The 57,243-nt window shown below is 69.3% G+C and carries 52 protein-coding genes (1 of these 52 only partly in view); 35 read left to right on the top strand and 17 right to left on the bottom strand.

Going from position 1 to position 57,243, the window contains the following annotated elements:
- The 8 genes from pyrF to metK all read left to right on the top strand — a co-directional run.
- Positions 1–777, top strand: partial view of an orotidine-5'-phosphate decarboxylase gene (pyrF, locus tag LI92_RS01740; RefSeq protein WP_046315234.1) — the 3' portion only. It extends 57 nt beyond the left edge of the window; only the last 777 of its 834 coding nucleotides appear in the window; its start codon lies off the left edge, out of view; its stop codon occupies positions 775–777.
- Between the two features lie 462 nt (positions 778–1,239).
- A complete protein-coding gene (gene mihF / locus LI92_RS01735) occupies positions 1,240–1,557 on the top strand; it encodes an integration host factor, actinobacterial type (RefSeq protein ID WP_003932123.1) in 318 nt (105 codons plus the stop codon).
- 7 nt (positions 1,558–1,564) lie between these two features.
- Entirely contained in the window at positions 1,565–2,167 is a 603-nt protein-coding gene (gene gmk, locus LI92_RS01730; protein ID WP_046315231.1) for a guanylate kinase, read from the top strand.
- Positions 2,168–2,234: 67 nt separating this feature from the next.
- A complete protein-coding gene (rpoZ, locus tag LI92_RS01725; RefSeq protein WP_046315229.1) occupies positions 2,235–2,555 on the top strand; it encodes a DNA-directed RNA polymerase subunit omega in 321 nt (106 codons plus the stop codon).
- A 28-nt stretch (positions 2,556–2,583) separates the two neighbouring features.
- Positions 2,584–3,831, top strand: a complete 1,248-nt coding sequence (gene coaBC / locus LI92_RS01720; RefSeq protein WP_046315270.1) for a bifunctional phosphopantothenoylcysteine decarboxylase/phosphopantothenate--cysteine ligase CoaBC — start codon at positions 2,584–2,586, stop codon at positions 3,829–3,831.
- A gap of 96 nt (positions 3,832–3,927) precedes the next feature.
- Positions 3,928–5,292: a hydroxysqualene dehydroxylase HpnE gene (hpnE, locus tag LI92_RS01715; protein ID WP_082109494.1), complete on the top strand. Its 1,365-nt coding sequence runs from the start codon at positions 3,928–3,930 to the stop codon at positions 5,290–5,292.
- The gene (locus LI92_RS01710) at positions 5,289–5,891 is read left to right on the top strand and encodes a TetR/AcrR family transcriptional regulator (RefSeq protein WP_046315225.1); all 603 of its coding nucleotides are present in this window, start codon (positions 5,289–5,291) and stop codon (positions 5,889–5,891) included. The genes hpnE and LI92_RS01710 overlap by 4 nt, the downstream gene beginning before the upstream one ends.
- 205 nt (positions 5,892–6,096) lie before the next feature.
- Positions 6,097–7,308 carry a methionine adenosyltransferase gene (gene metK, locus LI92_RS01705; RefSeq protein WP_046315223.1) on the top strand — a complete coding sequence of 404 codons (1,212 nt, stop codon included), beginning with the start codon at positions 6,097–6,099 and terminating at the stop codon, positions 7,306–7,308.
- Between the two features lie 27 nt (positions 7,309–7,335).
- On the opposite strand, the gene LI92_RS01700 is transcribed toward metK, so the two are convergent.
- The 3 genes from LI92_RS01700 to LI92_RS01690 form a co-directional block, all read right to left on the bottom strand.
- Positions 7,336–8,829 (bottom strand): flavin-containing monooxygenase, encoded by a 1,494-nt coding sequence (locus tag LI92_RS01700; protein WP_046315221.1) that lies wholly within the window; start codon positions 8,827–8,829, stop codon positions 7,336–7,338.
- A gap of 71 nt (positions 8,830–8,900) precedes the next feature.
- Positions 8,901–9,287, bottom strand: coding sequence for a VOC family protein (locus tag LI92_RS01695; protein WP_046315220.1), 387 nt, complete (start codon positions 9,285–9,287; stop codon positions 8,901–8,903).
- A 7-nt stretch (positions 9,288–9,294) separates the two neighbouring features.
- On the bottom strand, positions 9,295–10,230 hold the full coding sequence (locus LI92_RS01690; RefSeq protein ID WP_046315218.1) for an alpha/beta hydrolase: 936 nt from the start codon (positions 10,228–10,230) through the stop codon (positions 9,295–9,297).
- Here LI92_RS01690 and LI92_RS01685 point away from each other — a divergent pair.
- A complete protein-coding gene (locus LI92_RS01685; RefSeq protein ID WP_046315216.1) occupies positions 10,229–10,951 on the top strand; it encodes a lysoplasmalogenase in 723 nt (240 codons plus the stop codon). The two genes, LI92_RS01690 and LI92_RS01685, sit on opposite strands and share 2 nt — an antisense overlap.
- A gap of 13 nt (positions 10,952–10,964) precedes the next feature.
- Here LI92_RS01685 and LI92_RS01680 read toward each other — a convergent pair whose 3' ends face one another.
- Positions 10,965–12,311, bottom strand: a complete 1,347-nt coding sequence (locus tag LI92_RS01680; RefSeq protein ID WP_052740674.1) for an alpha/beta hydrolase — start codon at positions 12,309–12,311, stop codon at positions 10,965–10,967.
- A 176-nt stretch (positions 12,312–12,487) separates the two neighbouring features.
- Here LI92_RS01680 and LI92_RS01675 point away from each other — a divergent pair, with 176 nt between their 5' ends.
- Positions 12,488–14,431 carry a primosomal protein N' gene (locus LI92_RS01675; RefSeq protein ID WP_046315266.1) on the top strand — a complete coding sequence of 648 codons (1,944 nt, stop codon included), beginning with the start codon at positions 12,488–12,490 and terminating at the stop codon, positions 14,429–14,431.
- Between the two features lie 5 nt (positions 14,432–14,436).
- Here the strand turns inward: LI92_RS01675 and LI92_RS01670 are convergent, their stop codons facing one another.
- Genes LI92_RS01670 through LI92_RS01660 form a run of 3 tightly spaced genes read right to left on the bottom strand, consistent with a single transcriptional unit; the run spans position 14,437 to position 16,949 of the window.
- A complete protein-coding gene (locus LI92_RS01670) occupies positions 14,437–15,066 on the bottom strand; it encodes a response regulator transcription factor (RefSeq protein WP_046315264.1) in 630 nt (209 codons plus the stop codon).
- A gap of 38 nt (positions 15,067–15,104) precedes the next feature.
- Positions 15,105–15,956 carry a universal stress protein gene (locus tag LI92_RS01665; RefSeq protein ID WP_046315214.1) on the bottom strand — a complete coding sequence of 284 codons (852 nt, stop codon included), beginning with the start codon at positions 15,954–15,956 and terminating at the stop codon, positions 15,105–15,107.
- 9 nt (positions 15,957–15,965) lie between these two features.
- Positions 15,966–16,949, bottom strand: a complete 984-nt coding sequence (locus tag LI92_RS01660; protein WP_046315212.1) for an Acg family FMN-binding oxidoreductase — start codon at positions 16,947–16,949, stop codon at positions 15,966–15,968.
- Positions 16,950–17,135: 186 nt separating this feature from the next.
- On the opposite strand from LI92_RS01660, the gene LI92_RS01655 reads away from it, so the two are divergent.
- From LI92_RS01655 to LI92_RS01635, 5 genes are read left to right on the top strand one after another with little or no spacing between them, the layout of a single operon-like run.
- The gene (locus tag LI92_RS01655) at positions 17,136–18,263 is read left to right on the top strand and encodes a 4Fe-4S dicluster domain-containing protein (protein WP_046315210.1); all 1,128 of its coding nucleotides are present in this window, start codon (positions 17,136–17,138) and stop codon (positions 18,261–18,263) included.
- A complete protein-coding gene (locus LI92_RS01650; protein ID WP_046315208.1) occupies positions 18,256–19,122 on the top strand; it encodes an FAD/NAD(P)-binding protein in 867 nt (288 codons plus the stop codon). The genes LI92_RS01655 and LI92_RS01650 overlap by 8 nt, the downstream gene beginning before the upstream one ends.
- The gene (locus LI92_RS01645) at positions 19,123–19,881 is read left to right on the top strand and encodes an NADH-quinone oxidoreductase subunit B family protein (RefSeq protein ID WP_046315206.1); all 759 of its coding nucleotides are present in this window, start codon (positions 19,123–19,125) and stop codon (positions 19,879–19,881) included.
- Entirely contained in the window at positions 19,878–21,170 is a 1,293-nt protein-coding gene (locus tag LI92_RS01640; protein ID WP_046315203.1) for a Ni/Fe hydrogenase subunit alpha, read from the top strand. The genes LI92_RS01645 and LI92_RS01640 overlap by 4 nt, the downstream gene beginning before the upstream one ends.
- Entirely contained in the window at positions 21,170–21,685 is a 516-nt protein-coding gene (locus LI92_RS01635; RefSeq protein ID WP_046315201.1) for a hydrogenase maturation protease, read from the top strand. The genes LI92_RS01640 and LI92_RS01635 overlap by 1 nt, the downstream gene beginning before the upstream one ends.
- Here LI92_RS01635 and LI92_RS01630 read toward each other — a convergent pair.
- The 3 genes from LI92_RS01630 to LI92_RS01620 all read right to left on the bottom strand — a co-directional run bounded on the left by LI92_RS01630 (position 21,667) and on the right by LI92_RS01620 (position 23,662).
- A complete protein-coding gene (locus LI92_RS01630) occupies positions 21,667–22,578 on the bottom strand; it encodes a DUF732 domain-containing protein (protein WP_046315199.1) in 912 nt (303 codons plus the stop codon). The genes LI92_RS01635 and LI92_RS01630 overlap by 19 nt on opposite strands.
- Before the next feature lie 110 nt (positions 22,579–22,688).
- The gene (locus LI92_RS01625) at positions 22,689–23,147 is read right to left on the bottom strand and encodes a hypothetical protein (RefSeq protein WP_046315198.1); all 459 of its coding nucleotides are present in this window, start codon (positions 23,145–23,147) and stop codon (positions 22,689–22,691) included.
- A gap of 80 nt (positions 23,148–23,227) precedes the next feature.
- Positions 23,228–23,662, bottom strand: a complete 435-nt coding sequence (locus tag LI92_RS01620) for a CBS domain-containing protein (protein ID WP_046315196.1) — start codon at positions 23,660–23,662, stop codon at positions 23,228–23,230.
- Positions 23,663–24,104: 442 nt separating this feature from the next.
- On the opposite strand from LI92_RS01620, the gene LI92_RS01615 reads away from it, so the two are divergent.
- The gene (locus LI92_RS01615) at positions 24,105–26,648 is read left to right on the top strand and encodes a cation-translocating P-type ATPase (RefSeq protein ID WP_052740672.1); all 2,544 of its coding nucleotides are present in this window, start codon (positions 24,105–24,107) and stop codon (positions 26,646–26,648) included.
- A 26-nt stretch (positions 26,649–26,674) separates the two neighbouring features.
- Here LI92_RS01615 and LI92_RS01610 read toward each other — a convergent pair whose 3' ends face one another.
- Positions 26,675–27,322 carry an SRPBCC family protein gene (locus tag LI92_RS01610; RefSeq protein ID WP_286134783.1) on the bottom strand — a complete coding sequence of 216 codons (648 nt, stop codon included), beginning with the start codon at positions 27,320–27,322 and terminating at the stop codon, positions 26,675–26,677.
- A 307-nt stretch (positions 27,323–27,629) separates the two neighbouring features.
- Here LI92_RS01610 and LI92_RS01605 point away from each other — a divergent pair, with 307 nt between their 5' ends.
- Positions 27,630–30,230, top strand: coding sequence for a GH92 family glycosyl hydrolase (locus LI92_RS01605; RefSeq protein WP_046315194.1), 2,601 nt, complete (start codon positions 27,630–27,632; stop codon positions 30,228–30,230).
- On the opposite strand, the gene hypB is transcribed toward LI92_RS01605, so the two are convergent.
- Both hypB and LI92_RS01595 read right to left on the bottom strand, forming a co-directional pair.
- Positions 30,213–30,974 carry a hydrogenase nickel incorporation protein HypB gene (gene hypB, locus LI92_RS01600; protein WP_046315192.1) on the bottom strand — a complete coding sequence of 254 codons (762 nt, stop codon included), beginning with the start codon at positions 30,972–30,974 and terminating at the stop codon, positions 30,213–30,215. The genes LI92_RS01605 and hypB overlap by 18 nt on opposite strands.
- An 11-nt stretch (positions 30,975–30,985) precedes the next feature.
- Complete coding sequence (locus LI92_RS01595) at positions 30,986–31,321, bottom strand: hydrogenase maturation nickel metallochaperone HypA (protein ID WP_046315190.1); 336 nt, start codon at positions 31,319–31,321, stop codon at positions 30,986–30,988.
- A 153-nt stretch (positions 31,322–31,474) separates the two neighbouring features.
- On the opposite strand from LI92_RS01595, the gene hypF reads away from it, so the two are divergent.
- The 6 genes from hypF to hypD are packed head-to-tail and all read left to right on the top strand — an operon-like array spanning position 31,475 to position 37,750.
- Entirely contained in the window at positions 31,475–33,832 is a 2,358-nt protein-coding gene (gene hypF, locus LI92_RS01590; protein WP_046315188.1) for a carbamoyltransferase HypF, read from the top strand.
- A complete protein-coding gene (locus tag LI92_RS01585) occupies positions 33,829–34,545 on the top strand; it encodes a hydrogenase assembly protein HupF (protein ID WP_502691382.1) in 717 nt (238 codons plus the stop codon). The genes hypF and LI92_RS01585 overlap by 4 nt, the downstream gene beginning before the upstream one ends.
- Positions 34,542–35,204 (top strand): D-sedoheptulose-7-phosphate isomerase, encoded by a 663-nt coding sequence (locus LI92_RS01580; RefSeq protein ID WP_046315184.1) that lies wholly within the window; start codon positions 34,542–34,544, stop codon positions 35,202–35,204. The genes LI92_RS01585 and LI92_RS01580 overlap by 4 nt, the downstream gene beginning before the upstream one ends.
- Positions 35,204–36,316, top strand: a complete 1,113-nt coding sequence (gene hypE, locus LI92_RS01575; protein WP_046315182.1) for a hydrogenase expression/formation protein HypE — start codon at positions 35,204–35,206, stop codon at positions 36,314–36,316. The genes LI92_RS01580 and hypE overlap by 1 nt, the downstream gene beginning before the upstream one ends.
- 19 nt (positions 36,317–36,335) lie before the next feature.
- The gene (locus tag LI92_RS01570) at positions 36,336–36,626 is read left to right on the top strand and encodes a HypC/HybG/HupF family hydrogenase formation chaperone (protein ID WP_046315181.1); all 291 of its coding nucleotides are present in this window, start codon (positions 36,336–36,338) and stop codon (positions 36,624–36,626) included.
- On the top strand, positions 36,623–37,750 hold the full coding sequence (gene hypD, locus LI92_RS01565) for a hydrogenase formation protein HypD (protein ID WP_046315179.1): 1,128 nt from the start codon (positions 36,623–36,625) through the stop codon (positions 37,748–37,750). Before LI92_RS01570 ends, hypD begins: the two co-directional genes overlap by 4 nt.
- Positions 37,751–37,830: 80 nt before the next feature.
- On the opposite strand, the gene LI92_RS01560 is transcribed toward hypD, so the two are convergent.
- A complete protein-coding gene (locus LI92_RS01560; RefSeq protein WP_502691381.1) occupies positions 37,831–38,268 on the bottom strand; it encodes an Hsp20/alpha crystallin family protein in 438 nt (145 codons plus the stop codon).
- Between the two features lie 303 nt (positions 38,269–38,571).
- Here LI92_RS01560 and LI92_RS01555 point away from each other — a divergent pair, with 303 nt between their 5' ends.
- The 3 genes from LI92_RS01555 (at position 38,572) to LI92_RS01545 (ending at position 43,507) form a co-directional block, all read left to right on the top strand.
- Positions 38,572–40,608 carry an erythromycin esterase family protein gene (locus LI92_RS01555; protein ID WP_046315176.1) on the top strand — a complete coding sequence of 679 codons (2,037 nt, stop codon included), beginning with the start codon at positions 38,572–38,574 and terminating at the stop codon, positions 40,606–40,608.
- Between the two features lie 29 nt (positions 40,609–40,637).
- Positions 40,638–41,621 carry a 1-phosphofructokinase family hexose kinase gene (locus LI92_RS01550; protein ID WP_046315258.1) on the top strand — a complete coding sequence of 328 codons (984 nt, stop codon included), beginning with the start codon at positions 40,638–40,640 and terminating at the stop codon, positions 41,619–41,621.
- A 227-nt stretch (positions 41,622–41,848) separates the two neighbouring features.
- Positions 41,849–43,507 carry a GAF domain-containing sensor histidine kinase gene (locus tag LI92_RS01545; protein ID WP_286134784.1) on the top strand — a complete coding sequence of 553 codons (1,659 nt, stop codon included), beginning with the start codon at positions 41,849–41,851 and terminating at the stop codon, positions 43,505–43,507.
- Between the two features lie 7 nt (positions 43,508–43,514).
- Here LI92_RS01545 and LI92_RS01540 read toward each other — a convergent pair whose 3' ends face one another.
- Positions 43,515–44,318, bottom strand: a complete 804-nt coding sequence (locus LI92_RS01540) for a universal stress protein (RefSeq protein ID WP_046315171.1) — start codon at positions 44,316–44,318, stop codon at positions 43,515–43,517.
- A gap of 291 nt (positions 44,319–44,609) precedes the next feature.
- Between LI92_RS01540 and ppsA the strand changes: the two genes are divergently transcribed.
- From ppsA to ribD, 7 genes are all read left to right on the top strand, one after another.
- On the top strand, positions 44,610–46,916 hold the full coding sequence (gene ppsA / locus LI92_RS01535; RefSeq protein ID WP_046315256.1) for a phosphoenolpyruvate synthase: 2,307 nt from the start codon (positions 44,610–44,612) through the stop codon (positions 46,914–46,916).
- A gap of 142 nt (positions 46,917–47,058) precedes the next feature.
- Entirely contained in the window at positions 47,059–47,946 is an 888-nt protein-coding gene (locus LI92_RS01530; protein ID WP_046315169.1) for a universal stress protein, read from the top strand.
- Positions 47,947–48,002: 56 nt separating this feature from the next.
- Positions 48,003–49,424, top strand: a complete 1,422-nt coding sequence (locus LI92_RS01525; RefSeq protein WP_046315254.1) for a bifunctional aminoglycoside phosphotransferase/ATP-binding protein — start codon at positions 48,003–48,005, stop codon at positions 49,422–49,424.
- 49 nt (positions 49,425–49,473) lie between these two features.
- Positions 49,474–50,415 carry a methionyl-tRNA formyltransferase gene (gene fmt / locus LI92_RS01520; RefSeq protein WP_046315167.1) on the top strand — a complete coding sequence of 314 codons (942 nt, stop codon included), beginning with the start codon at positions 49,474–49,476 and terminating at the stop codon, positions 50,413–50,415.
- Positions 50,412–51,827 carry an RsmB/NOP family class I SAM-dependent RNA methyltransferase gene (locus LI92_RS01515; RefSeq protein ID WP_046315164.1) on the top strand — a complete coding sequence of 472 codons (1,416 nt, stop codon included), beginning with the start codon at positions 50,412–50,414 and terminating at the stop codon, positions 51,825–51,827. Before fmt ends, LI92_RS01515 begins: the two co-directional genes overlap by 4 nt.
- 5 nt (positions 51,828–51,832) lie before the next feature.
- Positions 51,833–52,510: a ribulose-phosphate 3-epimerase gene (gene rpe, locus LI92_RS01510; RefSeq protein ID WP_082109490.1), complete on the top strand. Its 678-nt coding sequence runs from the start codon at positions 51,833–51,835 to the stop codon at positions 52,508–52,510.
- Positions 52,507–53,538, top strand: coding sequence for a bifunctional diaminohydroxyphosphoribosylaminopyrimidine deaminase/5-amino-6-(5-phosphoribosylamino)uracil reductase RibD (gene ribD / locus LI92_RS01505; RefSeq protein ID WP_046315160.1), 1,032 nt, complete (start codon positions 52,507–52,509; stop codon positions 53,536–53,538). Before rpe ends, ribD begins: the two co-directional genes overlap by 4 nt.
- Positions 53,539–53,548: 10 nt before the next feature.
- On the opposite strand, the gene LI92_RS01500 is transcribed toward ribD, so the two are convergent.
- Together LI92_RS01500 and LI92_RS01495 are read right to left on the bottom strand one after the other, a co-directional pair.
- On the bottom strand, positions 53,549–55,102 hold the full coding sequence (locus LI92_RS01500) for an MFS transporter (RefSeq protein WP_046315157.1): 1,554 nt from the start codon (positions 55,100–55,102) through the stop codon (positions 53,549–53,551).
- Positions 55,102–55,800: an LppX_LprAFG lipoprotein gene (locus LI92_RS01495; protein WP_046315155.1), complete on the bottom strand. Its 699-nt coding sequence runs from the start codon at positions 55,798–55,800 to the stop codon at positions 55,102–55,104. The genes LI92_RS01500 and LI92_RS01495 overlap by 1 nt, the downstream gene beginning before the upstream one ends.
- Positions 55,801–55,896: 96 nt before the next feature.
- Between LI92_RS01495 and LI92_RS01490 the strand changes: the two genes are divergently transcribed.
- On the top strand, positions 55,897–56,514 hold the full coding sequence (locus LI92_RS01490) for a riboflavin synthase (RefSeq protein ID WP_046315153.1): 618 nt from the start codon (positions 55,897–55,899) through the stop codon (positions 56,512–56,514).
- 95 nt (positions 56,515–56,609) lie between these two features.
- On the top strand, positions 56,610–57,243 hold a 634-nt coding region (gene ribB, locus LI92_RS01485), incomplete at its 3' end, for a 3,4-dihydroxy-2-butanone-4-phosphate synthase (RefSeq protein ID WP_046315252.1).

Raw genomic sequence — 57,243 nt, 5'->3', positions numbered from 1 at the left:
TGTCTGGGCATCGACCCGCACCCCGAACTGCTGGCCGCGTGGGGCCTGCCCGCCTCGCCGGAGGGCCTGGAGGCGTTCAGCCAGACCTGCGTGAGCGCCTTCGCCGGGTTTGCCGTCGTCAAGCCGCAGGTGGCGTTCTTCGAGGCGTACGGCTCGGCCGGGTTCGCCGTGCTGGAGCGCACCATCGCGGCGCTGCGCGAGGCCGGGGTGCTGGTGCTGGCCGATGCCAAGCGCGGCGACATCGGTACCACGATGGCCGCCTACGCGGCCGCGTGGGCGGGGGAGTCGCCGTTGGCCGCCGATGCGGTGACCGCCTCGCCGTACCTGGGCTTCGGATCGCTGCAGCCGCTGCTGGAGACCGCCGCCGACCACGGTCGCGGGGTCTTCGTGCTGGCGGCCACCTCCAATCCGGAGGGGGCCGGTGTGCAGCGCGCCCAGGGCGCCGACGGGCGCACCGTGGCGCAGGCGATCGTGGACGCGGCCGCGCAGGCGAACAGGGCGCAGGGTGCTGCCGCCCTGGGCTCGATCGGGGTCGTGGTGGGCGCCACGCTGCGCGAGGTGCCCGATCTGAGTGCCCTGGGCGGGCCGGTGCTGGTTCCGGGCGTCGGGGCCCAGGGCGGCCGTCCTGAGGCGCTTGCGGGGCTGGGAGGGGCCGCCCCGGGCACCCTGCTGCCGGCGGTGTCGCGCGAGGTGCTGCGCGCCGGGCCCGACGTCGGGCAGCTGCGCGCCGCGGCCGAGCGGCTGCGCGAAGCCGTGGCGTACCTGGCGGCCGGCTGACGCGACCGCAGGGCGACCGGGCCGGGCGGGCCCTGGTTCGGTGACGCCCGTGCCCCGCTGGGCAACTACGGGGCGTAGTTGGCCCTGCTGCGACACGCGCGACACGCCGTGCGGCACCAATTCGATGGCACCCGGTTTCGGCAGGTCCGCCCGGCGCCGTGCGCCGGTGTGTGCAGCGCCGCGCGACGGTCTCCCGCAGCCTCTGGGAAACCCCAGCTAGAAGCCGTTTTTGTGGTCCGGTTTGGGTGCGTGTCAGCAGTCGGCGGCCGGCCGGTGGGGTCGCTGCCGAGGACGGCACGAGGGTCGGGTTCAGCCGCCATACGCTGCGCATTTGTAGCCGTAATCGGGGGGTGGGGTTAGATTTCGTCAGACGGCGTGGGTACGGTCGTCGTCTCTGGCCGGAGTACCTGGCCGGGACAAGGAAAACATCGACGGTGTCGATGATGACGAGACGGAGGAATCGTGGCCCTTCCCCAGTTGACCGACGAGCAGCGCGCCGCTGCGTTGGAGAAGGCGGCGGCCGCACGTCGGGCCCGAGCGGAGCTCAAGGACCGGCTCAAGCGTGGCGGCACCAACCTCAAGCAGGTGCTCAAGGACGCCGAGACCGACGAGGTCCTGGGCAAGATGAAGGTGTCTGCGCTGCTGGAGGCGTTGCCGAAGGTCGGTAAGGTCAAGGCGCAGGAGATCATGACCGAGCTGGAAATCGCCCCCACCCGCCGGCTGCGCGGCCTGGGCGACCGGCAGCGCAAGGCGCTGCTGGAGAAGTTCGACTTCTCCTGACCCGGCAGTGAATACCGGTGGAGGACCGGGCAGCACGCGCGCGGGACGCGTAGTGGTGCTGTCCGGTCCATCCGCGGTCGGTAAGTCGAGCGTGGTCCGGTGCCTGCGCGAGCGGGTACCGGACCTGTTTTTCAGCGTGTCGGCCACCACCCGGGCACCCAGGCCCGGCGAGGTGGACGGCGTCGACTACCGATTTGTCACGCCGGCGCAGTTCGACCGGCTTATCGAGGAAAACGCGCTGCTGGAATGGGCGGACATCCACGGCGGCCTGCAGCGGTCGGGTACGCCCGCCGCCCCCGTCGCCGAGGCCACCCGCTGTGGCCGGCCCGTGCTGATCGAGGTCGACCTGGCCGGGGCCCGGGCCATCAAGAAGGCCCTGCCGGAGGCTGTGACGGTGTTTCTGGCCCCGCCGGACTGGCAGACGCTGGAGGCCCGGCTGGTGGGCCGCGGCACCGAGTCCGCCGACGTCATGCAACGCCGGCTGGCCACCGCACGCACCGAGTTGGCGGCGCAGGGCGACTTCGACACGGTGGTTGTCAACAGTCGATTGGAAACCGCCTGCTCAGAATTGGTATCCTTGCTGGTGGATTCCGCCCCGGGCGCGGTTTGATCTACCCGGACGACACCCAGCAGGCGTGACCCGCCCTTCGCCAACGAGCTTCAGGAGATTTTCTTACGTGAGTACTTCGCAGACCGACTCGGCCGTGGCGACCGACGCCGAGACGTTCGACCCGGCGTTGATCGGCGGTTACGACACGCCGCTCGGCATCACCAACCCGCCCATCGACGAGTTGCTCCAGCGTGCGTCGAGCAAGTACGCCCTGGTGATCTACGCCGCCAAGCGGGCGCGGCAGATCAACGACTACTACAACCAGCTCGGCGAGGGCATCCTCGAGTACGTCGGGCCGCTGGTCGAGCCCGGCCTGCAGGAGAAGCCGCTGTCGATCGCGCTGCGCGAGATCCACAGCGACCTGCTCGAATACACCGAAGGCGAGTAGTCCGAGCCGGGCAGGGCGGGTCGTGCCGATGGGCCAGAAGCGGGTCGTCGTCGGTGTCTCCGGGGGCATCGCCGCCTACAAGGCGTGCACCGTGGTCCGGCAGCTGACCGAGGCGGGCCATTCCGTACGGGTGGTACCGACGCAGGCCGCGCTGCGGTTCGTCGGGGCGGCCACCTTCGAGGCGCTGTCCGGCCAGCCGGTCCACACCGGAGTCTTCGAAGACGTCCCCGGCGTCCCCCATGTCGCGATCGGCCAGCAGGCCGACCTGGTGGTGGTGGCGCCCGCCACCGCGGACCTGCTGGCCCGCGCTGTCGCCGGCCGCGCCGACGACCTGCTGACCGCCACCCTGCTCACCGCCCGTTGCCCGGTGCTGTTCGCCCCGGCCATGCACACCGAGATGTGGCAGCATCCGGCCACCGCCAGCAACGTGTCGACGCTGCGGCAGCGCGGCGCGGTCGTCCTTGAGCCCGCCTCGGGCCGGTTGACCGGCGCCGATACCGGACCGGGCCGGCTGCCCGAGGCCGAGGAGATCACCACGCTGGCCTCGTTGCTGCTGGAGCGGGCCGACGCGCTGCCCTACGACCTGGCCGGCCAGAAGGTGCTCGTGACCGCCGGCGGCACCCGTGAGCCCATCGACCCGGTGCGGTTTATCGGCAACCGCAGCTCGGGCAAGCAGGGCTACGCCGTGGCCCGGGTGGCGGCCCAGCGCGGCGCGGAGGTCACCCTGATCGCCGCGCACACCGCCGGGCTGGTCGATCCGGCCGGCGTTCATGTCGTACATGTCAGCTCCGCCCAGCAGTTGCAGGACGCGGTGGCCAAGCACGCCCCTGAGGCGCACGTGCTGGTGATGGCGGCGGCCGTGGCCGACTTCCGGCCGGCCCATATGGCCCAGGCCAAGATCAAGAAGGGGCCCGACAGCGCCGGAGAGCCGACCATCGAGCTGGTCCGCAACGACGATGTGCTGGCCGGCGCCGTCCGGGCGCGCGCCGAGGGCCAGTTGCCCCACATGCGGGCCATTGTCGGGTTCGCCGCCGAGACCGGCGACGAGAACGGCGACGTGCTGTTCCACGCCCGCGCGAAGCTGCACCGCAAGGGCTGCGACCTGCTGGTGGTGAACGCGGTCGGGGACGGCCGCGCCTTCGAGGTAGACCACAACGACGGGTGGCTGCTGGCCGCCGACGGCGCCGAGTCCGCCCTGGAGCCGGGGTCCAAGACCTTGATGGCCAGCCGTATCGTGGACGCCGTCGTGGCGTTCCTCGGCGGCCATCGCGAGTGACGTCCGGGGCGGCGGCGTCGCCCGGCCCAGTGCGCAACCATTGATCACCCCGCCCTCGGTGGGATAACTTTCGATTCGTAAGTTATTCGAGAGGGGCTGGGTGTGGACGATCGACGCTACGTGGTGATCGGGGGCGGCCTGGCGGGCCTTGCCTCGGCGGTGTGGCTGGCCGAGGCGGGCAAGAAGGTGACGCTGCTCGAGCGGCGCGGGCGGCTCGGCGGACGCACCCAGGCGATGAGCGTGCCGGGAATCGCCGACCCCGCCGACAACGGTCAGCATGTGATCGCCAGCGGCTACGAGCACCTGTTCCGCTACCTGACCAGCGTCGGCACCCGCTCGATGGTGGAGTTTCCGACCGGCGGCACGCTGCGCTGGCCCGGCGGGGCCAGCACCACCCTGGTGACCCGGGGCATCGGTGCGGTGCGGTCGCTGTTCGGGCCGCACCCCGAGGCCAGCCTCGTCGACCGGCTGCGCACCGCCGTGGCGACCGTGCGCCTGGCGGGCGAGGCGCTGTTTCAGCCCGCAGACCTGCCCAATCTCAGCACCGACAAGTGGCTTCGGCGAGTCGGGATGCCCGCCCGCGCACGGGAGGCGGTGTGGGACTGGCTGGCGCTGGGGATCGCCGCAGAGCCGGTGGATCGGGGCTCGGCCAAGGTCTTCGCCGACGTGCTCGCCACCGGCATTCGGCTCGGACTGCGCCATCGCAGGGCGGTGACGATCGGCTACCCGACCACCGATCTGGACACGCTCTACATCTCGGGTGCGCTCGACGTTTTCGACCGGTACGGCGTCGAGGTGCGCTATCGGGCGGTGGCCCGTCGAATCGTGGTGCAGGACAACGCGGTGCGCGCCGTCGTGCTGGCGGACGGCACCGAAGTGCCGGCCGACGCGGTGGTGTGCGCGGTACCCAACTCCAATATCGCCGGGCTGCTCGACGATCTGCCCGAGCACGCCGAGATCTACGCCGCGGCGGAGAAGCTGCACTACACGCCGATCGTGAGCACAAACCTCTACCTGGACCGGCCGCTGGGAACCGAAGCGGCCATGGAGTCGATCATCGGCGGCACCGGTGTCATCGATGAGGTGTTCGACCGCCAGCGGATGCATCGCCGCGAGCCGGACGGCGCCTGGTTGTACTGCCTGACCACCAGCGGCGCCTACGAACAGATTCACCGGTCCAACGAGCAGATCGTGGCCGAGCAGATGGACCTGTTGCGCCGTTACTATCCCGCCGCCGCGGAGGCCAATGTGGTTGCCGCGCAGGTGGTCAAGATGCCCAAAGCCACCTTCTCGCAGGTGGTGGGCACCGATGGGCTGCGCCCGGACCAGCGAACGTCGGTTCCCGGGTTGGTGCTCGCCGGGGATTGGACCCGCGCCGACTGGTCGGCGACCATGGAAAGCGCCGTGCAGAGCGCGGCGCGCGCCGTGGACCTGCTGCTCGAGCTGCCGGACCCCAGATGAACGCCCGGCCGGAGCCGCGGCGGCGGATGTCGGCGCAGGCCCGGCGGGCGCAACTGCTCGACCACGCCCGTGACATCGTTGCCGCCGAAGGATTCGCCGCGGTGAGCATCGAACGGGTGGCCCGGGCCGCCGAGGTCACCCGGACCGTGGTGTATCAGAATTTCGGTGACCTCGCCGGTCTGATGTCGGCCCTGCTGGACCGCGAGTCAGGGATTGCGTTCGCCGGGATGCAAAGTGTGGAGGGCCCGCTGGCCGACGACCCGGACGCGCTCGGGCGCGGCATCCTGGCCTACCTGCATGCCGCGCCCACCAGCTGGCGCATCATCCTGAGCCCGCCCGCCGGCGCCCCGCCGCAGTTGCAGGCCCGCACGGAACTGGGCCGCCGGTATGCCCGCAGCCTCGCCGCAGGGCGGCTGTCGCGGCTGGTAGGCCGCCCCGTCGATGCCGGCGGTGCGACGGCGCGGCTGTTGTTGTCGTCGGTGGAGGAGCTGGCGCTGCTGCATCTCACCGACCCGCAGACCTACCCCGACGAACTGGTGCTGCGCTATCTGCGGTCACTGGTGGGCTGGGCGGTGCGGGTGGAGACGGCGGCGCCGTGATCGGGCGGCGCCCCCGGCGCGGTGTCCGGCGGCTCAACCCCGAGTGGCGGCGTGCGCAGCGGGCGGTAGAGTGGGCGCTCGCAGGGGCGATTCGTTCAGGTTCTCGCCGTGGGGGATGAGGCACCGGGCTGCCAGGCTGTCCCGAGGACCGCATAGCTATATTTGCCCGAGCGAACGTGTGATCGATAACCCGGAAGGCGACATTGTGAGCGATAAGGGACGGCTGTTCACCAGTGAGTCGGTGACCGAGGGCCACCCCGACAAGATCTGTGACGCCATCAGCGACTCGGTGCTCGATGCCCTGCTCGCCGATGACCCCCGCTCACGGGTTGCGGTGGAGACCCTGGTGACCACCGGCCAGGTGCACGTGGTCGGCGAGGTGACCACCACCGCCCGCGAAGCGTTCGCCAACATCACCAACATCGTGCGCGAGCGCATCCTGGAGATCGGCTACGACTCGTCGGACAAGGGCTTCGACGGCGCGACCTGCGGGGTCAACATCGGCATCGGTGCTCAGTCGCCCGACATCGCCCAGGGCGTCGACACCGCGCACGAAGCCCGCGTCGAGGGCGCGGCCGACCCGCTGGACTCGCAGGGCGCCGGCGACCAGGGCCTGATGTTCGGTTACGCGATCGCCGACACCCCGGAGCTGATGCCGCTGCCGATCGCGCTGGCGCACCGGCTCGCGCGCCGGCTCACCGAGGTCCGCAAGGACGGCACGCTGCCGTACCTGCGCCCGGACGGCAAGACGCAGGTCACCGTGCAGTACGAGGACAACGTGCCGGTTCGGCTGGACACGGTGGTGCTGTCCACCCAGCACTCCGACGGCATCGATCTGGAAACGACCCTGGCCGGCGACATCCGCGACCAGGTGATCAACACGGTGCTGGCCGAGCTGGCCCACGAGACCATGGACACCTCCGACGTGCGGTTGCTGGTCAACCCCACGGGCAAGTTCGTCGTCGGCGGGCCGATGGGCGATGCCGGCCTGACCGGCCGCAAGATCATCGTCGACACCTACGGCGGCTGGGCACGGCACGGCGGCGGCGCCTTCTCGGGCAAGGACCCGTCGAAGGTGGACCGCTCGGCGGCCTACGCGATGCGCTGGGTGGCCAAGAACATCGTCGCCGCGGGCCTGGCTCAGCGCGTCGAGGTGCAGGTCGCCTACGCGATCGGCAAGGCGGCGCCGGTGGGCTTGTTCGTTGAGACGTTCGGCACCGAGACCGTCGACCCGGTCAAGATCGAAAAGGCCATCGGCGAGGTGTTCGACCTGCGGCCCGGCGCTATCGTGCGCGACCTGGAGCTGCTGCAGCCGATCTACGCCCCGACCGCGGCCTACGGGCACTTCGGCCGCAGCGACGTCGACCTGCCGTGGGAGCGGCTCGACAAGGTCGAGGACCTCAAGCGCGCGATCTGACGGGGGTGAACCGCGCGCCGTGGATTTTCAGGCGCTGAACCGGTAGTCGCCGAGGTCGAAGTGCCTACTGCGCCAGTAGGCCTCGACCGTGGTGGCGGGCCGCAGCGGAACGTCGCCGTTCTTGTCGAAGTAGTAGCTGTTGGCCAGCCGGCAGCTGTCCTGCCAGAAGATCTGCCGGTGCCGTTTGCGCATCATCTCGTCGAAGTAGCGGGCGTTGGCAGCCTCGGAGATCTCGATGCGCCTCGCCCCGCGGCTGCGCGCGCTTTTCAGGCATCGCACGATGTGGTGAGTCTGGGCCTCGATGAGCGCGAAATACGATGAGCCGACGTAGCCGTAGGGGCCGAACACGCTGAACATGTTGGGGAACCCGGGAATGCTGACCCCCTCGTAAGCCTGCAGCCGGTTCTCCTCGAAGTACCGGGTCAAGGTCTGCCCGCCCGCCCCGGTGACGGCGAAGGTGGAAACGGTGTCGCTGTCCATCACCTTGAACCCGGTGGCCAGGATCAGGACATCGACGTCGTGCGCGGTTCCGTCTGCGGTCACGACCCCGGTGGGGGTGATCCGGTCGATGGGGTCGACCACCAGCGTCACGTTGTCGCGGTTGAAGGTCGACAGGTAACTGTTGTGGAAGCCGGGCCGCTTGCACCCGGGGGCGTAGCGCGGGGTGAGCTGCTCCCGCAGCTGCGGATCGTGCACCTGCCGGCGCAGAAACGCCCGCCCGGCAGCCTCCATCCGCTTGGCCAGGGGAAACACCGTGAAGTACTGCGCCGCGATCGGGAAGGTCGCCTCGACGTAGGCCTGACTGACCAGTCGCTGCAGCGCCTTGCCGCCGGGAAGGCGCATCGCCCAGCGGGCCGGGCTGGGCAGCGGCATATCCAACTTCGGAAAACACCAGATCGGGGTCCGCTGAAACACCGTGAGCGACGAGACGGTCGGTGCGATCTCCGGAATCACCTGTACCGCAGAGGCGCCCGTGCCGATCACCGCCACGCGCCTGCCGGTCAGGTCTTGCGAGTGGTCCCAGCGTGCGGTGTGGATACGCGCCCCGGCGAAGGTGTCGACACCGGCGATGTCGGGCAGCTTCGGGGTGGTCAGCACTCCGCTGGCGTTGATCAGGAACCGGGCGCTGACCTCGCCGCGGGTTCCGCGCGCTTCGGTTTGGACCCGCCAGCAGCCGTGATCTTCGTCGAATGTCGCGCCAAGAACCTTGGTGGCGAACCGGATTCGGGAGCGCAGACCGTACTTGTCGACGCAGTGCTCGGCGTAGGCCTTCAGTTCCCGGCCGGGGGCATACGTGCGTGACCAGTGCGCGCTCTGTTCGAAGGAGAACTGGTAGGAGAACGACGGGATGTCCACGGCGATACCCGGATAGGTGTTCCAGTGCCAGGTTCCGCCCGCGCCGTCGCCGGCCTCGAGAACGGCATAGTCCGCCATGCCGGCGCGGTCGAGGTTTATCGCCGCCCCGATGCCGGAGAATCCGGCGCCGACGATCACAACTTCGTGGTCGGGCTCCTCGGTCACCTCTGATGCTCCTCGTCGCCGATGTCGATCGAGGTCGACGGTAGCGCGCAAGCCGCGGGGCCCGGGCGGTGTTAGGGCAAATCCTCCGGTGGCAGGCGCCACGGCGGATTACGCCGGGCGGCACCGCCGTGGAACAGGCACAGCCGGTGGCCGTCGGGGTCGCGCAGCCGGGCTTCCCGCCACAGCCACGGCATGTCGGCCGGCGCCTGGGCGAACTCGATCGATGCGCGCAACCGCTGGTAGTGCTCGTCGACGTCATCGACCTCGAAATAGATCGTCACCTGCTCGGCTTCCGGCACTTCGCCGACGCGGTGCACCGAGAAGGTGCTGCCGCCCGACGGGCATTCGAACCGCAGATAGTCCGCTGTCTTGACGATCAGCTGCAAACCCAGGAGCCGGTAGAACCGCTCGGCGCGGTCCAGGTCGGTGCTGCCGACGGTGACCTGGTTCAGCCGCATCGGACTGTTACGCCGTCCCGGTCAGGGCCGCCTTCAGCGCGGCCAGCCCGCGATCGGCGGCCTCGGTTGCCGCCGGAATGACGCCGGCGTAGCCCAGGTAACCGTGAATCATCGTCTCGGCGTTGTGTACCTGCACCGGGACCCCGGCGGCGGCTAGCAGCTCGCCGTAACGGATGCCGTCGTCGCGCAGCGGATCGTGGCCGGCCACCGCGATGTAGGCCGGCGGCAGGCCGGCCAGATTCGCGGCGCGCGCCGGAGCCAGAGTGGGCGGCGGGTCGGTCAGGTCGACGTGCCCGGCATAGGCCAGCGTCAGGGCCGCGATCGCCTTGCTGTCGATGATCGGGGCCTGGGCGTTCTCGCTGAACGACGGCAGGCTGCCGTCGTAGGTGGTCGCCGGGTACCACAGCAGCTGGAAAGCGATCGCCGGTCCGCCGCCGTCGCGGGCCAGTTGCGCGACCACCGCGGCCAGGTTGCCGCCGGCCGAGTCGCCGGCCACCGCCAGCCGGGCCGGGTCCACGCCCAGTTCGCCGGCGTGTGCCGCCACCCACTCGACCGCTGCCAGCGCGTCGTGCACCGCGGCCGGAAACGGGTGCTCGGGGGCCAGCCGGTAGTCCACCGACACCACCACCGCGCCGGCGCCGGCGGCATGCATGCGGGCGGTGCCGTCGTGGGTCTCGAGGTCGCCGGCGACGAAACCGCCGCCGTGGAAGAACACCACCACCGGCGCGGCACCGGATTGGCTGCCTGCGGGCCGGTAGATGCGGATCGGCAGATCACCGCCCGGGCCTTCGATCACCCGGTCCTCGGCGGGCAGGTCCGGATGCACCGGGCGGCGCGGCAGGTCGCGCATCGCGCGGCGCGCCGCGACGACACCGTCGTCGAGGGTTAGTCGGAAAGGGACGGCGTCCAGTACCTTCAGCATTATGGGGTCGATTGCTGGCATGGAAACACCGTACGCAACCCGCCGCGTCTTCACCGGCTGGGCCGCAGCCGGATGGCTCGGCGTGGGTTACGGCATCTTCCTGACGGTGGTGGCGTTGCGTTCGGTGCCGGGTGAGGAACTGACCGGGCAATGGGTCGGTCAGCCGGCTTTCAAGGCGTCCATGGCGGTGTTGCTGGCCTTCGCCGCAGCCGCTCACCCGATCCTGCGGGAGGCACGCTGGCTGATCCCGGCGCTGATCTTCTCCGCGACCGGTGACTGGTTGTTGGCGATCCCGTGGTGGGAGCCGTCTTTCGTGGCGGGCCTGAGCGCATTTCTGGTGGCGCATCTGTGCTATCTCGGCGCGCTGTTGCCGCTGGCGGTGGTCTCGCGGCGGCGGCTGATCGGGCCGGGGCTGCTCATTGCCAGTTGCCTGGCGCTGCTGGCGTGGTTCTGGCCGGGTTTGATGCGCGAGGGAATGACCGTGCCGGTGGTGGTCTACGTCGGGGTGCTCGGCGCCATGGTGTGCGTCGCGCTGCTGGCGAAGCTGCCCACCCACTGGACCGCGATCGGAGCGGTGTGTTTTGCGGCCTCGGACGCCATGATCGGCGCGAGCAAGTTCGTGCTGGGCAATGAACTGCTCGAGGTGCCGATCTGGTGGACCTACGCCGCCGCCCAACTGCTCATCACCGCCGGATTCTTCTTCGGCCGGTCGAGCGGTGATGCGAGGTCGTCGGCGATCTGAAACCCGCTGGTGGTCAATGCCGGTGGCCGCCGGTGCCCAGTCGCAGCCGTTCCGGATCGAAGGCCGGCAACCGGCGCCGGTGCAGCGCGGTCATGTGGTGGCCGGCCAGCGCGTCGCCGTGCCCGGAGGCGATGTCGCCGATACTGAACAGCGACTCGCCACCGGGATCGAAGTAGCTGCTGTGGCCGGTCGCGGGCAATGCGACACCGCGGACTTCGGCCCTGAAGCGGGTGGACCCGTAGCCGTCGACCGCCGGGTCGGCGCCCAGCCCCACGGTCGCCGACGTGCCCGGCAGGCTCAGTTGTGGCTGACCGCCGAGACCGGTGATCGGATCCGACGACGCCGCCCCCACATACACATGTCCTGTTGCCGGTAGGTGAAAGTCGTCGGCGCGGCGCGCCAGATCGGTTCCCGGCGACCCCACGAGCACCACGTCGTCGGCGCGCAGCCCCGCGCCGGCCGCGGCATCGGCCACCGTCGTGGAGCCGTAGGAATGGCCCACCACCGTGACATGGGCGGTGCCGATGTGCGACGCCGCCAGGGCCTGCAGGTCGGCGGCCAGCAGCCGACCGCCGGCCCGGGCGGAAAACGGTTGCGCCACAGCCGGATCCAGCAGGCTGTCCGGAGCGCGGTAACCCATCCACAGGATGACCGAGTTGGTGCGGTCGGGATCGGCGCGGGTCGCCTCGCGGTAGACGTTTCGCCCGTCCGGGCGCGACAGGTAGCCGGTGCGGACGCTGCTCTGTGCCCCGGGGACCAACACGGTGGTGTTGTCGGCGGTGTCGGGATCGCCGATCGCGATCACGGCCCGTCCCCGGCCGTCGAACGCCGCCGGTTCATAGGTGAGCAGCAGCACCGATTCGGCGCCGGCGTCACCGTTGGCTGCGAGCGCGTCGCGGACCCGCAGCGCGTTCTCGTAACGGGCCCCGACCGGGCACGGCTCGCCGTCCGCGCACCGGATGTCCTCGGCCAGTGCCTGCCGGTTGATCCGGTCGCGCACTCGGGCCGGTATCCCGTAGCCGGCACCGGCCGAGCGAATCAGGGCCGCCTGCAGCCGGTTGTGCGTGGTGGCGTCGGCGATCACCCGGCCGATGTCGCGGGCCCTGGCGGCCAGCACGAGCTGGAACTCGCGGCGGCCGGCCGGGCAGTCCCAGGCCGGCGCCGGGGGGCCGGCCAGCGCGGCCCGGATCTGCGCGCCGACGGCATCGAGGTGTCCGAGCCCGCTGTGAGCCTGCCCGGCGGCGTCGGCAACCGCCGCGATCAGCAGCTGATCGGCCAGCGCGGCGGTGCGCAGCCGCGCGGCGAGGCCGGATTCCGCGCCGCGCGCGGCGCGGGTATGGGCGCCACACGGTTCGGGCATACCGCAGCAACGTAATTGGGCGGCGCCGGTGACGTGTACGCCAATGCACAACCCGTTGCACCGGCGATCCACCGGCTGCCGGGGTCGGCGGCGTCTGCTAGACCTGCGTGGTGAGCGTCGACAGCGAAGGTCGCGAAACCGGCGCCACCGGCGAGCCGGTGGCCCGGGTGCTGCCGATGCTCTCGGTTCCGCACCTGGACCGCGAGTTCGACTATCTGGTCGCGCCCGAGCAGTCCGGGGACGCTCGGCCCGGCGCACGGGTGCGGGTTCGCTTTCACGGCAGGTTGGTCGACGGCTTCATCTGGGAACGCCGCACCGATACCGACCACGTCGGCCGGCTGGGCCGGCTGGAGCGCGTGGTCTCGGCCGAACCGGTGCTCACCGGCGAGGTCCGTCGACTCGTGGAGGCCGTCGCCGCGCGTTACGCCGGCAGCCGGGCCGACGTCCTGCGCCTGGCGGTACCGCCTCGGCACGCCCGGGTGGAACGCGCAGCGACGACGCCGCCTGAGCCGCCCGTGCTCGCCCCGGTCGACCCGGCCGGCTGGCAACGCTACGGCGCGGGCGCATCCTGGCTGGCCGCGCTGGGGGAGGGCCGGGCCGCGCGCGCGGTGTGGCAGGCGCTGCCGGGCGAGTCGTGGACCGAGCGCTTCGTCGACGCCGCCGCGGCGACCATGCGGGCCGGGCGCACCGCGCTGGCGATCGTGCCCGATCAGCGCGACGTCGATGCGCTGCACCGGGCCGTGAGCGCACGAATCGAGGAGTCGGCGGTCGCGGCACTGTCCGCCGGCCTGGGCCCGGCCACCCGCTACCGGCGGTGGTTGTCGGTACTGCGCGGCCACGCACGGCTGGTGATCGGCACGCGCAGCGCGGTTTTCGCGCCGCTGGCCGATCTGGGCCTGGTGATGGTCTGGGACGACGGCGACGATTCCCTGGCCGAGCCGCGGGCGCCTTATCCGCATGCGCGCGAGGTGGCGATGCTGCGGGCCCATCTGGCGGGCTGTGCCGCCCTGATCGGTGGATTCGCCCGTACCGCCGAGGCGCACGCGCTGGTGACCAGTGGGTGGGCGCACGACGTGGTGGCACCGCGTGCGGTGCTCCGCGCGGCCCGGCCGCGGGTGTTGGCCCTCGACGACACCGGGTACGCCGAGCAGCGTGACCCCGCCGCCCGCAGCGCGCGGCTTCCGGCCGTGGGACTGGCGAGCGCGCGCAGTGCCCTGGCCGCCGGGGCGCCGGTGTTGGTGCAGGTGCCGCGCCGCGGCTACGTGCCGTCGTTGGCCTGTGCCCGCTGCCGCACGATCGCCCGCTGCCGGCACTGCACCGGCCCGTTGTCGCTGCCGGAACGTGGCGGTGCGGCCGTCTGTCGCTGGTGTGGTCGCCAGGACTCGGCGCTGCGCTGTGCGCGCTGCGGGTCCGATGCCGTGCGGGCGGTCGTCATCGGTGCCCGGCGAACCGCCGAAGAACTGGGCCGAGCCTTCCCGGGCACCCCGGTCGTCACGTCCGCCGGTGACGCCATCGTCGACGCCATCGAGGACGGCGCGGCCCTGGTGATCGCCACACCCGGCGCCGAGCCCCGCGCCCCGCGCGGCTACGGGGCGGCGTTGCTGCTGGACTGCTGGGCGTTGCTGGGCCGTCAGGATCTGCGTGCCGCCGAAGACACGCTGCGGCGCTGGATGGCTGCGTCTGCCCTGGTGCGCGACCAGGCTTCGGGCGGGCAGGTGACGGTGGTCGCCGATTCCGCGATTCCCACCGTGCAGGCCCTCATCCGGTGGGACCCGGTCGGCCACGCCGATGCCGAACTGACCACCCGGGCCGAGGTGGGCCTGCCGCCCGCGGTGCACCTCGCGGCCCTCGACGGCGATCCGGCCTCGGTGACGGCGCTGTTGGAACAGACCCGCCTGCCCGACGGCGCCGACCTGCTCGGGCCCGTGCCGCTACCGCCGGGCGTGCGCCGTCCCGCCGGTGTCCCCGAGGAACTGAGCATCATCCGCATGCTGGTGCGGGTGGGACGCGACCACGGCTTGGCGCTGGCCGCGGCGCTGCGCCACGGCGTCGGTGTGCTCAGTGCCCGTGGATCGCACCACCCGGTGCGGGTACAGATCGACCCGCTGCACGTCGGGTAGCAGCCTCAGCGGCCGGACAGGCGTGAGCCGAAAACGGCCGCCTGGGTGCGCCGCTGCATGTCCAGCTTGGCCAACAGACGCGAGACGTAGTTCTTGACGGTCTTCTCGGCCAGGAACATGCGCTCGGCGATCTGTTTGTTGGTCAGCCCCTCGGCCAGTAGCGCCAGCAGGGCCCGTTCCTGCTCGGTGAGCTTGGACAGGGGGTCGGGCGCCTGGGCGCCCATGCGGAGCCGGACCATCAGCGCCGCCGCCGCGTGGTTGTCCAGCAGCGAGCAGCCGGCGCCGACATCCTTGATCGACTGGGCCAGCTGCATGCCCCGGATGTCCTTGACGACGTAACCGCTGGCGCCGGCCAGAATCGCGTTCAGCGCCGCTTCCTCGGAGCTGTCCGAGGTCAGCATCAGACACCGCAGAGCGGGCACCCGGGACAGCAGTTCACGGCACAGTTCGATGCCGTTGCCGTCGGGCAGTCGCACGTCGAGCACGGCGACGTCCGGCAGCAGTGCGGGAATGCGGGCCAAGGCTTCCCGTACGGTTTCGGCTTCGCCGACCACGGTCAGGTCGGGGTCCGAGCTCAGCAGCGAGATCAGCCCGCGCCGGACCACCTCGTGGTCGTCGACCAGGAAGACTTTCAGCTGTTCTGACCCGGTAGCGGCAGCACCGTCGCCGGCGGTCACAACCACCACGTCCGATCGCAGACCAGCACGGCGCTGCCGGCGGACTCCACGACCGCCCGGCCAGTGGGAGCCAGCAGAACGTCCAATGGGCCGGGCCGGCGGGGGGCCACCACCACCAGTTGGATCACCGATCCGCTGCGCTGCAGGCGCTCAAAGCAATTGAGCAGACCGTCGTGATAGCCGACCGAATCCACATCGAGGTCCGGATGTTCTTGCCGGCAGCGGGCTATCCAGCGCTCGACGGCGGTGGGCAGCGGCGGGTCGGACGGCACGTCGGACTCGCCCGGTGGGGCCCGGCGGTGCTGCTGCAGTGCGAAGACGCGCAGCGGCAGGCCGCGCAGTCCTGCCTCGGCAGCGCCGAGCTCCAATACGCCGTCGCCGGCCGAGGAACCGTCCACCACCGCCAGGACCAGCCCGGTTTGCGCCGTTCCGGCGGTGAAGGTGCGTGGCACGATGGCGACCGGGCAATGCGCCGAGGTCGCCACTGCGGCGGCGGTGGACCCGATCCTGCTGCCCGGCTCGTGATGAAACCCGATCGAGCCGACGCAGATCACCGCCGCGGATCGCGAGGCTTGCAGCAGCGCGGTCACCGGCCGCCGGTGCACGATCTCGGCTTCCAGCTTGGGCGGCCGGTCGAGGGCCTCGATCGCTGCCATGGCGCTGCGCACCGCTGTTTCGGCCGCAGCCGTCGCGTTCGCGCCGGGGGAGCCGGAGTCGACTGCGCACAGCAGCCCCAGCGGGAGCTCGCGGTCGAGCGCTTCGTCGACAGCCCAGTAGGCGGCTTTGAGAGCGGCACGTGATCCGTCCACACCGACGACTACGCGGGGGGCAGCCGATGACGCGAACATGAGCCCCCGCTACCCGCCGTGGATGGACAGCACGTCGGACAGCGGCCGGCGCCGCGTGCGGGGCAGGGGTTCCTCGGTGCCCGGTGCCTGTCCGATCCGGACGAGGATCTGAGGAAAGGCGTTGCGGCCCACCAATGTCTCGACAATGTCCCTGGTCACCTGAACTTCGGTGAGATGAGTCAGCGGACAGGTGGCCAGGCCGGACATGGTGCACTCCAGAAGGACGGCCGAGAGTGCCTCGCCGACGATCAACGCGTCGGCGCGCGCATCCGATCGCGTGGACAGCACCACGATGGTCGCCTGATCACGCTGGATCTGTGCCCGTCGATCACCATGGTGCACTCCGGGAAAGGCACGACCGACATCGACCCGGCCGCCTTCTGAGTCAGAGGGCAGGGAGCTGTACGAGACGCCTGTGGAGGTCTCGAATGGCGTTGTCCACCGGTGTAACTCGGCGTGGTAGGACGCGTCGTAGAGCCGCAGCGATTCGGCGAACTGCGACGCGTAGGCCAGTCGGGGGCGGGACTTTTCGGGCAGGACGTCGAGGTCTACGGCGTACTCCTCAAGGCGGGACCGCAGCAGCGGCTCGAAGGCCACCCAATTGGGCGGCGGCGCCAACGGCAGCCTGTCGCTGCGCCGTACCCAGATCGCCGCTGCCCGGCATCGGTGCCCTTCGGTGACGTAGCTCATCTTGTCGAACTGGATCGATGCGAGATGGTTGGGATTGTTGGGATTGGGAAAGCGGTCGACGTTGGCATGCAGGCCGGTTGCGGCCATCGCCACCCGAAGATGGTCCAGCGCCGCGCCGCAACCGATAGTCGCCTCCCGCCCCGCGTGATCGGACGGCAGGACCCGGCTCTCGTCGAGGAACAGTTGCAGGCGGCCGGCTTCCAGGACCCACTGCCACGGCTGGATGTTGTGCAGCGACGGGGCGCGGCATGCCGCGCGCACGGCATCCTTGACGGCCTCGGTTTCCACCCGCACGGTGAGCATCTCGACCTCCGATCTGCACCTGGGCTCAATCGTTCTGCGACGCCCGGAGCCGGTGTTAGGGCCGTTGGTCCTCAGCGGAGCGCCGATCGGCCCGCCCTCGGGCCCCCGGACGGGCGCTGACGTGGCCGCCGCAGACGAACCAGGAGGGATCTTGTCGTCGGTGCCGCGTCGGAGGATGATGGGCCGGTGGACTGCCGGGGTAGCACCCCCGCCGCGTTGGTCGACACGGCCGGACTTCACCACCTCGTCGATGTGCTGATCGAGCGCGGTTACCGCGTGGTGGGTCCGACACTGCGGGACAGTGCCATCGTGCTCGCCGAGCTGAATTCGGCCGACGATCTGCCCCGCGGCTGGGGCGTCGACGTTGCCCCCGGTCGCTATCGGATCCGGCGCCGTGCGGATCAGGCCGCCTTCGGCCATTGCACCGGAGCTCAGTCGTGGAAGCAGTTCCTGCATCCACCGCGGCAACTGCTGTGGTCGGCCGACCGGGACGGTACCGCTGTCACCGAACCCGACGAGCCACCTGCACGGTACGCATTCCTCGGGGTGCGGGGCTGCGACATGGCGGCGATCGCCACCTTGGACCGCGTACTCGGTGGTTCGGCCTACCCCAACACCGCATATGCGGAACGCCGCCGGCGGGTCTTTGTGGTCGGGGTGAACTGCACCGAGCCGGGCGGGCTGTGCTTCTGCGCCTCGATGGGTACCGGACCGTCGGTCGGTCCGGGATATGACCTGGTGCTCAGCGAACTGTGCGCGGGGGACTCCGCGACTTATGTCGCCTACAGCGGCAGTCCGGAAGGCGCCGAGGTTTTGGCGGCGGTGCCGCACCGCGAAGCCACCGTCGCCGAGATCGACACGGCGCACGCGCAGGTCGAAGCCGCCGCGGATCAGATGGGTCGGTCGATGCCCGAGGCAGACCTGAAGAGTCTGCTGGGCCGATCACGCGAGTCAACGCAGTGGGAGGAGATAGCAAGCCGCTGCTTGACGTGCGGAAACTGCACGATGGTGTGCCCCACCTGTTTCTGCACCAGTACCGAGGACGTCAGCGACCTGCGTGGCGATCATGCCGAGCGGTGGCAGACCTGGGCATCGTGTTACGAGATCGACTTCTCTTACCTGCACGGCGGAAGTGTCCGGCAATCCGGCGCGTCGCGCTACCGGCAGTGGCTGACCCACAAGTTGGGCACCTGGCACGACCAGTTCGGGATGTCGGGCTGTGTCGGTTGTGGACGCTGCATTGCCTGGTGTCCCACCGGTATTGACATCACCGAAGAGATGAACAAGATGGCGCGGGCAGACGGCGATGCTTGACAGCGGGGCCCGTCGTGAACCGCAGATCCCGCCGCGATCGCCGATGGCTCCGGTGCCCTACCGGGTCCGGAGCCGGGTCGTGGAGAGCCCGGAAACCGCGACGTTGTGCTTGGAGCCGGTCGGACAGGCGCTGCGGGTTCCCCGGCCGGGGGAGTTCATGATGCTGTACGCGTTCGGGGTCGGCGAGGTGGCGATCTCGATCAGCGGTGATCCGACCGTCACCGACGGCTCGATCACCCACACGATCCGGGCGGTCGGAGCGGTCAGCCGGTCGCTGCACGACTCGGTGCCCGGCAGCGTGGTCGGAGTGCGAGGCCCGTTCGGCACCACCTGGGGGCTGTCGGAGGCCGTGGGCCGGGATCTGGTGATGGTCGCCGGCGGAGTGGGACTGTGCCCGCTGCGTCCTGCGGTACTGAGCGCGCTGGCCCAGCGGTCCCGCTTCGGCCGGATCAGCCTCATTGTCGGCGCCCGGTCGCGAAAGGACTTCCTGTTCGCCGCCCAGCTCGTGGATTGGACCGCCGACCCGCGACTTGAGGTTCATCTCATCGTCGATGCGCCGACCCCGGGATGGTCGGGCGATGTCGGTCTGGTGACCGAGCCGCTGCACCGGCTCGCGCTGGAACCCGGGAGAACCACCGCGTTCCTGTGCGGCCCCGAGCCGATGTTACGGTTCGGGGCCGAGGCGCTGATGACCAAAGGGGTTGCCGCCAAAGATATCCGGGTCTCCCTGGAGCGCAACATGCAGTGCGGGGTGGGCTGGTGCGGCCACTGCCAGCTGGGTCCGCTGCTGCTGTGCCGGGACGGTCCGGTGGTCGGCTACGACGTGGCAGGGCCGCTGCTGCGGGTCAAGGAACTCTAGATGAGCCCGATCTCGCTGGCAGTGTGGAAGTTCGCCTCCTGCGATGGCTGCCAGCTGACGCTGCTGGACTGCGAGGACGAGCTGCTGATGCTCGCCGAGCGGGTCCAGATCGCGAACTTCGCGGAGGCGTCCAGCGCGGTGGTCGGCGGCCCCTATGACGTGTCGCTGGTCGAAGGATCGATCACCACGGCCGGCGACGTGCGGCGCATCCATGAGATCCGCGAGCAGTCCCGGGTTTTGGTCACCATCGGAGCCTGTGCCACTGCGGGAGGGGTGCAGGCGCTGCGAAATTTCGCCGACGTCGCCGAGTACGCCTCGGTGGTGTACGCCAAACCGGAATACATCGACACCCTGGCCACCTCAACACCGGCGTCGACCCATGTCGCCGTCGATTACCAGCTGCAGGGCTGCCCGATAGACCGCGGCCAGCTCTTGGACACGCTCGCAGCGTTGTTGATCGGCCGCAAACCCCGCCTGCCGGCCAAGACGGTGTGCACCGAGTGCAAGTTGCGCGGTGTGACCTGCGTGATCGTTGCTGACGGAATCCCGTGCCTGGGTCCGGTGACGCACGCGGGCTGCGGGGCGCTGTGCCCCCGCCATCACCGCGGTTGTTACGGCTGCTTCGGTCCGTCGGCCGCACCGGCGACAGCGACGCTGATCCCGCTGTTGCGGCGCGACGGCATGTCGCCAGACGACGTCGAGCGGGTTTTTTCGACATTCAACGTTGCTGCCTTCGCAGCGGAACGGCCGCCGCGGTGAGCGCGCGGCGCCGCAGGATCACTGTCGGTCCCTTGACCCGCGTCGAAGGCGAAGGCGCACTGCATATTCGGCTCCGAGACGGTCTGCTGGAATCGGTGGAGCTCAACATCTACGAGCCGCCACGCTTCTTCGAGGCGTTTCTGCGGGGACGCTCGCACACCGAGCCGCCCGACCTGACCGCCCGGATCTGCGGAATCTGCCCGGTGGCCTACCAGGTCAGTGCCTGCAACGCGATCGAGGACGCCTGCGGCGTCGCCATCGATCCCGATCTGATCGCACTGCGTCGCCTGTTGTACTGCGGCGAATGGATTCACAGCCACGTCCTGCACATCTATCTGTTGCATGCGCCGGACTTCCTCGGCTATCCCGATGCCGTCGCGATGGCACGCGACCAGCATGACATCGTCGAGCGCGGGCTGCGGTTGAAGAAGGCCGGCAACCAGGTCATGGCGTTCATCGGCGGAAGGTCGATCCATCCGGTCAACGTCCGGCTGGGCGGGTTCTACACGGTGCCGACCCGGACTGACCTAGTGGCACTGCAACCCCTGCTGCGTGCCGCACTCGACGACGCGGTGGCCACGGTCGACTGGGTTGCGGGCTTCGAGTTTCCCGATGTCGAGGTCGAACACGAACTGTTGGCGCTGCGCCGGCATGACCGGTACCCGATTGAGAACGGTGTCATCGCGCGCAGTGCCGGTGCGGTGTTTGCGGCATCCGCCTTCACCGATCACATCGTCGAGAATCAGGTGCCGCACTCCACCGCCCTTCAGGCGACCTTGGACGGCGGATGCTATCTGACCGGCCCACTGGCCAGGTATTCGTTGAACTCGACGACCCTGTCACCGGTCGCCGCCCAGGCCGCGACCGCAGCCGGGCTGGCTGCGGTATGTCGTAACCCCTTCCGCAGTATCGTCGTTCGCGCTGTCGAAGTGGTCTACGCCATCGAGGAGGCGTTGCGGATCATCGATGATTATCAGCGGCCTCCGCGGCCGTTCGTCCCGGTACCGGCGCGTATCGGCGTCGGCCACGGCGTCAGTGAGGCGCCTCGCGGCCTGCTGTACCACCGATATGGGATCGGAGTCGACGGACTGATCGCCGAGGCGACGATCATCCCGCCCACCTCCCAGAACCAGGCTGCCATCGAGACGGACCTGGCCCGGGTGATCGGCGAAAACCTTGCGCTCGGGGATGCCGCGCTGACAGCTTTGTGCGAACGGGTGATTCGTAGCTACGACCCGTGTATCTCCTGTGCCGCACACTTTTTGACGCTGACCGTTGAGCGGGCGTGATGGGCGACATCGTTGTCATCGGGCTGGGCAACACCTATCGGCGAGACGACGGTGTCGGTGCCGCCGCCGCTCTGCTGGTGGGCGAGCGACTCAAGTCCGGCGTTCACATTGTCACCGGTATCGCCGATCCGGCCGGCCTGCTCGAGGCGTGGGACGGCGCGGCACTGGCGGTGGTGATAGACGCCACGATCACCGGGCGCTCGACGCCGGGGCAGGTTGGCCGTTGGGGCCCAGAAGAGGTGGACGCCGGCAATGGCTCAACCAGTTCACACAGTCTGAATGTGGCTCGAACCTTTGCGCTGGGGCAGGCCCTGAAGCGGGCTCCGGAAGCGCTGGTGCTGCTCACCGTCGAAGTCGCCGAGATCGGCTACGGGCCGGGGCTGAGTCCGGCGGTCGCCGCGGCGGTGCCGACGTTGGTCACGCTGGCACTGTCAGAGATCGGCCGCCGCCGAACAGTCGTCCGGGCGACGCCGATCCCGGGTGTGTCCGGCACGGATCACCACGGCACCAGCTGAATCAAACCCGGAGGCCGGGGTTGCGCCGGACTGGGCTCCGCCGCCCCGCCGTCACCGCTCCCGCCGGCGCCCGGACCCTGGCCGCTTCCGGTGCCGCCACCGCCACCGCCGCCGCCAGTGCCGCTGCCGGTGCCGGTCCCCGGGCCATTCGCAGGGGGATCGACCTGTTCCGGCGCAGGTGGTGGTTGCTGGGGTGGTGGGGGTTCGAGCTGTTCCGGTGGTGGTGGCGGTTGCTGTGGTGGCGGAGGCGGTTGCTGTGGTGGTGGAGGTACGACTCGTTGTGGTGGTGGGGGCTTCGCGATGACCTGAGGGGAATGCGGAGCCTTCGCCTGCGGGGGCGCCGGTGCCGGAGGCGGCGGGTTGGGCTGGCTCAAGTCAGCCGTCGGAACAGCACCGATCGGCCAGGAGAGCGCCAGCGGGTCAGCTGCGGGCCGGCCGACTTGGCCGGCGACCGCGGAGGGACTCCGGCGGAAGGTCACGGTGGTGATCAGATTCGCAGAGTGACTGGCGGGTCCGAGGCGGACAGCCGTCCCTTCGGCGATCTTGTTCAGATCGCCGGGGCAGTAGACCTCGACCGCGGCGCTGATGAACCGGCTCATGGTCGCCGAGAGGCGGGCCGACTGCAAGCGCAGGCTCGGATTCATCTCGAAGGCGTCGTTTGTCAGCCCGTCCAGGATGACGTTCTCGGGGACGCCGTCGTCAAGTTTGCGACAGACGGTATGGCCGGCGGCGACCACGGTGGGGATGTTCTCCAGCGCCGGGATCTGCTTGCTCTGCAGTACTGCGAGAAACTGGTCGTCCTGGCTTGGGTCGGCTGCGGCTGCCCCGGCGTGCAGCATGGTGGCAATGGCCGCAACGGCGGTGAGCGTGACGCCGCCGTAGGTGGTACGCATGGCACTGCTCTCCGTTCTGCCGGGGCTGTGCCCATCGCCGGGAATTCGTTTCGGGTAGGGCAGCGCCCTGGTCTTCGTAGTGATGTGACTGAAGTTGTGGAGTCGGTATTTCAGGAGGCGTGCGGCAGGTGCCGCATCCGCGGGGCCGTGCCGGCGGCCATTTCCGCGGGCACCACCCAGCCGACGTAGGTCAGATAGAGCCCGGTCGCAGCGAAGACGAGAAAGACGGCCCGCCACACCGCCGTCGCACCGATCATCGAATCTGCCATCGACATGAATGCGGAGGGGAAGGCCAACAGGAACGCGCCCCGGAGCACCATGATCCAGCCGAACAGGGACACCATGACGGCGGCCGGACTACGCCAGTACTGATGCAGCGCGATCACGGTCAGGCCGGCGGCCAATATGAAGGCGCCGGTTACCCACGGCCAGGCGCCGTTGGCTTCGAACCCAGCGAGCAGCATGGGCATGTCTGCGGTGCGGGCAAGGGCGACGAGGCTGACTATGGCCCAGAACGGACCCAGTATGCGCGCGAACATGTGCGTGCGCGCCTGCGCTTGGGTGTCCATCGTGTACTCCTGTGTTCCGATGTGGTTGTCGAATGCCCAGCGCCGCTCTCGCTGTGCCGGCCGGGGAGGGCCCCTTCAGTTCATTGACTGGTCAGAGCCTTCGGGCAGCAGATCGCTCTGACGAATTCGGCGATGGAATGCTCGGGCAGGTTGCGGGCAATGTCGGCCTCGGTGACGATGCCGACCAATCGGTGATCTTCGATGACGGGCAAACGGCGCACCTGGTGCTCTTCCATCATCGTCAGCATCTGCGCCACGTCCGCTTCTGCATCGACGTGGTAGGTGCTGCCCTGTGCCAGTTCACCAGCGGTCATTGTGCCCGGTTCCAGCTCAGCGGCAAGGCATTTCACCACAATATCGCGATCGGTGATCATGCCATGGAGGCGATCGTCTGCTCCGCAGATCGGCAAAGCGCCGACTCCCATATCGCGCATGCGTTGCGCGGCGGTTGTCAGCGACTCATGCTCGCCGACGCAGGAGACGTCAGCGTGCATGATGTCGCGAGCGATAGTCATGAGGTCCTCCTTTGATTGTTACGCCCAGTTCACGGCTGATACCCGAAAAGCTATCGGCGGCAGCATGTCGCGGTCAGAGTCCTTTGTCCCCGGACCGGTCGCTGTTGGTCCCGGGTCGGCCCGCAGCGCGGCACACATCCCTGGGCCAGATGTCGGGATCCTCATCCGAACAGGGGACAAGGTCATTCAGCGGCCGGAGACCAACGTCGCTATGGGCGTTTACCAAAGGCCCTGTCTTACGCCGCTCGCGCCGCTGCAAGCTCGAACCAGCAACGGCTCGTACCGTCGGCACACGCGGACCTATCCACGGGAGGACAGGCCTATGGATCACGCGTTGGCGCATTCGGGTCCGGCTGGCGCTGAAGACGACGGCCAGGCGTTGCAGCCAACGTCACCCGGACCTCGGCCGCAGGCGGGGGCACCCGGTTGCGCAGAAACCGGATTGGAGGCCCGCGAGGCCGCACGGCGCCTGCTGGTACACGGCCCCAATGAGCTGCCCGCAGTCGGGCGGACCCGGTGGGTGCTCGCTCTGCTGCGCCAGTTCACCCACCCCTTGGCGCTGCTGCTGTGGTTGGCGGCTGTCCTGGCTCTCGTCTCCGGTTCGGTAGTGCTGGCTGTTGCGATTGTCGCGGTGATCGTCCTGAACGCGGGCCTGGCGTTCGCGCAGGAGGAACATGCAGAGCATGCCGTTGAAGCACTGAGCGCGTATCTGCCGCAACGGGCCGCGGTGTTGCGGGACGGGCACCGGGTGCAGGTGCTGGCTCGGGAGCTGGTTCCCGGAGACGTGCTGTTCGTCAACGAGGGAGATCGCATCTCCGCCGATGCCCGGCTGATCGACGGTTGTGTGGAGGTCGACATGTCCGCGTTGACCGGTGAGTCCGCCGCGGTCGAGCGGTGTGCGGGCCCAGCCGCTGAGACCGATCGCGCACTCGATTCGCCGTCGTTGGTGTTCAGTGGGACGGTGTGTGTCGCCGGGTCGGCGATGGCACTCGTTCAACACACCGGCAGCCATACCGAGTTGGGTCGCATCGCGGTGCTGTCGCGTCGGGTGCACGCCGATGCCAGCCCCTTGGAACGTCAGGTGCGTCGGGTGGCGTGGATGATCGCAGGGATCGCCATCGCGGTCGGTGTCCTGTTTCTTCCGCTGGGCATCCTCGCCGGTCTGAGCTGGGGCGCGGCGTCGATGTTTGCGATAGGCCTGCTGGTTGCCAACGTGCCCGAGGGCCTACTGCCGACGGTCACCCTGGCGCTGGCCGTCGGGGCGCGGACGCTCGCCCGGGTGGGTGCGGTCGTCAAGCGGCTGTCCTCGGTGGAGACCTTGGGCTGCACCGAGGTGATCTGCACCGACAAGACGGGAACGCTCACCCAGAACCGGATGCAGGTGGTCGAGGTGATCGCGGTGGCCGAACCCGGACCGCTGATCAGGGCAGCCGCGTTGTGCACCACCGCCCGGCTCGAGGCGGGCTCGGTGGGGGACCCCACCGAACTCGCGCTGCTCGGGCACGCTGAGCGGCAGGGCGCCGCGGTAGATCCGGCGCTGCGGGACAGCCGGCGAATCAGGCTCTTCCCGTTCGAACCGCATCTGATGCGGATGTCGACGCTCGATCCCATCGGTGGCCGGCGAGTTCTGCACGTCAAGGGGGCGATCGAACAGGTGCTGCCGCGTTGTCTCCTCGGCGAGGATGCGCGGTCGCTCTGGCACCGGAGGGCCGGGGAGTTGGCTGAGCGCGGGCTGCGAGTGCTGGCGATTGCCGAGCGGGATCTGACGCAGGCAGGCCCGGAAATCGATCGAAACGCCGCAGAACAGCACCTGGTCCTGCTCGGGCTGGTGGGAATCCTCGATCCGCCCCGGCCGGAGGTGGCCGAGGCGGTCAGGCAGTGCCATACCGCCGGCATCCGGGTGCATGTGGTCACCGGCGACAACGGCCGGACCGGCGCCGAGATCGCCCGCCAGGTGGGGATTCGCGCCGATCGGGTCATCGACGGCGGCGACCTTGACCGGATGAGCGACGCCGACCTGGACGACGCGCTCAACAGCGGAGACGAGATCGTGTTCGCGCGGGCAAAACCGGAAGCGAAACTGCGGATCGCGGATGCCTTGCACCACCTCGGAGTGACCGTGGCCATGACCGGCGACGGAGTCAACGACGCGCCCGCCCTGCGCCGGGCCGACATCGGTGTGGCAATGGGACGCGGCGGCACCGATGTCGCCCGCGAGGCCGCGACCGTCGTGATCACCGACGACAACTTTGCGACCATCACCGCGGGAATCCGGGAAGGCCGACGGGTGTTCGCCAACGTCCGCAAGTTCGTGATGTACATCTTTGCCCACGCAGTGCCCGAAGTCGTGCCGTTTCTGGTCTTCGCCCTGTCGGGTGGCATGGTGCCACTGCCTTTGACGGTGTTGCAGATCCTGGCCGTCGATCTCGGGACCGAGACGCTGCCGGCGCTCGCCCTGGGCCGGGAACCTGCCGAGTCCGGGCTGATGGAGCGACCGCCGAGGCCGGCGTCGGAGAACGTGATCACCCGTCAGCTGGTGCTGCGCAGTTGGGGACTGATGGGCACCGTCTCGGCTGCCCTGGTGATGGCGGGTTTCTTTGCCGTGCTGGTCCACGGCGGATGGCGCCCCGGCGATCCGACCGGTGTGGGCGTGCCGCTGCACCATACCTATCTGCAGGCCACCACGATGTCCTTCGCCGCGATCGTCGCCTGCCAGGTCGGCACGGCGTTCGCCTCCCGTACCGCGTGGGCCTCGTTTCGGTCGATCGGAGTGCTGAGCAATCGCCTGCTGTTGTGGGGCATCGCATTCGAATTGAGCGTGGCGGCAGCGGTCGTCTACCTGCCCGCCCTGCAACGAGTGTTCGGCTCCGCGGGGCTGGACGGATGGATGTTGCTCCTGCTGATCCCGATGCCGGTAATCGTATGGGGCGTCGACGAAATCTACCGATGGCGCCTACGGCGTAAAGTCCCGGCGGCAATACCCTAGCCATGCGCCGACCGCTCCCGTCCAGGTCAGGCGGGCGCCGCACCGACCGGGAGAAGATGCGGCCGTTCGGCACTCCGTTTGATGCCGTGCAGGACCGACCGCGTCGCCAAGGTGGCTGCGGGCCGCAGCAGCTCCATCGCGACCACAACTCCTGGATGGCGCAGGGCAACCCGCATACGAACCAGCAGGCGGCTGCGGTCGTCGCCATGCGGGACCAGCAGAAATGACCACACCACCTGGGGAAGTCCGGGCTGCGTTGTCCGCAGCACCAGGCTCCGTTCGGCAACGATGCCGGCGACCACAACCGAAATCCCGTCGCGGCGCCCCAACCAGCCTGCGGGGGCCACGGGTATCGCATCACCGACGACGCTGCGTTGCCATTTCGGATGAATCCGCCGGGCGTTGTGGAAGTTCAGCCCCAACGCGTGCCCGAAGCTTTCGTTCAGGTAGAGGCCACCCCGGTCCAGGCCGATCTGCGCCAGCCACGGCCACACCGCAGGAGGTGCCGCATCGACCCAGACCGCTTCGGTGAACTGCACTGCGGGGTCAGCGACTAGTGCGTCACCGGGAAACCGCTGCCGGCACTCGCCTTTGGTGGCGCCCCAATCGCGGCAGTACCTCATGGCTGCATACAGCAGGGCGAGCGGGGCCAGGCGCCTGAGCGTAGCGATCACCGGCCCAGTCTGGGACGCACCATCACCGGTGCGCCAGGGGCCATCGTCGCGACCCGCCGGCCGACATTCCTCGCTGATCGCTCTGGTGATGCGACTTTGGGCACCAATGTTGGGGGCCATTGTGCTGTTACCGGTCGCCTGTCGGCTGCCCGAGGATGACAGCAGATCGTCATCTGAACTGGGGTGCAGGATGCCATGCCATCGCCGCCGGCCGGCATTGTCTGCTGGGCCGCCGGCCGGGCGCGCAGCCCTCGCCTGTCCGGGCCGCCGCCGGCGGAGGAAGGTGCGTGGCCCGGCGGCCGTCGTCATGCTGGCTGTCCTGGGTCTCGCGGGCGGGCTCGTCGCCGCGCCACCGACGTCCTATGAGGCGCAGCGTGAGTTCGTCGCAGACCCAGCCGCCTACGTCAACACCCTGATCGGCACGGGTGCCGGGCAGGCGGCGGTGGGAGAGATCAACAACTTTCCCGGTGCTTCGGTGCCGTTCGGCATGGTGCAGTACTCGCCCGACACGGTGGGCAGCTACGCCGGCTACCGCCACGACGAGGATTTCGCCACCGGGCTGAGCATGACGCACGCCTCGGTCGGGTGCGCAGCGTTCGGCGATGTCGCCATGTTGCCGACCGCCGCGCGCAGTGCCCGACCCTGGGATGCGACAGAACGTATCGCCCACGACAACACCGAGGTCGGGGTGCCCGGCTACTACACGGTCCGATTCCCCGAGATTCAGGTGACGGCGGAGCTGACCGCCACCACCCGAACCGCGGTGGGCCGGTTCAGCTATCCGGACAACTCCGTTCCCGCCCGGTTGTCCATATTCTCCGGTGCCTCACTGGCCGGTAACTCGGCGGCCACCATTCAGATCGGAGCGGATAACGCGACGATCACCGGCTCGGCGACCAGCGGCGGATTCTGTAGCAAGAACAACGTCTACACCGTGTACTTCGCCATGAGCTTCAGCCGGCCGTTCACCGGATTCGGCACCTGGGACGGCTATCGTGTGTATCCCGATGGGCGACGAGCCTATTCGAGTTACACCGGTGCTGCCGGCGGTTACGTCGAGTTCCCCGCCGGCTCCCTGGTCGAGGTGCGCACGGGGCTGTCCTACGTCAGTGTCGACGGGGCGCGGGCCAACCTGGCGGCGGAGGGCGCGGGCAGCTTCGAGGACGTGCGCGCGGCGGCCGCAGCGCGCTGGAGTGCAGCTTTGTCGCGAATTCGGGTGGCAGGAGCCGACGCCGACGACCTGGCAACCTTCTATACCGCGCTTTATCACTCTCTTTTGCATCCCAACACGTTCAACGACGTCGACGGCCGCTACATCGGTTTCGATCACGCGGTGCACCTGGCGGCCGGTGGGCGGATTCAGTACGCCAACTTTTCGGATTGGGATACCTATCGCGGGCTTGCCGCCCTGCACGGCCTGCTGTTCCCCCGCGAAGCGAGCCACATGGCGCAGTCGCTGGTCGAAGACGCCAAGCAAAGCGGTGCGTTTCCGCGCTGGGCGTTGGCCAATGCGGCGACAGCGGAGATGACCGGGGACAGCGTGGTGCCGCTGATCGTCAACCTGCATGCTTTCGGTGCCGGGGACTTCGACACCCGTACAGCGCTGGACTATATGGTCCGTGCCGCCAACGAGGGAGGGATCGGCCGCAATGGTTACGTCGAACGTCCCGGTGTCAGCGCCTACCTCGAGCGGGGCTATTTCCCTCAACTCGGCGAATCGTGTCAAAGCGGCTCGGCGCCGGGAGCGTCGATCACCCTCGAATGGTCCGTCGATGACTTCGCCATCTCCCGATTCGCCCACGTGCTGGGGGCGCCGGCCATTGCAGCGCAATTCCAGCGCCGCTCCCACTATTGGCAGAACCTGTTCAATCCCACCACACATTCCATCTCACCCCGTGGTGCGAACGGCTTCTTCCCAGAAGGCCCGGCGGTGGTGGCACCGGGGCCGGGATGCTTCAGCCAGGTCGGCTACGACGAGGGAAACGCTGAGCAGTACCTGTGGTGGGTACCGCACGACATAGCGGGCCTGGTCACCGCGCTCGGCGGTCGCGACAAGGCCGTCGAGCGGTTGGACCGCTTCACCAGCGCCATCAATGCCGGTCCTGAGGAGCCGTATCTGTGGGCGGGAAACGAACCCGGGTTCGGAGTGCCGTGGCTGTACAACTACCTCGGGCAGCCGTGGAAGACTCAGCGCCTGGTCGACCGGGTGCGCGGTGGCCTGTTCGGACCCAGACCCGACGGCGAACCGGGCAATGACGACCTCGGCGCGATGTCGAGCTGGTACGTATGGGCGGCTCTGGGTCTGTATCCCAGCACGCCTGGGACGTCGATACTCACCGTGAACACCCCGCTTTTCGACCGGGCTGAGATCGCCGTCCCCGGGGGGCGCGCGATTCGGGTCTCGGCTCCGGGAGCGTCCGGCCGCCACCGACTCCGCTACATCGCCGGGCTGTCGATCGATGGCGAGACCAGCGAGCAGACGGCGTTGCCCGAGTCCATCGTGGTCACCGGCGGCGACCTCGAGTTCACCCTGGCCGACCGGCCCGACACGGGGTGGGGCAGCACCGAGCACTGCGCCCCGCCGTCATTTTCGGCCGGCAGCGCCGCCCTGGCGGTGAATGTGGTCCCGGGTGCTGTGGTGACCGGACCCGGGACGCGCCAAGCGGTGCAGATCGACCTGCAACGCATGACCGAGGAGGGTTCCGGCGAATACCGCATCACCGCGGCCGCGCGCACCGGGATCGCCGCGACCGCCCTCTCCGGTCAGCTCGGCGCGGACGGTTTTGCCACCGCCACGGCGACCGTTGCGGTTGACCCGAGCGTCCCGGCCGGCGACTACCCGCTGGTCCTCACCGCCGAAATCGGCAGCGGCGCTAAGACATTCACGGTTCTAGTGGTGGTGAACTGAGGCGCTTTGCCGTGTGAACGAACGCAGCCAATCGAAAAGTGCCGGCATTCCGGCTCCTGTGCGGGCGCTGATCGGCAGGATCGTGGCAGTGGGGTTCACCTCGCGGACGCGGGCCGTGTAGGTGGCGATGTCGGCATCCAGGTACGGCGCCAGGTCGATCTTGTTCACGAGCACCAGGTCGGCGGTGCGGAACATGACGGGGTACTTCGACGGCTTGTCATCGCCCTCGGTGATCGAGTACACCATCGCTTTCGCATGCTCGCCCACGTCGAACTCGGCAGGGCAGACCAGATTGCCCACGTTCTCGATGATCACCAGGTCCAGCGCCGCCAAATCCAGTCCCCCCAGCGCACGGCCGACCATCGGTGCGTCAAGGTGGCACTCACCGCCGAACCCGTTGCTGGTGTTCAGAAGTGACACCTGTGCGCCCCGGCCGGCCAGCTTGACGGCATCGAGGTCGGTGGCGATGTCGCCTTCGATCACGCCGATCGCAAGCTCTGCGGTCAGGGCGTCGATCGCCGCCTGCAGCACGGCGGTCTTGCCGGCTCCGGGAGCGCTCATGAGATTCAGGGCGCGAACCCCGTGGTGGGCGAATGCCGCCCGATTGGCGCAGGCGCTGCGATCGTTCTCAGCCATGATGGCCTCCAGAACCTCGATGCGCTCAGTCGCGGTGCCATAGCCCGAATGATCGCCGTGTTCGTGAGAATGCAGGGCACCGTCGTCGTGGCGATGGAACTTTCCCATGGCACGTCCTTTCAGGAGACATCTAGTGAGGTCACCAGCAATTCATCACCGGAAAGCACGTCGACGTCCGGGCTTTCGCAGCATGGGCAAACCAGCGACCACCGGGAGGTGATGGCGGCCGCATCGCCACAGCGCCGACAGTGCACCACGGCGGCAACGAGCTCCAGCTCCAGCTCGGCGTCCGGCAGGTCTTCGTAGTCACGGATCACGGCCCAGCAGAAGGAGAGCGACTCGGGGACTACCTGACGCAACGCGCCGACCCGGACGCGGACCACCTCGACATGACGTCCGGCGGAATGGCGTCTCGCCGAGGCGGCAATCGCGCGGCACAGTGACATCTCATGCACGGCGAGGGGCCGGCTTCCCTGCGGCCATGAACCCGTTGTACACCCGCGACGCCGTCGGCGGAAGACCTGCGATCCCGGCCGCAAGACCGCCTCGACCGGCCTAGAATCGACAGATCCGAGCTACCGGGCGCACTCAGTCGGTCGGGGGGTGACATGCCCAACATCTCGCTGCCGTTGCTGACCGATGAGGCGCGCCTCAGGCTGGCTGTCAGCGGGACCGTCCAAGGCGTCGGATTTCGGCCGTTCGTGCATCGCATCGCCACCGAACTGGGATTGGCCGGATTCGTCGGCAACGAGGCGTGCGGGGTCTTCATCGAGGTGCAGGGCGACCGCGCCCGTCTTGCTGAGTTCGCCGCGCGGTTGCGTCAGCAGGCGCCGCCGCTGGCCAGGATCGAGGCGGTGCACAGCCTCGAAATACCTGTCGGCTCATCGGACCACAATCGGTTTGCCATCGGCGCCAGCCGGCTGGGGCGGGAGGGCGCCGCGCCGATCCCACCCGATGTCGCGGTGTGTGCCGACTGTGTCGGGGAACTTTTCGATCCGCACAACCGGCGTTTTCGGCATCCGTTCGTGACGTGCACCAACTGCGGACCCCGGTTCACCATCATCCGTGCGCTGCCCTATGACAGGCCGGCGACGACGATGGCCGGCTTCCCCATGTGCGCCCGGTGCACCGCCGAGTACGGTGACCCGGCCGATCGCAGGTTTCACGCCCAGCCCATCGCGTGCCCGGATTGCGGTCCGTCATTGTGGTTCTGCTCGAAGACGGGCCGGCGTGACGGGGCCGATCAGGCGCTGGCAGCCGCCCAGCGGGCGCTGGTTGCGGGAGCCGTCGTCGCGATCAAGGGGATCGGTGGCTACCACCTGGCCGGCGCCGTCGATCAGGAGTCCGCGGTCAGTGCGCTGCGAGCGCGCAAGGACCGCCGGTCCAAACCTTTCGCGGTGATGGTGCGTGATATCGACGTGGCCCGCCGCTACGCGCTGTTCGGCGACGACGAGGCAGCGCTGCTGTGTTGCCCGGCTCGGCCGATCGTGCTGCTGCGCCGGCGTACCGGCGCACCCGTCGCCGCCGGTGTCGCGCCGGGCAGTCCGCTGATCGGGCTGATGTTGCCCTATTCCCCGATCCACCACCTGCTGCTCGCCCCGATCCCGGGGGTTCGGACACCGGTCCCCGATGCGCTCGTTCTGACCAGCGCCAACCGATCCGATGAACCCATCTGCTTCACCGATGACGACGCGGTTCGGCGACTTCCACCGCTGTGTGACGCGCTGCTGACCCATGACCGGCCCATTCACCAGCCGTGCGACGACTCGGTGCTCCGGGTCGTCGACGGCGCCGAACTGCCGATCCGGCGGGCGCGCGGATATGCGCCGACGACGCTCGAGCTCCACCGAGATGGCGCGCCGGTGCTGGCGGTGGGCGGTGAGCTGAAGAACACCTGCTGTCGCACCGACGGTTCTCGTGCGTACCTGTCGGCCCACATCGGCGACATGGCGAACTATGAGACGCAGCGCATTTTCGAACGCGCCGCGGGCCAGATGGTCGGGGTGCCAAGCCGGCCGGTGCGCCTGGCGGCCGACCTGCATCCGGCGTACCGGACCCGCGGCTGGGCCGAACGCGAAGCAGGCTCCCGCCCCCTCGATCTCGTCCAGCACCATCACGCGCACGTGGTGTCACTGCTGGCCGAGCATGAGCGCCTCGGTGAGCCGATCATCGGGGTCTGCTTCGACGGCACCGGCTACGGGACCGACGGCACGATCTGGGGTGGGGAGGTGCTTGCGCTCGGCTCACAGAGCCATCGGTTCACCCGGGTCGCCCACCTGCTCCCCGTACCCCTGGTGGGGGGTGATCTGGCTGTGCGCTGTCCCTGGCGGATGGCGGTGTCGCACCTGTGGGTCGCCGGAGTCGACGACATCGCGGATCTGCCGCCGGCGGCCGCGGCCACTGCCGCGGAAATGCGCGTGGTCCGATCGCAGTTGGCGAGCGGTACGGGGTGTCTGCCCTGTTCGAGCATGGGCCGGCTGTTCGACGCGGTGGCGTCGGTGCTGGGGGTCCGTCAGCGCGTCGAATACGAGGCCCAGGCAGCCATGGAACTCGAAGCCCTTGCCGACTCGGCGCTCGAGTCCGGCGAGTCGATCGCATTGCGCTTCACCCTGCTTCGCGACGGGGTGATCGACCCGACGGGACTGATGCGGGCCCTGGTTGCGGCATTGCGGGTCGGTGCGGCACCGGCGCTCCTGGCAGCGGCGTTTCACCGGGCAGTGGCCGAGGCCGTCGTCGAGGCGGTCAACAGGGTCGCCGGACCGGTGCGATTGGCGGGTCTTACCGGCGGCGTCTTCCAGAACGTGCTGTTGCTGCGAGCGTGCACCCAACGGCTCCAGCGGGCGGGCTTCACGGTGCTGACCCACCGAAAAGTCCCGCCCAACGATGCCGGGCTGGCTCTCGGCCAGGCAGCCGTGTCGGTACTGACGGGTCTGGCCGAGGAATCCGAACACCGGGTCGGGCGCTGATGACCACCGCCACCCACGGATCCGACCTCGCCGCCGACCTGGCCTGCGCGGCGTTCGCGCTGGCCACGCGGTTTGCGGCGGGCGCGACCATGTGGTCCGTCGCGCCAGAATCCGAGCCGCACGCCCTGCACATCGCGGTCGAATTCGTCCATCCCGTGGTCATTGGCAAACGGGCGCTGCCCGCTGTCGCCTTGACCGGGCACGACCTGGTGGACCAGCTGCGGCTGTCGGTGCGGTCCGGCGACGTCGTGATCGCGGTTGCCGGCGCCGATCACGAGCAGGTGCGGGCGGTGATGCGGCGCGGCCCGGCATGGGGGGCCACCACGGTATGGATCGGCAACGGGCAACGGCCGCCGGCCGGTGCCGCCGACCACGTGCTGTGGCTGACCGAGCACGACCCTGCCGCAGCGACATCGGGCGCCTATGTCCTGCTCTATCACCTGCTGTGGGAATTGACCCACGTCTGTTTCGAACATCCCGGCCCGCTCACGCCGGCCCGCCCATCCGGGGACGTGTGCCTGACCTGCAGCGACCACGCGGACCTCGGCGAGGTGATTTCGCAGACAACCGGAGACACCGCCACCGTGCGCACGGCCGCAGGCAACCGGACCGTCGTGACCACACCGGTGGGACCGCTCACCTCCGGTGAGTTGGTGCTGATCCATGCCGGCACGGCGATCGGCCGCCCCGCATACGAGGAGCCGCGGCCATGACCGACGAGCCCACCGCCTTCCTGTACCCGTTCATCAACGGCGAATCCTGCACTGACGCCGCGGGCCTGCTCGACGAACTTGCCGCCTCCGCGCGGAGCAAGTCCCGGGAGAGCCGGGCCCTGGCCCGCTCCACCGTCGACTCCAACGCCGAGCTGATCGCTGTGGCAGCCGCTGAGATGGCACACCGACTCACCGCAGGCGGCAGGTTGTTCACCTTCGGCAACGGCGGCAGTTGTACCGATTCGGCCATCCTGGCCGCGTTGTTCGCCAGGCCGCCGTTCGGCAAGGCATTTCCGGCATGGACTTTGGCTGCCGATCAGGCGGCATTGACCGCGCTGGCCAACGATGTCGGCTTCTCCCTGGTATTCGCCCGTCAGCTGATAGCGCGGGGGCGGCCGGGCGACATCGTTGCGGCCGTGTCCACCAGTGGTAACTCGCCCAATCTGCTGGCCGCGCTGGGGGAGGCGCATCGGCGCGGCATGTACACCATCAGCTTCGCCGGCTACGCCGGAGGAGCATTCGCACAAAACCCGGATGTGGATGTCTGCTTCATCGTCGGGTCTCAGAGCGTGCACCGCATCCAGGAGGCACAGGCATTTCTGGGCTATCACCTGTGGCTGGCAGTACAGGATCGCGCCGACGGGCACGAGGTCCGGTGATGGTCAGATCTGCGCGCGAATCCCTCTCGGCGGGAGACAAATTCACTGAGAGTGAGGTGATCGAGCGAATCGAGAGGTTTCGCCGGAGACGGCCTCGGCTACGCGACGACAATGTCACGCTGGCGCACGGCGCCGGCGGCAAGGCGACGGCCGCCCTGGTGGACCAGGTCTTCCTGGAGGCGTTTGGAAACGCGTTGCTGGAGCCCCTGGACGATGGGGCGGAGATCACCCTGCCCAGCGGAGAGCGGCTGGTGTTGACCACCGATTCCTTTGTGGTGCAACCCAGGCGGTTCCCCGGAGGCTCCCTCGGGGGGCTCGCAGTCCACGGAACCGTCAACGACCTGGCCGTCTGCGGTGCGGTGCCACGGTGGATCTCGGCTGCATTTGTGCTCGAAGAGGGACTTCCGGTCGCCGAGCTCAAGGACATCGTTGCCGACATGGCGCAGGCCGCTGCCACCGCCGGCGTCCAGATCGTGACCGGAGACACCAAGGTCGTCTCCCGTGGTGCGGCGGACGGCATATTCATCACTACCACCGGTTTGGGAGTGATCCCGGCCGGCCGCCGCATGTCGGCACGAGCCGTGCGGGTCGGCGACCAGATCCTGCTCTCCGGACCGATGGGCGACCACGGGATGGCAGTGATGCTGGCCCGCGGCGATCTGGGCATCGAAGCCGACATTCGCTCCGACTCGGCGTCGGTGAGTCCCCTGGTGGAGCTGTTGCTGACCGTCGCGCCGTCGACGCGCTGGCTGCGCGATCCCACCCGGGGAGGCGTGGCAACCGTGTGCAGCGAGCTGGCACGGGCAAGCGGCCTGGCCGTGCTGCTCGCGGAGGAGCGACTGCCCGTCCGCCCCATGGTGGCCGGCGCGTGCGAGCTGCTGGGGATCGACCCGCTCTATGTCGCCAACGAGGGCAGTTTCATCGCGGTGGTGGATCCCGAGCAGGCCGACGATGCGCTGTCGGCGTTGCAGTCGCACCCGCTCGGCGCCGACGCGGCACTGATCGGGGAGGTCGTCGCTGACCCCGCCGAAACCGTCATGGTGCAAACCGGCTTCGGTGGCCGTCGCATGGTCGACATGCTCGTCGGCGACCCGCTGCCCCGCATCTGTTGAGCCAAGGAGTCGCAGCGAAGTGTGTCTGGGGATACCGGGGATGATCACCGCGATCACGGACGCCGAGGGCTATTTGGCCCAAGTCGACGTCAACGGGGTCCGGCGCACGATCAGTGTCCGACTGCTGGAAGGCGAGCTACCCGCACCGGGCGAATGGGTCCTGGTGCACGTCGGCTTTGCGCTGGCCAAAGTCGATGAGGCCGAGGCGCTGCTGACGCTGGAGGCATTGCAGAAACTCGGCGATGCCTACTCGGCCGAAATGGACGATTTCGGTTCCACCTCCCACGAGACGGGACATCACCCGCAGTGAGGTTCGTCGAGGAATTCCGGGATCCGGCCGCGGCACGCACCTTGTTGGCGGCCGTGCACAAGCTCGCCGGCGACAAGGAAGCCCACGACTACAAGTTCATGGAGATCTGCGGCGGGCATACCCACAGCATCTATCGGCACGGCATCGAACGCCTGCTGCCGCGCAACGTCGAACTGGTCCACGGCCCGGGCTGCCCGGTTTGCGTGATCCCGATGGGCCGTATCGACGACGCCATCTGGTTGGCCGGGCAGCCCGACGTCATCTTCACCTGCTTCGGCGACATGATGCGGGTCCCCGGCTCGCACGGGAGCCTGCTGGACGCCAAGGCCCGGGGCGCCGATGTCCGGTTCGTCTACTCGCCGCTGGATGCACTCGAGATCGCCGTGCGTCAGCCGGGCAAACGGGTCGTGTTCTTCGCGGTCGGCTTCGAGACCACGGCGCCATCAACAGCGGTGACCCTACTGCGCGCCCGCGAACTGGGACTGACCAATTTCACCGTGTTCTGCAACCATGTACTGATCATTCCCCCGATCAAGGCGATTCTGCAGTCGGCGGACCTTCGGCTTTCCGGCTTCATCGGACCGGGTCACGTTTCGACCGTGGTGGGGGACAAGCCCTATCGGTTCGTCGCAGAGGTTTATCGAAAGCCTTTGGTGATCAGTGGTTTCGAACCGCTGGACATCCTGGCGGCCGTGGCCATGCTGCTCACCCAGCTTCGGGAAGGCCGCTGCGAGATCGAGAACCAATATTGCCGGGTGGTTCGCAGCGGCGGCAATCCGGCCGCGCTGGCGGTGATGGCCCAGGTGTTCGCACTTCGCTCGCACTTCGAATGGCGTGGATTGGGCTTCATCTCCCAAAGCGCCCTGCGGTTACGCCCCGATTTCGCCGAGTTCGACGCCGAGGAGCAATTCGCGATGCCCGCTGTCCGGGTCGCCGATCCGAAGGCATGTCAGTGCGGTGAGGTGCTCAAGGGGGTGCTCAAACCTTGGGAGTGCAAGGTGTTCGGCACGGCGTGCACCCCCGAAACCCCGATCGGGACGTGCATGGTGTCCCCGGAGGGGGCATGCGCGGCCTACTACAACTACGGCAGGCTCGGCGACGCGGCAGCAGGACGCGGGACTTGACCTGACAGCACTGCGCAGTGGCGCGGCGGACTGCGGTGCGGACGCCAAGCAGCGCCACTGCGCGCTGCCGCGTGCCGGAGTCAGCTGGCGGCTTTGACCTCGATGTGCTTCTCGGCTGGTTTGGCCGGCTTGGGAAGTGCCACCGAGACCGTGAGAATGCCTTTGTCATAGGTGGCGCTGATGTCCTCCTCGTCGGCGCCGGGGGGAAGCGAGACGGATCGGGCGAAGGAGCCATAGGCGAATTCCGAACGCCCTTCCCCTTCGTTCTTCTCAGTGCGCTCGGCCTTGATCGTCAGGCGTCCGTCGCGGACGGTGATGTCGATGTCCTTGGCGGGGTCCATACCCGGTAGTTCCGCTCGCACGACGTAGTGCCCGTCTTCCACCTGGTCTTCGAGGCGGATGAGGTGCCCTTCCGGCATGGGCCAAGGACCGGCCCAGGACGGAAATCCACTGAACAGCTCCGACAGTCCCGGAAGCAGGGAACGGCGCGAAGCGTTGGCGGGGAGGTTCTTCATGATGGTCCTCGGATCTTTGGCGGTCTGGTGGATCTCTCGATTCGACTCGCATGAGACGCCGGCGGGCAGGGCCGGAAGTCCCCACGCCCTAGGGGTATTCGTCGTCATCCAGTCGAATCCGGCGTCCTGCGCCGGCGACAAAATTCATGGTTGCGGCCTCCGGGGCGCAACGGTTCCGACAGCCTTCGACAAACGGCCCCGTGGAATCGGGACCTCGTGCCCTTCCCCGACCTGGCCCCCACTGGGTCAGATCAGAGTTGTCAGTTCTAGACCAATCGGAGATGGCGCCATGACCGGTGAACTGCGATGACGAGGGCAGCCGACGTCCGAAGGCGGCAACCGCGGCGAATATTTCGTGACCGCACCGAGGCCGGCCAGGTGCTGGCCGATCTGCTCGACAGCTACCGCGACCGTGACGACGTGATCGTCCTCGGCCTGGCGCGCGGCGGAATCCCGGTCGCCTGGGAAGTCGCGGCGGCTCTCCGGGCCCCGCTGGACGCGTTCATCGTGCGCAAGCTCGGAGCGCCCGGCCACGAGGAATTCGCGGTGGGCGCGCTGGCCAGTGGCGGCCGCGTGGTGGTCAACGACGACATGGTGCGCGCCCTGAAGGTCACGCCGCAACAGCTGCGTGACATCGCCGACCGGGAAGGCCGGGAGCTGGTCCGCCGGGAGGCCGCCTATCGCGGTGATCGCCCGCCCCGCAACGTGGCCGGCCGGACCGTCATCCTGGTCGACGACGGGCTGGCCACCGGCGCGAGCATGTTCGCCGCGGTGCAGGCGCTGCGGGACGCCGAGCCGGCCCGTCTGGTCGTCGCCGTTCCGGCAGCCCCCGAATCGACCTGCCGGGAGTTCGCCGGCCTCGTCGACGAGGTGGTCTGCGCCACGATGCCCACCCCCTTCTTCGCCGTCGGCGAATCGTTCTGGGACTTCACCCAGGTCACCGACGAAGAGGTCTGCCGGCTCCTGGCCGCCCCGACCACCCGGCACCAGGCACCCGCGGCGCCGACCGCCGCGCAGATCGTCGGCGGTGTCGCTGTGGATGCACCGGCCGGGGTCCCGCCCCAGGTTGCGCTGGAAGAGCTGATCGGCGACGCGCGCATCGTGTTGATCGGCGAAAGCTCGCACGGCACGCACGAGTTCTACGCCGCCCGCGCCGAGATCACCAAGTGGCTGATCACAGCGAAGGGCTTCTGCGCGGTGGCCGCCGAGGCGGATTGGCCGGATGCCTACCGGGTGAACCGCTACGTCCGAGGCCTCGGCGAGGACCAGACCGCCGATGCCGCGCTGAGCGGCTTTCAGCGATTCCCGGCCTGGATGTGGCGCAACGCCGTGGTCGCCGAATTCGTGGATTGGCTGCGCGCCCACAACCGGGAACGCAGATCGGCCGACCGGCGCCAAACCGGCTTCTACGGGCTTGACCTGTACAGCCTGCATCGCTCGATCGAGGAAGTGATCACCTACCTGGACACCGTCGACCCGGTCGCGGCGGAGCGGGCCCGCGCGCGCTACGCCTGCTTCGACCATGCCTGCGCCGACGACGGCCAGGCGTACGGATTCGGTGCGGCCTTCGGCGCCGGACCATCGTGCGAGGGCGAAGCGGTAGCACAACTGATCGAAATGCAGCGCGACGCGGCGAACTTGGTGCAGCGGGACGGACCGGTCGCCGAAGACGAACTGTTCTACGCGGTGCAGAACGCCCAAACCGTCCGCAACGCCGAGGAGTACTACCGGACCATGTTCAGCGGACGCGTCTCGTCCTGGAACATCCGCGACCGGCACATGGCCCAGACCCTGGAGGCGCTGCTGGCCCATGCCGACCGCGGTCGCGACGCCGCCGCACCGGCCCGCATCGTGGTCTGGGCGCACAACTCGCACGTAGGGGACGCCCGAGCCACCGAGATGGCCGGTGACGGCCAGCTCACCCTCGGTCAGCTGGTCCGGGAGCGTCACGACGACCAGGTGCGCCTCATCGGGTTCAGCACCTATTCGGGAACGGTGACCGCCGCCAGCGAGTGGGGCGGCCCGGCCGAACGCAAAGTGGTCCGCCCGGCGTTGCCCGGCAGCATCGAAGATCTTTTCCATGCCACCGGAAAGCCGGCGTTCCTGGTGCCCATCCCGGCGGTGCCTGCCGCCGACCCGCTGGAAGCGGTGCGGTTGGGTCGCGCCATCGGAGTGATCTACCAACCCGCGACCGAGCGGCAGAGTCACTACTTCCATGTCCGGCCGTCCGACCAGTTCGATGCGATCATCCACGTCGATCAGACGCGCGCGCTGGAGCCGCTGGAGGTGACGAGCCTCTGGATCGCCGGCCAGACTCCCGAGACCTATCCGAGCGGTCTGTAGCCGTCGGGGACGCACGGAAACTGATGATCATGAAGACTCCGGCCCGCCCCGCGGTTCGAGCGACGCGGATCGTCACCTTGACGTTGAATCCCGCGCTCGACATCACCACCAGCATCGACCGGGTGCGGCCGACCGAAAAGCTGCGCTGCCGGCCCGCCCGCTACGACCCGGGCGGGGGCGGTGTCAACGTCGCCCGCATCGCGCACGTTCTCGGTGCACCCGTCTTGGCGATACTGGCCGCCGGCGGACCGAGCGGCGGGCTGGTCACGGAATTGCTGGAACGGGCCCGCGTGCCCGTCGACCGCATCCCGATCGCCGAGCCGACCAGGGAGAGCTTCACCATCGACGAGCAAAGCACCGGAGGGCAGTACCGCTTCGTGCTGCCCGGTCCCCGAATGACGTTTGCCGAACAGGTGCACTGCTTGGACCGGCTTCGCGCGGCGACCGCATCGGCGGGGTTCGTGGTGGCGAGCGGCAGCCTTCCACCCGGCGTGCCCGACAACTACTACCAGCGTGTGGCCGAGGTGTGCCGGCATGCCGGAGTCCCGTTGATTCTCGATACCTCCGGAGGTGGGCTGCGGCAGATCCGGTCGGGGGTGTTCCTGCTCAAGGCCAGCGTGCGGGAACTCTCCGAATGTGTCGGCCGCGACCTGGTCACCGAGACCGACCGGCTGACCGCCGCCCACCAGCTCATCGAGCAGCGACGGGCCGCTGCGGTGGTCGTGTCGCTGGGGGCCGAGGGCGCACTGCTCGCCGCTCCTGCAGGCAGTTACCGATTCTCCGCCGTCCGGATGCGGGGAGGCAGCGGGGTCGGTGCCGGCGACGCGATGGTTGCCGCGATCGCCGTCGGCCTGAGTCGGGGCTGGCCGCTGGTCACGTCGGTCCAGTGGGGCATTGCGGCGGGTGCGGCGATGCTGATGACACCGGGTACTGCGGTGTGCAGCCGTTCGGCGGTGGAAAACCTGTTCGCCCTCGTTGCCGAGCCCAGCGAGGTGATCGGCCTCTCGGCGTAGGTCCGAGGGGCCCGGCGCGCCTGCGGTGAGCAGCCAAGACAGCAAGTTATCGCCGACCGGCCGTGGTTTGTGCCAGCATATTGCTGGACGGTCGTGTGCCCGTGTTGCGGCGTGCGCACGGTTTGCAGGCACTAGCTATTCGCTCCGCGGAAAGAATGGGTCGGATGGACGGCGGAGACAGCGAATCGGCGTTCCGGGGGCTCGGCGATCGGTCCCTCATCGACCGCATGCATCACCAGCTCGATGAGCTCGCCGTCACGCGGGACCAGATGGAGCACCTGCTCGCGGTGATCCTTGAGATCGGCTCCGACCTCCACCTCAACACCACGCTTCACCGGGTTGTCGTGGCCGCGATGAAGCTGACCTCGGCGCGCTACGGCGCCCTGGCGATCCGCGGTCCGCAGGGCAATCTGATCGAGTTCATCCACGCCGGCCTCGATGAGCAGACGATCCGCCGGATCGGCCATCTGCCCATCGGCAAGGGCGTCTTGGACGCCTCACTCGTCGAGTCCGAGCCGCTGCGGCTGGCTGACCTGACCGCGCACCCGGCCGCGGTCGGGTTCCCCGAACACCATCCCCCGATGCGGGCGCTGCTCAGCGTGCCCCTCATCACCTCGGGTGTCCTGATCGGCAACCTTTACCTGGCCCACGAGCAGCCGGGCCGCACATTCGCCGAGTCCGACGAAAAGGTGGCCGTCGCCTTGGCGACCGCGGCAGCGGTCGCCGTCGACAACGCTCGCATGGTGGAACACCTGCGCGCGTCGGCGCATTGGATCGAGGCAGGCCGCGACATCACCACCGCGCTGCTTTCGGAGCCCACCGGACCGGCAATGCGATCAGAGCCACTGCAGATCATCGCTGAGCGTGTCTGCGAGCTCGCCTCGGCCGAGCAGGCGATCGTGCTGGTTCCGGCCGACGCGAGCCTACCCATTGCCGACGTGGGAACCCTGACCGTGGCCGCAGCCGCCGGACTCAACGCCGAGGAGGTGATCCGCCAGAAGATCGCGGTGGATGGCTCCACCACCGGCAGCGTCTTCCGGTCCGGCAGGCCCTTGATCACCGAAGCGCTCGACATCCCGATCCCCGGGTTCACCGATGTCGGACAGCGCCCGGTCGTGGTGGTGGCGCTGCGTTCCGAGGGGGAGACGCTGGGAGTGCTCGCGATCGCCCGCAACGAGAATCACCGTGCTTTCGACGAGACGGACCTGGACCTGGTGTATGACTTCGCGCGTCGCGCCGCCGTCGCCGTTGTGGTGGCCCGCGGGCGTGCCTGGGCCCGTGAACGCGACATTCTGGCCGACCGCGAACGCATCGCCCACGACTTGCACGATCACGTCATCCAGCAGTTGTTCGCCGCCGGGCTGGACCTGCAGGGCACGCTGGCCCTGACACATTCACCGGAGGTCGTCGCCCGGCTTGACGCCACGATCGACGATCTGCAGACCATCATCGCCGAGATCCGAACGACGATCTTCCGGCTCAAATCCCGGGCGGCGCTTGACGGGGGTTTCCAGAAACGCGTTCAGGACGAGGTCGCGCGTCTGACGGAGAATCGCAACATCGTTGCGACTGTGCGCGTCGACGGATCGGTGACGCTCATCGCCGACGAGCTGGCCGAGCACGCCGAGGCCGTGATCATGGAAGCGGTCAGTAATGTCTGCAGGCACTCCGGAGCCACTCGGGTCAGCGTCGAGATCAGCGTGACCGACAGTCTGAACATCGTCGTCACCGACAACGGGCACGGTATCCCGGCAGAAAACCAACGCCACAGTGGCCTGGCCAACATGGTGACCCGCGCCCAACTTCTGGGCGGTGCCTGCGAGATCAGCTCGCAGCCCGAGGGAGGAACCCGCGTGCACTGGAGCGCCCCGCTGGCCGGCCGTTAGCCGGTCTTTAGTCGCGCACCACCAGCACCGAGCTCCCGGCCGGTTCGGTGATACCAACGTCGGGCGGGCCCACGATCCGGGGCACATCGTCGGCGTCGTGCTTCCCGATGACGGCGAGCTGGACGGGTTCGCCGATCTGGCCCAGCGCTTCCGGTAGTCCGCGCCGCAGGGGGGTGAGCCGAATCCGCACCCCGGGGTAGCGCGATGCCCAATGCTCGATCCGAAGAGTGTGCCGGCCGACGCGCCGCCACGGCTGGCTCTCTACCGCCAGGATCGGTGCATCGCGTAGCTGCGCTTCCCGGAATGCGTGCTCCAGCAGCAGGTCGTCGCCCGGGGTGTGATCGACGGCGACCGCGATCCAGCCCCGCGCTGCGCCCGTGCCACCGAGGTCGCGGATGACTGCCACCGGGCAGTGCGCGCCGTGGGCCAGTTCGGCAGCGGTCGACCCGAAGATCGCGCGGCTCAAGCACCCGATCCCGACGGAGCCCACGCACACCATTGCCGAGTCGCGTGATTCGTCGATCAGGGCGGATCCGGGCGGCCCATGCGGCATCGCGGTCTCGACCTTGAGCTCGGACGCATTCTCCCGGAGCACCAGGTCGACATCGCGCAGCACCGTTTCGGCGTACTCCACGCCCAGATCCGGCTGTGTGGGCGCGGCTTCGGCGGCCTCCTCGGCGATGACGTGAACCAGGCGCAGGGGCAGGCCGCGCGCGCCGGCCTCACGAGCCGCCCACGTCGCCGCATGGGCAGCCGCCTCCGAACCATCGATGCCGACCACGACCGACTGTGATGACATCGATTCGCTCATCGGCATCCTTCCGCTGACCGGGTTCGTCACGCGACGCTACGCAGGCGCAGGCATTTCCCGGAGGGCCGTTGGCCCCCCGAAAGGTCGGCGATGGTCCCTTTCCAGCGGGATTGCGCGGAGTTGGGGTCCAATTCCGCCGAAACTGCGGCCTTTCGGCCGCTCCGTTGCCGGACGCGCCGACCGAGACTCGACGCTGGGCCGCTCGCGACACCGGGCGGCACCGTCACGGGGCAGGCGACGGTGCGATCACGCAGCACCCGAAACGCCACCGACCAGGAGGGAGAACCGGAGATGGCAGTAGCGGTCGATGCCGACACGTGTGTTCGCGATTTTTCGGCGTTGGGGCTCGCCGATGCGGAGGAGGCCGGCGGCAAGGGCGCCAACCTGGGCGAACTGGTCAACGCGGGTCTTCCGGTTCCCCCGGGATTTGTGCTGCTGCGCAGCGGCTACCTGATGTCGCTGCAGGCGGGGGGAGTCGACACCGAGGTGGCTGACCTGCACCGCCAGGCTCTCAAGCGCATCGATGACAGCGCCGCGCTGGCCGAGTTGTGTCAGCGGATGCAGCATTTGGTCGCCAAAGCCGGTGTCGCAGATCCGGTTCGCCGGCAACTCCTGGCCGCCTACCACCGGCTCGGAGCGAACCGGGTTGTCGCGGTGCGTTCTTCGGCGACCGGCGAAGACGGGCGGGATGCCTCATTCGCCGGCATGAACCAGTCACTCACCAATGTCGCCGGCGACGACGCTCTGATTCATGCCGTTAAGCGTTGCTGGGCATCGCTTTTCACGCCGAGGGTGGTCAGCTACCGAGCGAGCCGAGGATTCGACGCGGAGCCCGCCATGGCGGTGGTGGTTCAGGAGATGATCGCCGCCGAGCAGTCCGGGGTGGCATTCACCACCAACCCCGGAACCGGCGAGCGCGGCCAAGTCGTCGTCGAAGCCGCCGTCGGCCAAGGAGAAGTCGTCGTGGCAGGCAAAGTGCAACCCGACACCTATGTCGTGGACAAACAGACCCGGGAGGTTCTCGACACCCGGATCGGGCACCAGGCGTTCAAGATCGAGCGCGGACCCGACGGCCACGATGCGGTGGTGCCCCTGGACGCGGCCCAGGCCGACGCGCCGGTCCTCGACGATGCCGCCTTGCGGCGCGTCACCGAACTGGCAATGGATGTCGAGGCGCACAACGGATGCCCACAGGATGTCGAGTGGGCGATCGCGTCCGGCACGGTCTGGCTGGTACAGGCCCGACCGATCACCACGCTCGGCGGCGAGGGCAGGGGCGAGGGCAAGGGCACCGGCACACCGGGGAAACCGGACGTGCTGCTGCGCGGCCTGCCCGCCGCGCCGGGTGCGGCAACGGGCGCGGTGCGCATCCTGCGCAGTCCGCACGAGGGGGACCGCATGCGCGACGGCGAGATCCTGGTCGCTGAGATGACCAACCCCGATTGGTTGCCGACCCTGCGCCGCGCCGCCGGCCTGGTGACCGAGACCGGCGGAATGACGTGCCACGCAGCCATCGTGGCGCGCGAGCTCGGCGTCCCCTGTGTGGTGGGGACGGGGCGGGCAACCAGCGTCCTGCACGACGGACTCCGGGTCACCGTGGACGGGACTCGCGGCGTCGTCACCTCGGGGGCGGCAGCCGCGCGTGTGTCGGTCGCGCCTCCCGCCGCCGCGGCGAACACGGCGATGACGCAGCCGACCGGAACCAAGATCTACGTCAACCTGGCCATGGCCGAGGCCGCCGAGACCGTCGCCGCCCAGGACGTCGACGGCGTGGGCCTGTTGCGCGCCGAATTCATGCTGACCGAGGCACTGTCCGGTCGTCATCCGCGTGACCTGATAGCGCACGGCGAACAGGGCACCATGATCGAGGCGATGGTGGCCGCACTCAGTCGCATCGCCTCGGCGTTCGGGACGCGACCGGTGATCTACCGAACCACCGACTTCCGCAGCAACGAGTTCCGGGGCTTGGCGGGCGGGGAAGCCTATGAGCCGGTGGAGCACAACCCGATGATCGGCTACCGGGGCTGCTACCGGTATGTGCACGAGCCGGAGGTGTTCGCGCTCGAACTCCAGGCACTGGCTCGGGTCAGGGAACGCCATCCCAACGTGCATCTGATGCTGCCGTTCGTCCGCACCCGGTGGGAGCTCGACGCCTGCCTGACGCTCATCGATGCGAGCCCACTGGGTGCGCAGCGCGGCCTGCACCGGTGGGTGATGGCCGAGGTGCCGTCGGTGGCGTATTGGCTTCCGGAGTATGTGGGACTGGGCATCGACGGAGTGTCCATCGGCAGCAATGACCTGACCCAGCTGATCCTCGGGGTCGATCGCGACTCCGATGTCTGCGCGGAACTGTTCGACGAGTCCGATCCCGCCGTCCTGGATGCGATCGAGCGCATCGTCGAATCGGCGCGCATGCACGGCATCACCTCGTCGCTGTGCGGCCAGGCGCCGTCGACGAACCCGTCCTTCGCCGAGCATCTGGTCCGGATGGGAATCACCTCGGTGTCGGTCAACCCCGATGCGGTCGAGGCGACCCGGCGTACGGTGGCCGCCGCAGAACGCCGGCTCCTGCTGGAGTCCGCCCTGGCCCGCGCGTGAAAAGCCGGTGGTGGCAGGTGCCAATGGGCCAACGAACCGTGGATTGGGGTCCAATGACCCCTGCCGAATCAGTCCGGCCGCAGTAACTTCAACGGCAGAGCCGGCCGGTCGGCCCAGTGCTCAATCTGTTGGGAGGGCTGTGATGGCACAAGTCGGGACGACGAAGACCGGCATCGTGGTGGGGGTCGATGGATCACCGGAATCCGATGCGGCGGTGGCCTGGGCGACGCGGGAAGCGGTCATGCGCGACCAGCCGATCACCCTGCTGCATGTGGTGACCCCGCTGGAGGCCGGCTGGCCTCCCGGCCCGGTCACCGACGGCATTCCCAACTGGCAGGCCGATGAGGCGAAAAAGGTACTGGCGAAGGCCCGCGATGTCGTCGAGGCCAACCGGGGCGACGCCGCAGCACCGGAGGTGCATGCCGAGGCGGCCTACGCCCCGGTGGTCTCGACGTTGATCGACGCCGCCAAGGGCAGCTGGATGACCGTCGTCGGCTCGGTCGGCCTGGGTGCCATCGGCCGGCTGCTGCTGGGCTCGGTGAGCACCAGCCTCATTCACCATGCCCAGGGCACGGTCGCGGTCATCCGTGCCGGTCGAGCGCACAGCGACGACGCGCCCGTGGTGGTCGGCATCGACGGTTCGCCCGCGTCGGAGCAGGCAACCGCGCTGGCCTTCGAGGAGGCCTCGTTCCGCGGGGTGCCGCTGGTGGCGTTGCATGCCTGGAGTGACATCAAGGTCATGCCGTTGCTCAACATGGACCGGCGCGACTACGAAGTTCAGGGACACGAAATCCTCTCCGAACGCCTGGCCGGCTACCAGGAGCGGTACCCCGACGTCGCCGTCGAGCGGCGCGTGGTCTGCGACCATCCCGCCCGCTGGCTGGTCGAGGCCGCCGAGCAGGCCCAACTGGTGGTGGTCGGCAGTCGCGGCCGCGGCGGCTTCACCAGCCAGCTTCTGGGTTCGGTCAGCTCGGCGGTGGTGCAGGCCGCCAGTGTCCCGGTGATCGTGGTCCGGCCCGCCGCGACGTGACCTCCGGCGACGCGCACGCCTTCTCTGCTGTCGCGGCCCACGAGACACACTCCGGCATGGTCATCCTGGCCGGGGATCGTGCCTACAAGGCCAAGAAGCCGGTGCAGACCGACTTCCTCGACTTCCGCACCGTCGAACAGCGCGAGCAGGCCTGCGCGCGAGAGGTCCGGCTCAACAGCCGGCTGGCCCCGGAGGCCTATTTCGGTGTCGCGCACCTCAGCGACCCCGCCGGAGGGGCCGCCGAACCGCTGGTGGTGATGCGCCGCTACCACGACGAGGATCGGTTGGCTTCGCTGGTCAAGCGCGGCCGGCAGGTCGAGCACGTGCTCGACGTCATCGCCGGAGTGCTGGCCGACTTCCACGACCGCTCGCCGCACGGCCCGGACATCGACGCGCAGGGCACGCCCGAGGCGATCTACCGCCGGTGGTTCGACAACTTCCCCACGTTGAACGGCCACGCCGGTACCGCGGTTTCCGCCGAGTCGGTGCGCCGCGTCCAGAATCTGGCGGCCGCCTACCTCGCGGGGCGGTCGGAGTTGTTCGCCCGGCGGATCGACGAGGGTTGCATCGTCGACGGCCATGCCGACCTGCTCGCCGACGACATCTTCTGGACCGACGACCGCCCGGTGCTGCTGGACTGCCTGGAGTTCAGCGACGAACTGCGCTACCTCGACCGCATCGACGACGCCGCCTTTCTGGCCATGGACCTGGAGTTCCTCGGGCGCAGAGACCTCGGTGACTACTTCCTGGCGCGCTACGCCGGCCGCTGCGGCGACACCGCGCCGGCGTCGCTGCGCGACTTCTACATCGCCTACCGCGCCGTGGTGCGCGCCAAGGTCGACTGCGTACGGCTGAGTCAGGGCAAGCCGGGAGCCGGCGCAGCTGCGACGCAGCACCTGGCCATCGCCCGACGTCACCTCGAGGACGGGGCCACCCGCCTGGTGCTCGTCGGCGGCGGTCCGGGAACCGGGAAGTCGACCCTGGCCCGCGAGCTCGCCGCGCGGGTCGGGGCCACGGTGCTCTCGACCGACGACGTGCGCAAGGAACTGCACGGATCCGGACAGCTGCGCGGCCGGCCGGGTGACCTCGACGCCGGGCTGTACGCACCGGCCAACGTCGCCGCGGTCTACGCGGAGATTCTGCGGCGCGCGGGCCGCTGCCTTCGCCACGGCCGATCGGTGATTCTCGACGGCACCTGGCGGGAGGAGGGAGTGCGTGCCCAGGCCCGCCGCCTGGCCGACGACACGCACACGGCGATCGCCGAGATCCACTGCGTGCTGCCCGCAGACGTCGCGGCCCAGCGTGTCAGAACCAGGGCCCCGGGCAATTCCGATGCGACGCCGCAGATCGCGGTGGCGCTCGGCGCCCAGGAGTTCGGATGGCCCGGCGCGCGTCGGGTGGACACGGCGCGACCACTCGACGACTGCGTGCGGCAGGCCCACGAGCTCTGGCGCGCCGCGATCGATCCGCCCGGGTGAGTGCTGCGGCAGCCGTCGCCGCCACGGGAGGCTTCCCTAAACTGGCCCGGTGCGCATCGTCTTCGCCGGCACCCCGGACACCGCGTTGCCGTCGTTGCAGCGGCTGATCGACTCGCCACGCCACGAGGTGGTCGCGGTACTGACCCGGCCCGACGCGGCAGCCGGCCGACGGGGCCGCCCGCAGCCCTCGCCGGTGGCCCTTAGGGCCCTCGACCACGGCATTCCGGTGCTGCGGCCGGTCTTGCCCAATGCGCCGGAGGCGGTCGCCGAGCTGGCCGAACTGGCGCCGGACTGCTGCCCGGTGGTCGCCTACGGGGCACTGCTGCGCGACGCCCTGCTGGCGGTGCCGCCGCGCGGCTGGGTCAACCTGCACTTCTCGCTGCTGCCGGCGTGGCGGGGCGCGGCCCCGGTGCAGGCCGCGATCGCGGCGGGCGACGCGGTCACCGGCGCGACGACGTTTCGCATCGAGCCGGAGCTGGATTCCGGGCCGGTCTACGGCGTCGCGACCGAGACGATCCGGCCCGACGACACCGCCGAGCAGCTGCTGGCCCGGCTGGCGGTCTCCGGAGCCGAACTGCTGGCGGCGACCCTGGACGGTATCGAAGACGGGGCGTTGCAGGCGGTGCCGCAGCCGCGCGACGGCGTCAGCTATGCCCCCAAGATCAGTGTCGAGGACGCGCGGGTGCGCTGGGAGCTGCCCGCCGCGGTGGTCGAGCGGCGAATCCGCGCCGTCACCCCCAACCCCGGGGCGTGGACGATGATCGGCGACCTGCGCGTCAAACTCGGTCCGGTCACCATCGCCGAATCCATCGATGACGGGCGCAGCGAGCTGGCGCCGGGCCACATCCACGCCGGCCGCCGCGACATCTGGGTCGGCACGGGCTCGCAACCGGTGCGGTTGGGACAGGTTCAGCCACCGGGGAAGAAGCTCATGGACGCCGCCGACTGGGCGCGCGGTGCCCGGCTCGGCTCCGAGATGCGGGCGTCATGACCGGACCGCAGCGCGGCCGGCCGCAGCGTGACCGGCCGCAGCGCCCCCAAACCGGCCCGCGCAAACCCCGCCGCAGGCCGCTGGACCCGGCGCGGCGCGCCGCCTTCGACGTGCTGCAGGCGGTCTCGCAGCGCGACGCCTACGCCAACCTGGCGTTGCCGGCGCTGCTGGCCGAGCGCGGAATCACCGGCCGGGACGCCGCTTTCGCCACCGAACTGACCTACGGAACCTGCCGGGTCCGCGGCCTGCTCGACGCGGTCATCGGGGCCGCGGCGCAACGCTCACCCGACACCATCGACCCGGTGCTGCTGGACCTGCTGCGTCTGGGCAGCTACCAACTGTTGCGCACCCGGGTCGAACCGCATGCCGCGGTATCCACCACCGTCGAGCAGGCGGCCATCGAGTTCGACTCCGCCCGAGCGGGTTTCGTCAACGGCGTGCTGCGCACGATCAGCACGCGCGACGAGCAGTCCTGGACCGCGGAACTGGCGCCGAGCGCCGAAGCCGACCCGATCGGGCACGCCGCCTTCGTCCACGCCCACCCGCGCTGGATCGCCCAGGCGTTCGCCGACGCGCTGGGCGCCGACGCCGGTGAACTCGACGCGGTGCTGGCCAGCGACGACGAGCGTCCCCGGGTGCATCTGGCCGCCCGGCCCGGTGTCCTGACCGCAGCGGAATTGGCGGCCGCCGTGGGCGGCGAGGTGGGCCGGTATTCGCCGTATGCGGTGTACCTGCCCGGCGGCGACCCCGGGCAACTCGAGCCGGTGCGGGCCGGTCAGGCGCTGGTGCAGGACGAGGGCAGCCAGTTGGTGGCCCGGGCGTGCGCGCTGGCCCCGGTCGAAGGCGACACCGGCCGGTGGCTGGATCTGTGCGCCGGACCGGGCGGCAAGACCGCGCTGCTGGCGGCGCTGGGTGCCCAGTCCGGGGCGCGGGTGACCGCGGTGGAACAGGCGCCGCACCGTGCCGCGATGGTCAGCGAGAACACCCGTGGCCTGAACGTGGAGGTGCTGACCGCCGACGGCCGCGACTCGGGACTGCAGCCCGGGTTCGACCGGGTTCTGGTGGACGTGCCGTGCACCGGTCTGGGCGCCCTGCGCCGGCGGCCGGAAGCGCGCTGGCGCCGGCAGCCCGCCGACATCCCCGCCCTGGCCAAGCTGCAGCGCGAGCTGCTGGCCGCGGCAATCGGACTGACCCGGCCGGGGGGAGTGGTGCTGTATGCGACCTGCTCCCCGCACCTGGCCGAGACGGTGGGGGTGGTGGCCGACGCCGTGCGCCGGCAGCCGGTGCGTGCCCTGGACACCCGGGAGCTGTTCGCGCCCGCCGATGCCCTAGGAAACGGCCCGCATGTGCAGCTGTGGCCGCACCGACACGGCACCGACGCCATGTTCGCTGCGGCCCTACAAGTACTCTAAAGCCCATGTCACGACCCATGATCGCGCCGTCGATCCTGTCGGCCGATTTCGCCCGCCTCGCCGATGAGGCCGCCGCCGTCAAGGGCGCGGACTGGCTGCACGTCGATGTGATGGACGCCCACTTCGTACCGAACCTGACCTTGGGCCTGCCCGTGGTGCAGAGCCTGCTGGCGGCCACCGACATCCCGATGGACTGCCATCTGATGATCGAGGACCCAGGCCGGTGGGCGCCGCCGTATGCCGAGGCCGGCGCCTACAACGTCACCTTCCACGCCGAGGCCACCGACAACCCCGTCGCGGTGGCCCGCGACATCCGGGCTGCCGGCGCCAAGGCCGGGCTGAGCATCAAACCCGGCACGCCGCTGGAGCCCTACCTGGAGATCCTGCGAGATTTCGACACCCTGCTGGTGATGTCGGTCGAGCCGGGCTTCGGCGGGCAGTCATTCATCCCCGAGGTGCTGAGCAAGGTACGGGCGGTGCGCAAGCTCGTCGATTCCGGGGAGTTGAACATCCTGGTGGAGATCGACGGCGGGATCAACGCCGACACCGTCGAGCAGGCCGCCGCGGCCGGTGTGGACTGCTTCGTCGCCGGCTCGGCCGTCTACAGCGCGGCCGATCCGGGTGCCGCCGTGGAATCGCTGCGTCGTCAGGCCCTGGCGGCGTCACCGCATCTGCGCGCATGAGCGCTAAGCCGGCCGCCGAGCACGCCGTCGACCACGATGCCGCGATGCTGCTGGCGATCGAGCAGGCCCAACGAGTCAAAGGCGCCACCTCCCCCAATCCGCCGGTAGGCGCGGTCATTTTGGACCGCGACGGCGCGGTGGTGGGCGTCGGCGGGACCCGCCCGGCCGGAGAGGCGCACGCCGAGGTGGTGGCGTTGCGCCGGGCCGGCGAACTCAGTGCCGGCGGTACGGCCGTCGTCACCCTGGAGCCGTGCAATCACCACGGCAAGACCCCGCCGTGCGTGGACGTCCTGCTGGCGGCGGGGGTGGCGCAGGGGATCTACGCCGTCGAGGACCCCAACCCGGCCGCCGCGGGCGGTGCCGCCAGACTCGCCGAGGCGGGCGTGCGGGTGATCTCCGGGGTGCAGGCCAAGGCGGTCAGCACCGGTCCGCTACGGGAATGGCTGCACAAGCAGCGCACCGGCCGACCGCACGTCACCTGGAAGTACGCCACCAGCATCGACGGGCGCAGCGCGGCCGCCGACGGTTCCAGCCAGTGGATCACCAGCGAAGCGGCCCGAGCCGACCTGCACCGCCGCCGGGCCGCGGCCGATGCCATCGTGGTGGGCACCGGGACCGTGCTCGTCGACGACCCCACGCTGACCGCCCGGCTTCCCGACGGCACCCTCGCCGATCGTCAGCCGCTGCGGGTGGTGGTGGGCCGACGCGAGATCTCCGCGGACGCCCACGTGCTCAACGACGACTCGCGCACCATGGTGATCCGCACCCATGACCCGGCCGAAGTGCTGCGGGCGCTCTCCGACCGCACCGATGTGCTACTCGAGGGCGGGCCGACGTTGGCCGGCGCCTTCCTGCGGGCCGGGGCCATCGACCGGATCCTGGCCTACGTGGCACCGATTCTCCTGGGCGGGCCGGTCACCGCGGTCGACGACGTGGGCGTGCCCAACATCGCCCGGGCGCTGCGCTGGCGCTTCGACACCATGGAGCAGATCGGTCCCGACCTGTTGCTGAGCCTGGTGCCGCACTAGGCACCGCAGCTCAGCGCGCGAGGGCGGCCTCCGGCTCCGGCAGCTCCGGGTCTTCGGCGAACACCTTGTTGCTGCCGATGAGCAACCCGAGCACCGCGCCCACCACGCAGACGACCGCGGTGATGCCGAAGATCTCCCCGTACATCGTGGCGAAGGCCACCTTGGAGTTGGCCGCCTTGTTGAGCATCTTCTCCGCCAGCGTCTCGCCGGTCGCCCGGGGCAGTCCGGCCAAGATCTGGTTGAAGCGGTACAGACCCCACGCCGACAGGGCCGCCATCCCGACCAGCATGCCCGTCATCCGGGCCACCACCACGCTGGAGGCGGCAATGCCGTGCTCGCGGGTCGGAACAGCGCGCATCACCGCCGAGGTCAACGGGCCGATCACCAGGCCCAGCCCGAAACCGGCCAGCATCTGGTCGGTGGCCAACGCGGGCAGGCTGACCACGCCGAAGACGTTGTGGTGGTAGTTGAGCAGGTCGACGGGCCACTTCGAGATCAGCGCGTAGCCGCCGGCGGCGATGAGCAGACCGGCGAACGCCACCAGCCGGTCCCCGACGCGGGTGGCGATCCAGCCGCCCACCAGGGCCCCGACCGGCAGCGCGATCAGGAACCGCAGCAGCAGGCCGGCCGCTTCGTTCTGGGTCATGCCCAGCACGCCCTGCCCGAACAGTTCGACATTGACCAGCGTCACCATCAACGCCGCGCCGGCGCACATCGAGGAGCCCAGCGCCGCCAGGAACGGGCCGAACCGGGTGCCGGCCGGGTCGATCAGCTTGGTGCGGGCGAACCGCTCCCAGACCGCGAACAACAGCAGGGCCACCGCCGCGCCGACCAGCAGGGGCGGACCCCAGTCGGGCAGGGCCTGCTTGGCGTTGGGCTCGGGGTTGTACAGACCCAACACAGCCAGACCCAGGGTCACCGCCAGCAGCAGCCCCCCGACCACGTCGACGCGTTCGGGGGGAGTGCCGTCCTGTTCGGTGTCGGCCCGCGACGGCAGGCTGAAGTGGATCATCAGCATGGCGATCGCGGTCAGCGGCACGTTGATCCAGAACACATCGCGCCAGTCCCGCAGCGCCCAGACGATGAAAATGCCGTACAGCGGGCCCAGCACGCTGCCGAGCTCCTGGGCGGCGCCGATCCCGCCGAGCACGCCGGCCCGATTGCGCTGCGACCACAGGTCGGCGCCCAGCGCCAGCGTCACCGGCAGCAGGGCGCCGCTGGCAACGCCCTGAATGGTGCGCCCGGCGACCAAGGTCGTCAGATCCGCCGCCAGGGCCGTCACCACCGAACCGACGGCGAACGTGGCCAGGCTGACCTGCAGCAGCAGTTTGCGGCCGAACCGGTCGGAGGCCCGTCCCAGAAGCGGCATTGCCGCGATGTAGCCGAGCAGGTAGCAGGTGATGATCGGGGTGAGCTGCTGGATCTTATTGATCGGGATGCCGACACCGGCGGGCTGCGGAGCCATGATGTCGCGCATGATCGTGACCACGACATAGGTGTCGAGGGCACCGAGCAGGACCGCGAGGCTGCCCGCGCTGATCGCGAGCCGGCGGTTGACTCGCATTACGCTCCCGCCGGCTTCTCAATGGTGACCGGTGCATTCCAATTCGACAGGGTCATCTGGATGGCGTTGCCCGCGCTGGGGTCGAGCTGAGCCTGCACCAGGTGATGGTCGCCGTCCTCCTGAATCCAGACGGTGGCCGGTGTCGGAGCGGTGGCCTTCAGCTGCGGGGCCAGCGAGTTCACGGCGTCGGCGGGGGCGTTGCCGGTGACCCGGATGGTCTTCTCACCGTTGATGGTGTCGCGGGCGACGGCCTTGGTGTCCTCGAGATTGGCCAGCATGTTCGCCACCCCTTTGTCCGGGCTCAGAAGGGCGGCCACGTCGTAGATCTTGTCGGCGGCGCCGAAGTTGTCGTAGTCGTCACCGGTGATCGCGGCGTACAGGTCGCCGTCGATCACGACGAACTTGGCGTCCACATCCGAGCCCAGCATCATGATCGTCGCGCTGCCCTTGGCGGCGGTTGCCGGCTGGGTGGTCAGATCGCCCTCGAGGGTCTTGACCGGAAGGTTCTTGATCTGACCGGTCACCGACAGTGCCAGGTGTGCGCTCTGGAGGCCGGCGGTGGTGCTTGCCGATTCCTTGACCAGTGTCGTCGCGTCCGGCAGCGGCCTGCCGGCGTCCTTGGATGAACAGCCGGCCAGCAGCGCGGCGGCGGTGGTAGCGGTGGCCAGGACGGTGAGAAGTCTGCGCATGGGGGACATCGTATAGAGGCCGCCCGGCCGCGGTGGGGCAGCGTAGACAACGACGGCCGCCGCGCCCGGCTCCGTCGCGCCGCCGGCCGTCGCTAGCCTGATGTGATGTTCACCGGAATTGTGGAGGAGCTGGGCGAGCTGGTCGGCCGCGAGGACCTCGCCGACGCCGCGCGCCTGGTCATCCAGGGGCCCACCGTCACCTCCGACGCCCGTCACGGTGACTCGATCGCCGTCAACGGGGTGTGCCTGACCGTGGTCGAGGTGCAGCCCGGCGGCCGCTTCAGCGCCGACGTGATGCGCGAGACGCTGGAGCGCTCCAGCCTGGGCTCTTTGCAGGTCGGCAGTGCGGTCAATCTCGAGCGGGCGGCGGCGCTGGGCAGCCGGCTGGGTGGGCACATTGTCCAGGGGCATGTCGACGGCACCGGGACAGTGCTGTCGCGCACCCCGGGACAGCACTGGGAGGTGGTGCGCATCGGGCTGCCGGCCGCTCTGGCGCGGTACGTGGTGGAGAAGGGCTCGATCACCGTCGACGGCACCTCGCTGACGGTGTCGGGGCTGGGCTCCAGTCCCGAAGACCCCGGAGATTTCTTTGAAGTCTCGCTGATTCCTACCACCCTGGAACTGACGACGCTGGGCCGTGCACCGGTCGGCGCGCTGGTCAATCTCGAAGTCGACGTGATCGCCAAATATGTCGAACGGTTGGTGACAAAGCCCACGGAATGAGTCACGGAGGCGAACCGTGGTTCCGGGTGGTTCATACTGGACGGGCAGGTAGCGCCGTCCGGGTGCTCCCCGATGGCGAAATCAAGGTGACACGGATGACGAAGTTGGACACCGTCGAGCGGGCGGTTGCCGACATCGCGGCTGGAAAGGCCGTCGTCGTCATCGACGACGAAGACCGGGAAAACGAAGGCGATCTGATCTTCGCCGCCGAGAAGGCCACACCCGAGCTGGTGGCGTTCATGGTGCGCTACACCTCCGGTTACCTGTGTGTGCCGCTGGACGGCGCGATCTGCGACCGGCTGGGCCTGCTGCCCATGTATGCGGTGAACCAGGACAAACACGGAACCGCCTACACCGTGACCGTCGATGCCAAGAACAACGTCGGAACCGGGATCTCGGCATCGGACCGCGCCACGACCATGCGCCTGCTGGCCGATCCCACCAGCGCCGCCGATGACTTCACCCGTCCCGGCCACGTCGTGCCGCTGCGGGCCAAGGACGGCGGCGTGCTGCGCCGGCCCGGCCACACCGAGGCCGCGGTCGACCTGGCCCGGATGGCCGGCCTGCAGCCGGCCGGCGCGATCTGCGAGATCGTCAGCCAAAAGGACGAGGGTGCGATGGCCCAGACCGAGGAGCTGCGGGTCTTCGCCGACGAGCACGGCCTGGCGCTGATCTCCATCGCCGACATGATCGAGTGGCGGCGCAAGCACGAAAAGCACATCGAGCGGG

Source organism: Mycobacterium sp. UM_Kg1, from assembly GCF_000972925.1.
Taxonomy (GTDB): Bacteria; Actinomycetota; Actinomycetes; order Mycobacteriales; family Mycobacteriaceae; genus Mycobacterium; species Mycobacterium hiberniae.
This window is presented reverse-complemented; position numbering and strand designations above follow the sequence as displayed.

Excerpts from the sequence above, each read along its gene's own strand:
- LI92_RS01630 (WP_046315199.1), bottom strand. The coding sequence starts at position 22,578 with ATGCGTACCACCTACGGCGGCGTCACGCTCACCGCCGTTGCGGCCATT.
- ppsA (WP_046315256.1), top strand. The coding sequence starts at position 44,610 with ATGGCAGTAGCGGTCGATGCCGACACGTGTGTTCGCGATTTTTCGGCG.
- LI92_RS01490 (WP_046315153.1), top strand. The coding sequence starts at position 55,897 with ATGTTCACCGGAATTGTGGAGGAGCTGGGCGAGCTGGTCGGCCGCGAG.
- hypE (WP_046315182.1), top strand. The coding sequence starts at position 35,204 with ATGGTCAGATCTGCGCGCGAATCCCTCTCGGCGGGAGACAAATTCACT.
- LI92_RS01580 (WP_046315184.1), top strand. The coding sequence starts at position 34,542 with ATGACCGACGAGCCCACCGCCTTCCTGTACCCGTTCATCAACGGCGAA.
- LI92_RS01690 (WP_046315218.1), bottom strand. The coding sequence starts at position 10,230 with ATGCCAGCAATCGACCCCATAATGCTGAAGGTACTGGACGCCGTCCCT.
- LI92_RS01625 (WP_046315198.1), bottom strand. The coding sequence starts at position 23,147 with ATGGACACCCAAGCGCAGGCGCGCACGCACATGTTCGCGCGCATACTG.
- LI92_RS01530 (WP_046315169.1), top strand. The coding sequence starts at position 47,059 with ATGGCACAAGTCGGGACGACGAAGACCGGCATCGTGGTGGGGGTCGAT.
- LI92_RS01620 (WP_046315196.1), bottom strand. The coding sequence starts at position 23,662 with ATGACTATCGCTCGCGACATCATGCACGCTGACGTCTCCTGCGTCGGC.
- LI92_RS01525 (WP_046315254.1), top strand. The coding sequence starts at position 48,003 with ATGGTCATCCTGGCCGGGGATCGTGCCTACAAGGCCAAGAAGCCGGTG.
- LI92_RS01495 (WP_046315155.1), bottom strand. The coding sequence starts at position 55,800 with ATGTCCCCCATGCGCAGACTTCTCACCGTCCTGGCCACCGCTACCACC.
- hypB (WP_046315192.1), bottom strand. The coding sequence starts at position 30,974 with ATGGGAAAGTTCCATCGCCACGACGACGGTGCCCTGCATTCTCACGAA.
- LI92_RS01685 (WP_046315216.1), top strand. The coding sequence starts at position 10,229 with ATGGAAACACCGTACGCAACCCGCCGCGTCTTCACCGGCTGGGCCGCA.
- ribD (WP_046315160.1), top strand. The coding sequence starts at position 52,507 with ATGAGCGCTAAGCCGGCCGCCGAGCACGCCGTCGACCACGATGCCGCG.
- LI92_RS01695 (WP_046315220.1), bottom strand. The coding sequence starts at position 9,287 with ATGCGGCTGAACCAGGTCACCGTCGGCAGCACCGACCTGGACCGCGCC.
- hypF (WP_046315188.1), top strand. The coding sequence starts at position 31,475 with ATGCCCAACATCTCGCTGCCGTTGCTGACCGATGAGGCGCGCCTCAGG.
- LI92_RS01710 (WP_046315225.1), top strand. The coding sequence starts at position 5,289 with ATGAACGCCCGGCCGGAGCCGCGGCGGCGGATGTCGGCGCAGGCCCGG.
- LI92_RS01675 (WP_046315266.1), top strand. The coding sequence starts at position 12,488 with ATGCTCTCGGTTCCGCACCTGGACCGCGAGTTCGACTATCTGGTCGCG.
- LI92_RS01545 (WP_286134784.1), top strand. The coding sequence starts at position 41,849 with ATGCATCACCAGCTCGATGAGCTCGCCGTCACGCGGGACCAGATGGAG.
- LI92_RS01635 (WP_046315201.1), top strand. The coding sequence starts at position 21,170 with ATGGGCGACATCGTTGTCATCGGGCTGGGCAACACCTATCGGCGAGAC.
- coaBC (WP_046315270.1), top strand. The coding sequence starts at position 2,584 with ATGGGCCAGAAGCGGGTCGTCGTCGGTGTCTCCGGGGGCATCGCCGCC.
- LI92_RS01605 (WP_046315194.1), top strand. The coding sequence starts at position 27,630 with ATGCTGGCTGTCCTGGGTCTCGCGGGCGGGCTCGTCGCCGCGCCACCG.
- LI92_RS01550 (WP_046315258.1), top strand. The coding sequence starts at position 40,638 with ATGAAGACTCCGGCCCGCCCCGCGGTTCGAGCGACGCGGATCGTCACC.
- LI92_RS01665 (WP_046315214.1), bottom strand. The coding sequence starts at position 15,956 with ATGTTCGCGTCATCGGCTGCCCCCCGCGTAGTCGTCGGTGTGGACGGA.
- LI92_RS01500 (WP_046315157.1), bottom strand. The coding sequence starts at position 55,102 with ATGCGAGTCAACCGCCGGCTCGCGATCAGCGCGGGCAGCCTCGCGGTC.
- LI92_RS01515 (WP_046315164.1), top strand. The coding sequence starts at position 50,412 with ATGACCGGACCGCAGCGCGGCCGGCCGCAGCGTGACCGGCCGCAGCGC.
- rpe (WP_082109490.1), top strand. The coding sequence starts at position 51,833 with ATGTCACGACCCATGATCGCGCCGTCGATCCTGTCGGCCGATTTCGCC.
- LI92_RS01650 (WP_046315208.1), top strand. The coding sequence starts at position 18,256 with ATGCTTGACAGCGGGGCCCGTCGTGAACCGCAGATCCCGCCGCGATCG.
- LI92_RS01680 (WP_052740674.1), bottom strand. The coding sequence starts at position 12,311 with ATGCCCGAACCGTGTGGCGCCCATACCCGCGCCGCGCGCGGCGCGGAA.
- LI92_RS01660 (WP_046315212.1), bottom strand. The coding sequence starts at position 16,949 with ATGCTCACCGTGCGGGTGGAAACCGAGGCCGTCAAGGATGCCGTGCGC.
- LI92_RS01555 (WP_046315176.1), top strand. The coding sequence starts at position 38,572 with ATGACGAGGGCAGCCGACGTCCGAAGGCGGCAACCGCGGCGAATATTT.
- LI92_RS01645 (WP_046315206.1), top strand. The coding sequence starts at position 19,123 with ATGAGCCCGATCTCGCTGGCAGTGTGGAAGTTCGCCTCCTGCGATGGC.
- LI92_RS01540 (WP_046315171.1), bottom strand. The coding sequence starts at position 44,318 with ATGAGCGAATCGATGTCATCACAGTCGGTCGTGGTCGGCATCGATGGT.